54 protein-coding genes (2 of these 54 running past the window's edge) are annotated in these 56,932 nt (G+C 60.2%); 20 read left to right on the top strand and 34 right to left on the bottom strand.

What is annotated here, in order from left to right; translation table 11 throughout:
- The 6 genes from ACZ1G7_RS08445 to ACZ1G7_RS08420 all read right to left on the bottom strand — a co-directional run.
- Window positions 1-259, bottom strand: partial view of a substrate-binding domain-containing protein gene (locus ACZ1G7_RS08445; protein ID WP_472663375.1) — the 5' portion only. Its footprint begins 821 nt before the window's first position; 259 of the gene's 1,080 nt are visible here — the first part of the coding sequence; its start codon is at window positions 257-259; its stop codon lies beyond the left edge, outside the window.
- A gap of 326 nt (window positions 260-585) precedes the next feature.
- Window positions 586-2,136, bottom strand: a complete 1,551-nt coding sequence (locus ACZ1G7_RS08440) for a trimethylamine methyltransferase family protein (protein WP_472663374.1) — start codon at window positions 2,134-2,136, stop codon at window positions 586-588.
- Window positions 2,137-2,149: 13 nt separating this feature from the next.
- Window positions 2,150-3,463, bottom strand: a complete 1,314-nt coding sequence (locus ACZ1G7_RS08435) for an NAD(P)/FAD-dependent oxidoreductase (RefSeq protein WP_472663373.1) — start codon at window positions 3,461-3,463, stop codon at window positions 2,150-2,152.
- Window positions 3,460-4,956 carry an aldehyde dehydrogenase gene (locus tag ACZ1G7_RS08430; RefSeq protein ID WP_472663372.1) on the bottom strand — a complete coding sequence of 499 codons (1,497 nt, stop codon included), beginning with the start codon at window positions 4,954-4,956 and terminating at the stop codon, window positions 3,460-3,462. The genes ACZ1G7_RS08435 and ACZ1G7_RS08430 overlap by 4 nt, the downstream gene beginning before the upstream one ends.
- 3 nt (window positions 4,957-4,959) lie before the next feature.
- Window positions 4,960-5,877: a dihydrodipicolinate synthase family protein gene (locus tag ACZ1G7_RS08425; RefSeq protein WP_472663371.1), complete on the bottom strand. Its 918-nt coding sequence runs from the start codon at window positions 5,875-5,877 to the stop codon at window positions 4,960-4,962.
- A gap of 3 nt (window positions 5,878-5,880) precedes the next feature.
- Entirely contained in the window at window positions 5,881-6,588 is a 708-nt protein-coding gene (locus ACZ1G7_RS08420) for a GntR family transcriptional regulator (RefSeq protein WP_472663370.1), read from the bottom strand.
- 251 nt (window positions 6,589-6,839) lie between these two features.
- On the opposite strand from ACZ1G7_RS08420, the gene ACZ1G7_RS08415 reads away from it, so the two are divergent.
- The 13 genes from ACZ1G7_RS08415 to ACZ1G7_RS08355 all read left to right on the top strand — a co-directional run bounded on the left by ACZ1G7_RS08415 (window position 6,840) and on the right by ACZ1G7_RS08355 (window position 21,009).
- Complete coding sequence (locus ACZ1G7_RS08415; protein ID WP_472663369.1) at window positions 6,840-9,728, top strand: monovalent cation/H+ antiporter subunit A; 2,889 nt, start codon at window positions 6,840-6,842, stop codon at window positions 9,726-9,728.
- The gene (locus tag ACZ1G7_RS08410) at window positions 9,729-10,082 is read left to right on the top strand and encodes a Na+/H+ antiporter subunit C (RefSeq protein ID WP_472663368.1); all 354 of its coding nucleotides are present in this window, start codon (window positions 9,729-9,731) and stop codon (window positions 10,080-10,082) included.
- On the top strand, window positions 10,079-11,635 hold the full coding sequence (locus ACZ1G7_RS08405; protein WP_472663367.1) for a monovalent cation/H+ antiporter subunit D: 1,557 nt from the start codon (window positions 10,079-10,081) through the stop codon (window positions 11,633-11,635). Before ACZ1G7_RS08410 ends, ACZ1G7_RS08405 begins: the two co-directional genes overlap by 4 nt.
- Before the next feature lies 1 nt (window position 11,636).
- Window positions 11,637-12,140, top strand: coding sequence for a Na+/H+ antiporter subunit E (locus ACZ1G7_RS08400; protein WP_472663366.1), 504 nt, complete (start codon window positions 11,637-11,639; stop codon window positions 12,138-12,140).
- Window positions 12,137-12,424 carry a K+/H+ antiporter subunit F gene (locus ACZ1G7_RS08395; protein WP_472663365.1) on the top strand — a complete coding sequence of 96 codons (288 nt, stop codon included), beginning with the start codon at window positions 12,137-12,139 and terminating at the stop codon, window positions 12,422-12,424. Before ACZ1G7_RS08400 ends, ACZ1G7_RS08395 begins: the two co-directional genes overlap by 4 nt.
- Window positions 12,421-12,825 (top strand): monovalent cation/H(+) antiporter subunit G, encoded by a 405-nt coding sequence (gene mnhG, locus ACZ1G7_RS08390; RefSeq protein ID WP_472663364.1) that lies wholly within the window; start codon window positions 12,421-12,423, stop codon window positions 12,823-12,825. Before ACZ1G7_RS08395 ends, mnhG begins: the two co-directional genes overlap by 4 nt.
- A 54-nt stretch (window positions 12,826-12,879) precedes the next feature.
- Window positions 12,880-13,533, top strand: a complete 654-nt coding sequence (locus ACZ1G7_RS08385) for an ABC transporter ATP-binding protein (RefSeq protein WP_472663363.1) — start codon at window positions 12,880-12,882, stop codon at window positions 13,531-13,533.
- Entirely contained in the window at window positions 13,530-15,917 is a 2,388-nt protein-coding gene (locus tag ACZ1G7_RS08380) for an FtsX-like permease family protein (protein WP_472663362.1), read from the top strand. The genes ACZ1G7_RS08385 and ACZ1G7_RS08380 overlap by 4 nt, the downstream gene beginning before the upstream one ends.
- Window positions 15,907-16,947, top strand: coding sequence for a lipocalin-like domain-containing protein (locus ACZ1G7_RS08375; protein ID WP_472663361.1), 1,041 nt, complete (start codon window positions 15,907-15,909; stop codon window positions 16,945-16,947). Before ACZ1G7_RS08380 ends, ACZ1G7_RS08375 begins: the two co-directional genes overlap by 11 nt.
- Before the next feature lie 122 nt (window positions 16,948-17,069).
- Window positions 17,070-18,494: a circularly permuted type 2 ATP-grasp protein gene (locus ACZ1G7_RS08370; protein WP_472663360.1), complete on the top strand. Its 1,425-nt coding sequence runs from the start codon at window positions 17,070-17,072 to the stop codon at window positions 18,492-18,494.
- A gap of 4 nt (window positions 18,495-18,498) precedes the next feature.
- Window positions 18,499-19,440 (top strand): alpha-E domain-containing protein, encoded by a 942-nt coding sequence (locus ACZ1G7_RS08365; RefSeq protein ID WP_472663359.1) that lies wholly within the window; start codon window positions 18,499-18,501, stop codon window positions 19,438-19,440.
- Window positions 19,441-20,238, top strand: coding sequence for a transglutaminase family protein (locus ACZ1G7_RS08360; RefSeq protein WP_472663358.1), 798 nt, complete (start codon window positions 19,441-19,443; stop codon window positions 20,236-20,238).
- 39 nt (window positions 20,239-20,277) lie between these two features.
- Window positions 20,278-21,009, top strand: coding sequence for a proteasome-type protease (locus tag ACZ1G7_RS08355; protein ID WP_472663357.1), 732 nt, complete (start codon window positions 20,278-20,280; stop codon window positions 21,007-21,009).
- On the opposite strand, the gene ACZ1G7_RS08350 is transcribed toward ACZ1G7_RS08355, so the two are convergent.
- The 23 genes from ACZ1G7_RS08350 to ACZ1G7_RS08240 all read right to left on the bottom strand — a co-directional run bounded on the left by ACZ1G7_RS08350 (window position 21,006) and on the right by ACZ1G7_RS08240 (window position 43,475).
- The gene (locus ACZ1G7_RS08350; RefSeq protein ID WP_472663356.1) at window positions 21,006-21,596 is read right to left on the bottom strand and encodes a pyridoxamine 5'-phosphate oxidase family protein; all 591 of its coding nucleotides are present in this window, start codon (window positions 21,594-21,596) and stop codon (window positions 21,006-21,008) included. The two genes, ACZ1G7_RS08355 and ACZ1G7_RS08350, sit on opposite strands and share 4 nt — an antisense overlap.
- Window positions 21,589-22,524 carry an ornithine cyclodeaminase family protein gene (locus ACZ1G7_RS08345; protein WP_472663355.1) on the bottom strand — a complete coding sequence of 312 codons (936 nt, stop codon included), beginning with the start codon at window positions 22,522-22,524 and terminating at the stop codon, window positions 21,589-21,591. The genes ACZ1G7_RS08350 and ACZ1G7_RS08345 overlap by 8 nt, the downstream gene beginning before the upstream one ends.
- 69 nt (window positions 22,525-22,593) lie before the next feature.
- Entirely contained in the window at window positions 22,594-23,217 is a 624-nt protein-coding gene (locus ACZ1G7_RS08340; RefSeq protein ID WP_472663354.1) for a GntR family transcriptional regulator, read from the bottom strand.
- Window positions 23,218-23,267: 50 nt separating this feature from the next.
- Window positions 23,268-24,284, bottom strand: a complete 1,017-nt coding sequence (locus tag ACZ1G7_RS08335; protein WP_472663353.1) for a Gfo/Idh/MocA family protein — start codon at window positions 24,282-24,284, stop codon at window positions 23,268-23,270.
- Window positions 24,278-25,366 (bottom strand): isocitrate/isopropylmalate dehydrogenase family protein, encoded by a 1,089-nt coding sequence (locus ACZ1G7_RS08330; RefSeq protein WP_472663352.1) that lies wholly within the window; start codon window positions 25,364-25,366, stop codon window positions 24,278-24,280. Before ACZ1G7_RS08330 ends, ACZ1G7_RS08335 begins: the two co-directional genes overlap by 7 nt.
- A gap of 124 nt (window positions 25,367-25,490) precedes the next feature.
- Entirely contained in the window at window positions 25,491-28,778 is a 3,288-nt protein-coding gene (locus ACZ1G7_RS08325; RefSeq protein WP_472663351.1) for a translocation/assembly module TamB domain-containing protein, read from the bottom strand.
- A 47-nt stretch (window positions 28,779-28,825) separates the two neighbouring features.
- The gene (locus ACZ1G7_RS08320) at window positions 28,826-29,224 is read right to left on the bottom strand and encodes a hypothetical protein (RefSeq protein ID WP_472663350.1); all 399 of its coding nucleotides are present in this window, start codon (window positions 29,222-29,224) and stop codon (window positions 28,826-28,828) included.
- 1 nt (window position 29,225) lies between these two features.
- Window positions 29,226-31,028: an autotransporter assembly complex protein TamA gene (locus ACZ1G7_RS08315; RefSeq protein WP_472663349.1), complete on the bottom strand. Its 1,803-nt coding sequence runs from the start codon at window positions 31,026-31,028 to the stop codon at window positions 29,226-29,228.
- A 36-nt stretch (window positions 31,029-31,064) separates the two neighbouring features.
- Complete coding sequence (locus ACZ1G7_RS08310) at window positions 31,065-31,826, bottom strand: maleate cis-trans isomerase family protein (protein WP_472663348.1); 762 nt, start codon at window positions 31,824-31,826, stop codon at window positions 31,065-31,067.
- A complete protein-coding gene (locus tag ACZ1G7_RS08305) occupies window positions 31,823-32,905 on the bottom strand; it encodes a M24 family metallopeptidase (RefSeq protein WP_472663697.1) in 1,083 nt (360 codons plus the stop codon). Before ACZ1G7_RS08305 ends, ACZ1G7_RS08310 begins: the two co-directional genes overlap by 4 nt.
- A 56-nt stretch (window positions 32,906-32,961) precedes the next feature.
- Window positions 32,962-33,978 carry a pyridoxal-phosphate dependent enzyme gene (locus tag ACZ1G7_RS08300; RefSeq protein ID WP_472663347.1) on the bottom strand — a complete coding sequence of 339 codons (1,017 nt, stop codon included), beginning with the start codon at window positions 33,976-33,978 and terminating at the stop codon, window positions 32,962-32,964.
- Between the two features lie 80 nt (window positions 33,979-34,058).
- The gene (ureG, locus tag ACZ1G7_RS08295) at window positions 34,059-34,685 is read right to left on the bottom strand and encodes an urease accessory protein UreG (protein ID WP_472663346.1); all 627 of its coding nucleotides are present in this window, start codon (window positions 34,683-34,685) and stop codon (window positions 34,059-34,061) included.
- Window positions 34,682-35,347 (bottom strand): urease accessory protein UreF, encoded by a 666-nt coding sequence (locus ACZ1G7_RS08290; RefSeq protein ID WP_472663345.1) that lies wholly within the window; start codon window positions 35,345-35,347, stop codon window positions 34,682-34,684. The genes ureG and ACZ1G7_RS08290 overlap by 4 nt, the downstream gene beginning before the upstream one ends.
- On the bottom strand, window positions 35,307-35,762 hold the full coding sequence (locus tag ACZ1G7_RS08285) for an urease accessory protein UreE (RefSeq protein ID WP_472663344.1): 456 nt from the start codon (window positions 35,760-35,762) through the stop codon (window positions 35,307-35,309). The genes ACZ1G7_RS08290 and ACZ1G7_RS08285 overlap by 41 nt, the downstream gene beginning before the upstream one ends.
- 176 nt (window positions 35,763-35,938) lie before the next feature.
- Window positions 35,939-37,291, bottom strand: coding sequence for an MAC/perforin domain-containing protein (locus ACZ1G7_RS08280; protein WP_472663343.1), 1,353 nt, complete (start codon window positions 37,289-37,291; stop codon window positions 35,939-35,941).
- Window positions 37,292-37,398: 107 nt separating this feature from the next.
- Complete coding sequence (locus ACZ1G7_RS08275) at window positions 37,399-37,602, bottom strand: hypothetical protein (protein ID WP_472663342.1); 204 nt, start codon at window positions 37,600-37,602, stop codon at window positions 37,399-37,401.
- A gap of 121 nt (window positions 37,603-37,723) precedes the next feature.
- Complete coding sequence (gene ureC / locus ACZ1G7_RS08270; protein ID WP_472663341.1) at window positions 37,724-39,481, bottom strand: urease subunit alpha; 1,758 nt, start codon at window positions 39,479-39,481, stop codon at window positions 37,724-37,726.
- A 371-nt stretch (window positions 39,482-39,852) separates the two neighbouring features.
- On the bottom strand, window positions 39,853-40,158 hold the full coding sequence (locus tag ACZ1G7_RS08265) for an urease subunit beta (protein WP_472663340.1): 306 nt from the start codon (window positions 40,156-40,158) through the stop codon (window positions 39,853-39,855).
- Window positions 40,159-40,214: 56 nt separating this feature from the next.
- On the bottom strand, window positions 40,215-40,475 hold the full coding sequence (locus ACZ1G7_RS08260) for an urease subunit gamma (RefSeq protein WP_472663339.1): 261 nt from the start codon (window positions 40,473-40,475) through the stop codon (window positions 40,215-40,217).
- A 42-nt stretch (window positions 40,476-40,517) separates the two neighbouring features.
- Window positions 40,518-41,321 (bottom strand): urease accessory protein UreD, encoded by an 804-nt coding sequence (locus ACZ1G7_RS08255; RefSeq protein ID WP_472663338.1) that lies wholly within the window; start codon window positions 41,319-41,321, stop codon window positions 40,518-40,520.
- A gap of 144 nt (window positions 41,322-41,465) precedes the next feature.
- Window positions 41,466-42,257 carry a metal ABC transporter permease gene (locus ACZ1G7_RS08250; RefSeq protein WP_472663696.1) on the bottom strand — a complete coding sequence of 264 codons (792 nt, stop codon included), beginning with the start codon at window positions 42,255-42,257 and terminating at the stop codon, window positions 41,466-41,468.
- A gap of 4 nt (window positions 42,258-42,261) precedes the next feature.
- Entirely contained in the window at window positions 42,262-43,011 is a 750-nt protein-coding gene (locus ACZ1G7_RS08245; protein ID WP_472663695.1) for a metal ABC transporter ATP-binding protein, read from the bottom strand.
- On the bottom strand, window positions 43,008-43,475 hold the full coding sequence (locus ACZ1G7_RS08240) for a Fur family transcriptional regulator (protein WP_472663337.1): 468 nt from the start codon (window positions 43,473-43,475) through the stop codon (window positions 43,008-43,010). The genes ACZ1G7_RS08245 and ACZ1G7_RS08240 overlap by 4 nt, the downstream gene beginning before the upstream one ends.
- Window positions 43,476-43,550: 75 nt before the next feature.
- Here ACZ1G7_RS08240 and ACZ1G7_RS08235 point away from each other — a divergent pair, with 75 nt between their 5' ends.
- On the top strand, window positions 43,551-44,756 hold the full coding sequence (locus ACZ1G7_RS08235; RefSeq protein WP_472663336.1) for a zinc ABC transporter substrate-binding protein: 1,206 nt from the start codon (window positions 43,551-43,553) through the stop codon (window positions 44,754-44,756).
- 55 nt (window positions 44,757-44,811) lie between these two features.
- Here the strand turns inward: ACZ1G7_RS08235 and ACZ1G7_RS08230 are convergent, their stop codons facing one another.
- From ACZ1G7_RS08230 to ACZ1G7_RS08220, 3 genes are read right to left on the bottom strand one after another with little or no spacing between them, the layout of a single operon-like run.
- Window positions 44,812-45,738, bottom strand: a complete 927-nt coding sequence (locus ACZ1G7_RS08230; protein ID WP_472663335.1) for a hydroxyacid dehydrogenase — start codon at window positions 45,736-45,738, stop codon at window positions 44,812-44,814.
- A 1-nt stretch (window position 45,739) separates the two neighbouring features.
- Window positions 45,740-46,303, bottom strand: a complete 564-nt coding sequence (gene comE, locus ACZ1G7_RS08225; protein ID WP_472663334.1) for a sulfopyruvate decarboxylase subunit beta — start codon at window positions 46,301-46,303, stop codon at window positions 45,740-45,742.
- 1 nt (window position 46,304) lies between these two features.
- Window positions 46,305-46,802, bottom strand: a complete 498-nt coding sequence (locus ACZ1G7_RS08220; protein WP_472663333.1) for a sulfopyruvate decarboxylase subunit alpha — start codon at window positions 46,800-46,802, stop codon at window positions 46,305-46,307.
- Between the two features lie 389 nt (window positions 46,803-47,191).
- Here ACZ1G7_RS08220 and ACZ1G7_RS08215 point away from each other — a divergent pair, with 389 nt between their 5' ends.
- A complete protein-coding gene (locus tag ACZ1G7_RS08215; RefSeq protein ID WP_472663332.1) occupies window positions 47,192-47,632 on the top strand; it encodes a hypothetical protein in 441 nt (146 codons plus the stop codon).
- Between the two features lie 166 nt (window positions 47,633-47,798).
- Here the strand turns inward: ACZ1G7_RS08215 and ACZ1G7_RS08210 are convergent, their stop codons facing one another.
- Window positions 47,799-48,668: a LysR family transcriptional regulator gene (locus ACZ1G7_RS08210; protein ID WP_472663331.1), complete on the bottom strand. Its 870-nt coding sequence runs from the start codon at window positions 48,666-48,668 to the stop codon at window positions 47,799-47,801.
- Between the two features lies 1 nt (window position 48,669).
- Complete coding sequence (locus ACZ1G7_RS08205; protein WP_472663330.1) at window positions 48,670-49,434, bottom strand: IclR family transcriptional regulator; 765 nt, start codon at window positions 49,432-49,434, stop codon at window positions 48,670-48,672.
- A gap of 124 nt (window positions 49,435-49,558) precedes the next feature.
- On the opposite strand from ACZ1G7_RS08205, the gene ACZ1G7_RS08200 reads away from it, so the two are divergent.
- The 5 genes from ACZ1G7_RS08200 to rsgA form a co-directional block, all read left to right on the top strand.
- On the top strand, window positions 49,559-51,193 hold the full coding sequence (locus ACZ1G7_RS08200) for a GMC family oxidoreductase (RefSeq protein WP_472663329.1): 1,635 nt from the start codon (window positions 49,559-49,561) through the stop codon (window positions 51,191-51,193).
- A gap of 6 nt (window positions 51,194-51,199) precedes the next feature.
- Entirely contained in the window at window positions 51,200-51,868 is a 669-nt protein-coding gene (locus ACZ1G7_RS08195; protein ID WP_472663328.1) for a TerC family protein, read from the top strand.
- A 122-nt stretch (window positions 51,869-51,990) separates the two neighbouring features.
- Window positions 51,991-53,085, top strand: coding sequence for a TRAP transporter substrate-binding protein (locus tag ACZ1G7_RS08190; RefSeq protein WP_472663327.1), 1,095 nt, complete (start codon window positions 51,991-51,993; stop codon window positions 53,083-53,085).
- Window positions 53,086-53,209: 124 nt separating this feature from the next.
- Window positions 53,210-55,669 carry a TRAP transporter large permease subunit gene (locus ACZ1G7_RS08185; protein WP_472663326.1) on the top strand — a complete coding sequence of 820 codons (2,460 nt, stop codon included), beginning with the start codon at window positions 53,210-53,212 and terminating at the stop codon, window positions 55,667-55,669.
- Between the two features lie 268 nt (window positions 55,670-55,937).
- Window positions 55,938-56,932: the 5' portion of a ribosome small subunit-dependent GTPase A gene (rsgA, locus tag ACZ1G7_RS08180; RefSeq protein WP_472663325.1), read on the top strand. 94 nt of this gene lie beyond the right edge of the window; the window shows 995 of its 1,089 coding nt (coding positions 1-995); the start codon lies at window positions 55,938-55,940; its stop codon lies off the right edge, out of view.

Here is a 56,932-nt window from a genome sequence, read left to right as displayed (position 1 = left end):
TGAGCAGCTCAGCGATGAAAGGTTCAGACAAGGATGAGGTTTGTTCCGGCATCACATAGGCCGCCACCTCGGTCACGCCGGTCGACAGGCGCTTCGCTGCATTGTTGGGGCGGTAGCCGAGTTCTTGGGCCGCCGTCATGACGCGGTCCCGGGTTGATTTTGCAATATCCGGGTAGCCGTTCATCGCCCGGCTCACGGTGCCCACCGTAAGCCCCAGATGCGCGGCGATCGCCTTCAGGCTGACCGTTCCCTTTGCCAAAATTGAGATCCTCCCAGATCGAAAGCCGCTCGGACAAATTTCCGAAACCGGTTTCGTAATGACCCTGCCGAAACCGGTTTCGGAAGTCAATACAGGGATTTCTCACCTTTGAGCGCCGCATTTTGTTCATCGAGTGATTAAAAAATAGGCGGCTAGTCGGTTTACAAAAACTCATTCATATGAAGAGCTTACTTCGCAGCCATACCAAAAACTGGGCATAACTGCGCGCACGTCGCCCGGCTTTCGAAGGCCGGTGCGCCTGCGAATCGCAAGGTCTGCAATATGTCCGTCCTACCCATCATCTCGCTCCGGCGCCGCTTTGCTCTCTACTTGTCCTGATTGAGCGCATCGGCTGCGGGGATTTCGCGTTCACGCCGGGTGATGTAGTCGCGCAGCTGCTCATCCACGCTCGCGTCGAGCTTGGGTTCCTGATACTCGCCAAGCAGCGTTCTTGTGTAGGCGAGCGCGCGTTCATTGATCTCAACCGCGCCGTCCGCCTGCCATTGTTCAATCGAGTCGTTGTTGAACAGCTCCGGCATGAAGAACGCGCTCTGAAAATTCTCCAGCGTATGCGGGTGGCCTAGATAATGCCCGCCGGGCCCCACATCGCGCACGGCCTGCATCGCCTCGCCAAAATCGTCCCAATTGATGCCTTGGGCCATTCGATAGCCCATGGCGCATTGTTCCGCATCCACAACGAATTTAGCCATGGAGCAATGCATGCCCGCCTCGTTCCACCCAGCCGAATGCCAAAGGTAATTGGCCCCAGACACGAGCGCAGCCATCATTGTTGAGGCGCTTTCATAGCCCGCTTGCGCATCAAAGGTTTTCGCGCCGCCCAGCGTGTTGGAGGTGCGCCAAGGCACGTCATAGTGGCGCGCCATCTGCCCAATCATCATGTTCATCAGGCTGATCTCCGGCGTGCCGGCCATCGGCGCGCCCGATTTCATCGAAACGGTAGAAAGGTAGTGCCCGTAAATCGCCGGGCAGCCCTTCTTGACCACTTGCGTATAGGCGAGCGCCGACAATGCCTCCGCGTTCAATTGCGCTACGGTGGGCGCCACGCTGGCGGGTGTGTTTGCCCCGCCCAGCACGAATGGCGAGCATAGAACCGGTTGGTTGTAGCGGCAAAACGCGCGCATAGCGCCCAGCATGGTTTCGTCCCACACCAGTGGGGAGTTTCCGTTGCAATTGCCCGTCACAACCGGGTGAGACATCATGAACTCACGTCCGAACAGGATGACGCACATTTCCATCACGTCTTCTGCGTTTTTCGGGCTGGTGGTCATGCCCATGAACGTCTTGTCGGAGTATTTCATGGACGAATAGGTGATCCGCAAATGCCGCTGGCTGATCGGGTGGTCGTAGGGTTCCACGATGTGATGCGCGGAGGAATGGATCGCTGGCAGCATATGGCTGAGCTTGTGGAAATTCGCCAGATCATCCAGCGTCGGGTTGCGCCGGACATCGTCCAGATCACGCAGGTAGGGCGCGCCGGTCATTGGCACGAAAATGGAATGGTCATTGCCAAAAGGCAGGTTATTGGCCGGGTTGCGCGCGTGATAGGTGAACGATGACGGGATTGATGAGATCAGTTCCCGCACAAGGCCTCGGTCGAGATGCACCCGTTCACCACGTACATCGGCGCCCGCGTGGCGCCAGTCCTCAAGCGCGATGTCGTCGCGGAAGACGACGCCGACCTCCTCCAGAATGGACATGGACGCGTCGTCGATTTGCGCGATGCGGTCCGGCGACATCGGCTCCGTCAATGGGATGCCGCGTTTCAAGGCGGGCAGCATGGTGACATCGCGCAGTTGACGTGCGGCCTTGCGCGCGCCGCGTCCGCGACGGGTGGTTCCTACAGCATCAACGCTCATGTCTCGTCTCCCATCATTCACGCCCCGCGCGAAATTCTTTCCATTTCAAAACAGCATTTGCCCCGAGCGAGGCTATTGGCTCTGGCGGCAGTTTTTGCGGGGCAGGGGCGCTGGTCAAAGCGCGGCTCAGGTCGGTTTCGCGCCCCGTGACAAGATCGGCTGCTGAAATACCGGCGAGCGTGCCTTTGACTGTCCCCAGCCCGTTCTGGCAGACCGCCGCAAACAGCCCCGGTTCAACCTCACCATGCACCGCGACGTTGTTGCGGCTGAGGCAAAGATGCCCGGCCCAGCGGTAGGCCATCTTTGTGCCCTTCAGCATCGGAAAACGGTCGGCAAACTTGCGGTCATGCAAGCGGCCTGCCTTGGCAACGGATCTGTCGGACGCCTCCATCGACGGGTTGAAGGTAAACCGGGATCGGATGACGATCCTGTCACCGCCTTGGCCATTGACCCGACGCACCGTGGTGCCCATTGGGTCCGCCGGTGTGACACCCCAAGTGGCCGCGCCGCCGAGCGCGCCTTTGGGTAGCGGATCGGTCATTGAGGCATAGGTGAAGACATGCATGAGATGGCGTTCGAACAGCCCGAAACTTTCCGCATGGCCATTATTGGCGAGGATCACTTTGGCTGCGTGAACACTGCCCTTTGGTGTTTTAAGCCGCCATGCGCCGTTGCGTTCCAGCATCGTCACCGGGCTATGCTCATAGAGCGTGACCGTGTCTGGCAAGGCGTCCGCCAAGGCCCGGATATAGGCGGCGGGTTGGATGATGACGGTGCCGGGCGTGTAGAGGCCGGAGCTGTAGAAAGACGTGCCGGTCAAGGCTTCCATCTCGCCCGCATCCATCAACCGATGGCTTTCATTGCGTGCCGCCAAGTGCTTGGCGTAGTCGCGGTTCAGCTTGTCGCCCTTGTCCGAGGCCGCGGCGTTGATCTTGCCGCACGGGTCGAACACGGTGCGTGGCATGTCGCAGTCCTGCGCCGCATCGCGTGCGAATTGAAGCGCGGTGCGGTTCAACTGCGTCTCATCGGTGTCGTCATGAAAGTAGCTGTCGGAGGCCAAGTCATGCGGTAGGTCGATCATGAAGCCGGAATTGCGGCCAGCGGGCCCCTCGGCGAGAATGCCCGCCTCCAGAATTGCGACTTTCAAGTTGCCATCATTTTGACCCAAGCGCCTTGCGGCGGATAGCCCGGCAAACCCTGCGCCGATGATGGCCACATCGACCTTGATGACTGTATCAAGTGCTGCGCCCGGCGCGCGCGACGGCAGCAAAGCGTTCCAAGCGGCAGGGCCGGGCTGGACTGGGAGGCGCTTTGCCGTCAGCCTCATCCCACGCCGTCACTCGCGTCGTCGCTGAGGTCGATCCAGATCGTTTTCAACTGGGTGTATTGGTCATGCGCGTGCACCGAATTATCCCGCCCGCCAAAGCCCGATTGCTTGTAGCCGCCGAACGGCGTGGCGATGTCACCCTCGCCGAAGCTGTTGACAGTGACGGTGCCCGCCCGGATCGCCCGCGCGCCGCGAATGGCGCGCTTTGTGTTGGCCGTGAACAGCGACGCCGCGAGGCCGTAATCGGTGTCATTTGCCACGGAAATTGCCTCATCAAAGCTCGACACAGTGATGACAGACAGAATGGGGCCGAATATCTCTTCTCGGGCGAGGGGGTCATCTTGTTTGACCTCCACGACAGTTGGTTCCACAAAGCCGCCCTTTGCGTTGCCGCCCGACAGGACCGATTTGGCCTGTTTCAAATAGCCACTGACTTTGTTGAAATGCGCCGCGCTGACCAGTGCGCCGACACGCACGGAGGGGTCAAGCGGGTCGCCCATTCCCCATTCGCGCGTATGGGCCGCGACCCGTTCGAGCAGCGCGTCTTTGACGTCCTTGTGAACGATCAGGCGCGAAGCCGCTGAGCAGTTTTCGCCCATGTTCCAGAACGCGCCATTGACCACATGGGCTGCAACGACGTCCAGGTTTTCGGCGTCCTCCATCACGATGCAAGGGTTCTTGCCGCCCATCTCCAAAACGACCTCTTTAAGGTTGCTGTCGGCCGAATAGCGCAGAAAGTGGCGCCCTGTCTCGGTGGAGCCGGTGAAGGACACCATATCCACATCCCGGTGTTGGCCAAGGGGTGCGCCGACGTCCGGGCCTGAGCCGGTTACAACGTTCAAAACGCCAGCTGGAATGCCCGCTTCTGTTGCCAGTTCGGCCAAGCGCAACGCGGTCAGCGATGTTTCTTCCGCCGGTTTCACCACCACCGAACAGCCCGCCGCTAAGGCGGGTCCGATCTTCCAGGCCAGCATCAGCAAGGGGAAATTCCACGGCAAAACCAACCCCACGACGCCCACCGGTTCGCGTACGACCATGGCGATGTGATCGTCGGACGCAGGGGAGACTTGGTCGTAGATTTTGTCGATCAGCTCGGCATGCCATTTGATGCAATGGATACTTTCGGGAAGGTCTACGGTCTCGCAGTCATAAATGGTTTTGCCGCTGTCGAGGCTTTCCATCACCGCCAAGTCGCGGGCGTTGCGGGTCATCAATTTGCACAACCGGATCAACGCATCCTTGCGCGCGGAGGGATGCAGTTTTGACCAGCGCCCGTCTTCAAACGCGTCGAGGGCCTTGGCGACGGCAAAGTCCACATCATCGGCACTGCAGGCCGCGATATCGCCCAGTTTCGCGCCCGTTGCCGGGTTCACAGTTTCGAAGGTTTTGCTTGAAATAGCCTGCCGGTAGCCGCCATCTATATAAGCGCTTTCGGGCAAGATCAGAGCGCTCGCGATGGCCTCATACTCATCTTTGGTCAGAAGGTCAGTCATCTCTCAATTCCCCGCCTTGATCGCTGCAATCGTGGTTTTCAACACGCGGATCACCTGTTCCAGCTCGCGTTTTTCATCTTTGTTGAGGCCCTTTAGCGGTGGCTTGACGCCGCCTGTGCGCAGACCCACAAATTCGGTCCCGTGCTTGACGCATTGAATGAATTTTCCACCCTGTTCCAAAACCCGCATCAGCGGCATCATCGCCGACATGATCCGGCGGCCTTTGGTGAAATCGCCCTGCAAAACGCAGGTCTCATAAAGCAGCACATGTTCTTCGGGCAGGAAATTGGAGCCTGCACAAATCCAGCTGCGTGCGCCCCAGGCGAAGAATTCGAGCGCTTGGTCGTCCATGCCACATGACATCTGAATATGCGGGTAATCGCGCGCCAGAAGATGCACGCGGTTTATGTCGCCCGAACTTTCCTTGATGCCAATGAAATTGCGTGACCGGCCAACTCGGTCGAGGAATTCTTCACCCATCTCGACGCCCATCCGACCGGGATAGTTGTAAAGGATCACGGGCAGGTCGGCCGCGCGGTCGATGGCCAGGGCGTTCAGCGCATTTTCCCGCTCCGTCGGGACTGCATAGGGCGGCGTGCCCAGCAGGATCGCATCGGCCTTCAGATCGCGGGCGGCGGTTGCCAAGGCGATGGAATCTTCGGTGCGCATCGTGCCGGTGCCCACGACCAATGGCAGACGACCATGCAGGCGGGCATGTGTGAATTTGGCCAACTCCACACGCTCGCCCACCGTTTGGGTGTAGTTTTCGCCAGTAGAGCCGCCGGAAATGACGCCGTGCACGCCCGCGGCTACCAGATGCTCGATCACGTCGGCCAAACCATCAAGATCAAAGCTGCCATCCGCCAATAAAGGCGTAACAATTGGCGTATAAATGCCCTCAAGGCGGTAGCGCGGCTCCATCTTCTATCCTTCTGTCACGCGTGGCAATTCAAGGCCGCCGTCAAGGCCCGCGGGCATCACAAACAATTCGATCTGGCCCCGCGACAAGTTCCAGTGATCCGTCGACAGCTGGGCCGCGGCACTGGCGTCATGTGCTTCAATGCTGGCGATGATAGCGTCATGCTGTTCGCTGGCTTTCGACAGGTTTTCAGTCATTTCAGGGGTTTGCGGGCGGTAGAAGGTGACGCCGATGCGTGCATGATCAATCAGCAAGCGCTGGAAACTGGGCTGTAGGTAGGCGTTGTCCGCCATCTCGCCGGTGATCATATGAAATTCATTATTGGCGAGGCTCCGCGCGGCGGCAGAGCCGGATTTCAGCGCGGCGCGGAAGCGCTGTTGCGCCTCTTTCAAGCGCGCGATTTGCAAAGGCTGCGCATTTTGTGCGGCCAGCTGCAACACCGCGCCATAAACCATGGGCGCTGCCAGGAAGAAGTTGCGCAAGGACGTGTGCGACATTTCCGAAACGCGGCAGCCCCGGTTCGGGTGTTGTTCGGCATAGCCTTCGCCCACCAGCTGCAAAAGCACCTCCCGTAAGGGTGTGCGTGACAAACCGAATTTTTCCGACAGTGCCGTCTCGTCCAAATCATGCCCGGGTGGCAGATCGAGGCATAGGATATCCCGTTTTAGCTGCTCGTAGAGCCGCGCTTTGCGGTTTTTTGGGCTGTCGGCCATGGTAGGTCTCCCATTCTTGGCTCACCCTAGAGACATTCAAATTGAATACAATATGTATTATTTGCGAAATGGGCACTTCTTAATAGCTCCATTTTGGGTTCACCTGCTTTTCAATGACAAACTGCCGCACCTGACTGGCTTTGGTTGATTTCGTCGTTACTTTCGGCAGGCTTAAGTCCGGTTTCGCTTGAGGGCGCTCTCATTTTGGGGGACAACCGTTCAAACCTATGGCCCATTGATTAGGAGTTCGCGTGTCCCTCTTCCTTCTCGTTGCCTTGCCCTTTTTGGGTGCGCTGCTTCCCGGTCTGATGAATCAGGCGGGGCGGCAGGCATGTGCCGGCGTGACCTTTACTGTGACATTGGCGGCCTTCATTGGGCTTTTGACCAACCTGCCTGCCGTCTGGGCGGGGGAGGTCGTCACAGCGCGGGCTGACTGGATTCCGGCGCTGGGCTTAAATTTCACGCTGATGCTGGACGGACTAGGGTTCTTCTTTGCGTTTCTGATCTTGGGCATCGGGCTGTTGATCATTGCCTATGGCCGCGCCTACCTGTCGCGCGACGACAATATGGGTGAGTTCTTTACCTATCTGTTGCTGTTCCAAGGCGCGATGGTCGGGATCGTTCTGAGCGACAACATCCTGCTTTTGCTGGTCTTCTGGGAGCTGACATCGCTGAGTTCTTTCCTGTTGATCGGCTATTGGAAGCACCTGCCCGAAGGCCGCCAAGGCGCGCGCATGGCTCTGACTGTCACGGGCATGGGCGGGCTGGCCATGATCGGCGGCATGCTCATTCTGGGCCAGATCGCGGGCAGCTACGACCTGAGCGTGATCTTGCAAAACCGCGACTTGATCCAGGCCGACCCGCTATACCTGCCTGCATTGATACTGATCCTTTTGGGCTGCTTCACCAAATCGGCGCAATTCCCGTTCCATTTCTGGCTGCCACACGCTATGGCTGCGCCGACGCCGGTTTCGGCTTATCTGCACTCCGCCACGATGGTGAAGGCCGGGATTTTCCTGATGGCGCGGATGTGGCCGGTTTTGTCCGGTACGCCGGAATGGTTCGTGATCGTCACAACAGCCGGCCTGATCACCATGGTGCTGGGCGCGGTGATCGCGCTCTTCAAGCATGATTTGAAGGCGCTTTTGGCGTTCTCCACCGTCAGTCATCTGGGCCTGATTACGATGCTGCTGGGCACAGGCACCGCTTTTGGCGCGCTTGCCGCAATGTTCCACATCCTCAACCATGCGACGTTCAAGGCGGCGCTTTTCATGTCTGCGGGCATTGTCGATCACGAGGCAAAGACGCGCGACATTCGCCAATTGGGCGGTTTGCGCAAGCTGATGCCGATTACCTTTGTCATTGCCACCATCGCGTCATTGTCGATGGCAGGGATACCTTTCCTGAACGGCTTCCTGTCGAAGGAAATGATGCTTGAGGAGGCAACGCATACAGTTCTGTTCAGCACGCCTTGGCTGGTGCCGGTGATGGCGACGGTCGGCTCGCTGTTTTCGGCGGCCTACTGCTTCCGCCTGATCGGACACACGTTCCTTGGCCCGGTGCGTGATGACTACCCGGCCCATCCGCATGATCCGCCTGCGGGTATGTGGCTGCCACCCGCCCTGTTGGTCGTTTTGGTGGTCTTGATCGGCTGCGCACCGTTTCTAGCGCAATCGATTGTGTTCCGCGTGACCGAAGCAGTGATCGGGACGGCGGCGGAGATGCCAAAGACCTACATCAAAATCTGGCACGGGCTGGTACCTGCGCTGTACATGTCGATCATCGCGGTGCTGGGCGGCCTGGCATTGATGTTTGCATTCAAGCCGCTCTTGCGGATGTGGGACGCGGCGCCGCGCCCAGAGGCGAAGGTAATCTTTGAAGGCCTGGTCGAAGCGATTGCTGCCGCGGCGCGCGCACTGACCCTTGGCCTGCACAACGGGTCCTTCACCCGCTACGGTGCGATTTTTGCCGTCGGTGTGATCGGAGCGGGCTACTACGCCTGGATCACAGGCAGTGTCGGCGCGCCGACGCGTGAGATGCAGCCGATTCAACCTGTCATCTTCGCAGGCTGGCTGATGTTGGTCGCGGCAACGGCCGCGCTGGTATTTTTGCATCGCAACCGCCTGCTCGCGCTGGTTTTGATCGGCATTGTCGGGCTGATGGTCTCGGTTGGCTTCGTATTCCTGAGCGCGCCGGACTTGGCGATGACACAAATCACTGTTGAGGTGGTGACGATCATTCTGCTGCTTTTGGCGCTGAACTTCCTGCCCAACAAAACACCAATTGAAAGCACCGTTCTGCGCCGCACCCGTGACAGCATCGTGGCCGTTGCGGGCGGTCTGGCGGCGACGGCAATGGCCTATCATTTCTTGCTGCGCGATGCGGTGACAACGCCAATTTCCGAATTCCACCTTGCCAATTCCTACAAAGGCGGCGGCGGCACAAATGTGGTCAACGTGATCCTGGTTGATTTCCGGGGTTTTGATACTTTTGGCGAGATCATCGTGCTGGGCATTGCGGCCCTGCTGATCTACGCGCTGACCGAAACGCTGCTCGACAGTTCGGTCCGTGCCAAGCTTTTGAACCGTCTGCCCGATCAGGCGCGCGCCGGCGACATGCACCCGACCATGATGGTTGTGCTGACGCGGGTGATGATGCCCTTGGTGCTGATGGTTGGGTTCTACATCTTCCTGCGTGGCCATAACGAGCCGGGTGGTGGGTTCATCGCAGGGCTGGTCGTCTCTATCGCGGTGGTGATGCAATACATGGCCAGCGGGTTCAACTGGACGACATCGCGGCTGCGCTACCCTTATCATGGCGTGATCGGGGCGGGTGTGTTGATTGCGGGGCTAACGGGCATCGGGTCTTGGTTCGTCGCCAAGCCGTTCCTGACCTCGGACTTCACATATGTGCGCATCCCGCCCTTCAACGAGTTCGAGCTGGCCACAGCCGCGCTGTTTGATCTGGGCGTGTTCCTCGCGGTTGTCGGCGCGGTGATGCTGTCGCTGGAAAGCTTCTCGCGCCTGGCGTATCGCCCAGGCGTAGAGCAAAGCGACTACCCGATGGATATCGACCCATCGCGCGACGACCCGCCACCATCCCCGCCCAAAGCGGGCCGTACAAGACCGGAGGGCGCGTAGATGGAACTTCTTGTTGCCTCCGCCATTGGCATTCTGACCGCAGCGGGCCTGTATTTGGTGATGCGCCTGCGAACCTTCCCGGTGATCATGGGGATTTCGCTGCTGACCTACGCGGTGAACGTGTTTCTGTTCGCATCTGGAAGGCTCAGCGTCGGCGCGCCGCCGATCTTGCGTAAAGGCGTGGAGGTCTACGCCGACCCGCTGCCGCAAGCCTTGGTGTTGACCGCTATCGTGATTTCCTTCGGGATGACCGCCGTCATCGTGATGATTTCGCTGGGGGCCTATCTGGGATCGGATGACGATCACGTGGATGACCAGCCAGCGGATGATACGCAGGCGGAGGACGCGACATGACCCATTGGATCATTGCCCCCGTTATCTTGCCTGCGATGCTGGCGCCCTTCATCGTATTGGCCGCGCGCTACCACATCGGCATTCAGCGCGTCTTCTCAGTCGCGGGCGTTGTTGCGCTGATCGCGATTGCAGCGGGTCTTGCCTGGCAGGCCTCTGACGGGACGGTCACGCTGTATCAGCTTGGCGATTGGGCCGCGCCCTTTGGCATTGTGCTGGTCGCGGATCGGTTGTCGACGCTGATGGTGCTACTTACTGCGGTCCTTGCGCTGTTTGTGCTGCTCTATGCGATAGGGTCTGGCTGGGACAATCGCGGGCGGCATTTCCATGCGCTCTACCAGTTCCAGCTGATGGGCATCATGGGCGCTTTCCTGACGGGCGATTTGTTCAACTTGTTCGTTTTCTTCGAAGTGCTGCTCATTGCGTCCTATGGGCTGATGATCCACGCGGGTGGAAACGCGCGGCTGAGGGCAGGGGTGCAATATGTGCTGTTCAACCTGCTGGGTTCGACCCTATTTTTGTTCGCGCTGGGGGCGATCTATGCCGAAACTGGCACGCTGAACATGGCTGATCTGGCGCAACGCGTTACGTTGATCGAGCCTAGCGAAACCGTGGGTATTCGTCTGGCGGCGACGCTTCTGCTCCTGGTCTTTGCGATCAAGGCCGCCGTCGTGCCGCTGCATTTCTGGCTGCCCTCAAGCTACGCTGAGGCGCCTGCGCCGGTGGCCGCGCTGTTTGCGATCATGACCAAGGTGGGCGCCTACGCGATCATCCGGGTTTACACGATGATCTTCTCACCTGAGCTGGAGGTCACGGCAGGCTTGCATGGCCAATGGCTGCTACCGGCGGCGCTGATATCGCTGGCCTTGGGAATGATCGGCGTGCTCGGCGCCAAGACGCTGGACCGTCTGGTGGCCTTCTCGGTCATCGGGTCGATGGGCATGGTGATGATCGCGATTTCGCTGTTCACGGAAGTCTCCATCTCGGCGGCGCTTTACTACATTGTCCATTCTACCTTCGCGGGGGCTGCGCTGTTTTTGATCGCGGATTTGACCCGGGCCGGACGGGCGCATCTGAAACTGACGGCAGAGCCGACCATTCCGGGCGCAGCACTGACATCGGCGCTGTTTTTTACCGCCGCTATTGCCATGGCGGGCCTGCCGCCGCTGTCTGGGTTTCTGGGCAAGCTGATGGTGCTAAGCGCGGCTTTTGAGACGCCGGGAATGGCTTGGACCTGGGCAGTGATCTTGCTGTCGAGCCTTGTTTCGGTCGTAGGCTTCGCCCGCGCCGGTGCGGTGCTCTATTGGAAGGCGAAAAGCGTCACTCCACCGGAGTTGGCCGAGGGCGAGACGACAGCCCCGCGCCCCGCCGCGCTGTCCTACGTGGCTGTGGGCGGCTTGATCAGTTTGCTCGCGGCACATACGATTTTTGCGGGCTACGCGCATGATTACATGACCGCCACATCTAAGCAGCTATTCGCGCCGGAGCCTTATATTTCAACCGTGCTCGATACACCCGGCAAGCTGAGCAAACCCAGCGAGAAGGAGGACCACTGATATGCTGACCAAAGCGATCCGCTGGCTCCTGCCGCACCCGTTTTTGACCATTTTGCTGGCGGTGGTTTGGGTGCTGCTGCAAAACAGTGTGTCATCGGGCATGGTGGTTTTCGGCATCATTTTGGGAATTATCTTCCCCCTAATCACGTCAATCTGGTGGCCCGACCGCCCGCATGGCCTGAAGTTGGGCAAGTTCATGGTCTACGCCATGATCGTGTTGTGGGACATTATCGTCGCCAACGTGCAGGTCGCGTGGATCGTGCTGACAAAGCCCAACAGCAAGTTGAAACCGGCTTGGGTGGTCATCCCGTTAGAGCTGCGTCAGCCCGAGGCGATCACGATCCTTGCGGGGACCATCACGCTGACGCCGGGTACGGTTTCGGCGGATTTGTCCAGCGAGGGACACAGCCTGCTTGTCCACGCGTTGGACGCTGACGACCCCGACGCCGTGCGAGACGAGATCAAGACCCGCTACGAGGCCCGCTTGAAGGAGATTTTTGAATGAGCTCTGTTGAAAGCTTCATGGATTGGGCGCTGATCATTACCTTTGTCGTGGTGGCCTTGTCGCAGATCATGGCGATGATCCGGCTTGTGATTGGCCCCGACACGGGCGACCGCATCTTGGCGCTGGATACCATGGTGGTGAACGCCATCGGGCTGATCGTGCTGTTGGGCATCGCGCAGGGCATCCAGATTTACTTTGAGGTGTCGCTGATCATTGCCATGTTGGGCTTCGTGTCGACCGTCGCCTACGCGCGTTTTGTATTGCGGGGGGACATCATCGAATGATCGAAACGATTGGACCGGCCCTGGTTGCCATTTCTCTGCTGATCGGCGCTGCGTTTTCGCTGGTGGCGGCGATTGGCTTGTTAAAACTGAATGATGGTATGACCCGGCTGCACGCCCCCACCAAAGTGGGTACGATTGGCGTGGGCGCGATGCTTTTGGCCTCCATCTTCCATTCTTTTGTGATTGGTCAGGAAAGCTATCATGAGCTTCTGATCATGGGGTTTCTCTTCGTCACGGCGCCGATTTCGGCCAATTTCATCGCCAAGGTGCATATCCATAAAGGCACCTGCACGCCGCCGCCAAAGCCGCCACGCGATGAGACATGGTCAACGCTTGATGTGCCTGAGATCGACCGGCACCACGAGGATCTTGCCGATATCGAAGAACTGCCGAGCTCTTGATTTGAACTTGAGCGCACAGCGCTACCTATCCCCCTCAACCGAATTGGTAGGCCTATGCTGAGCGTCGAACAGATCGAAAAAACCTACGATGGCGCCGCTGGACGAGTCCCTGTGTTGCGCGGGGTGACCTTTGATCTGGCTGCGGCTGAGACGCTGGCGCTGACGGGCGAAAGCGGCTCGGGCAAAAGCACCCTTTTGCATTTGATTGGCGGGTTGGATCAGGCTGATGGCGGCGCGATTCGGTTCGAAGGGCGCGATATCACGGGTCTGGGCGACGCGGGCCGGGCGGCCTTGCGGCGCACCGAGATCGGGTTGATCTTTCAACAATTCAATCTGATCCCGTCGCTTGATGTCGCGGCAAACATTGCCTTTCAGGCGCGCCTTGCCGGGCGATATGATCGCGATGCAGCGCATGCTTTGGCCGATCAGCTTGGCCTTGGCACGCAGCTGTCGAAATACCCCGAACAGCTGTCGGGCGGTCAGCAGCAACGCGTGGCGATTGCGCGCACGTTGGCCGCAAAACCGAAGCTGGTATTGGCGGATGAGCCCACAGGAAATCTGGATGAGGACACAGCCGACGCGGTGCTGCGCCAAATGCTGGCGCTGGTCCAAGACACGGGCGCGGCCCTGATTACGGTCACGCATTCGCCCCTGATCGCCGCGCAAATGGGCCGGACGCTGCACCTGAGCCACGGCCAGCTTGCATGAGCGCGACGGTCCTGCAGGCCCTTTGGTCACATTGGCGGCGCAGCCCGTTGCAGCTGTTCACCCTATTGGCCGGGCTGGTCTTGGCAACTGCGCTCTGGTCTGGCGTTCAAGCCGTTAATGCCGAGGCACGCGCCAGCTATGACGCCGCCGCCGCAACACTGGGCGAGGGGCAGTTCGACCAGATCACGCCAGTGGATGCCAGTTGGATTGCGCAAGACACCTATATCGCCCTGCGGCGTGCCGGATGGCAGGTCTCACCCGTTCTGGAAGGCCGCTTCGAAGGGTTTCGGCTGATTGGCATTGACGCGCTAACGGCGCCGCAGGGTATCGGGCCCGCGCAGACTACGGGGGAGGTCGACCTCGCCGCCGACCTGCGCACGGGCCCGTTGACCGCAAATGCTCAGACGGCCGAGGCTTTGCAAAACCTGACGGATCGCCCCATTCGGATCGACCAAAACCTGGCGCCGGACACCATCATCGCAGATATTGGCGTTGCGCAAACGCTGCTCGGGCGCGAGGGCCAACTGAGCCGATTGATTGTCCATCAAGTACAGCCGTTGGGCCTACCAGACCTGTCCGCCGTTGCCCCCGGCCTGTGGCTTGAACCGGCACAAGACAGCACCGACGTCGCGCGGCTGACGGATAGTTTTCACCTGAACCTGACAGCGTTTGGCTTGCTGAGTTTCGCGGTCGGCATCTTCATCGTCCATGGCGCTATCGGGCTCGCATTTGAGCAGCGACGCGCGATGATCCGCACCTTGCGTGCGGTCGGCGTGCCCCTAATGACGCTGATCACGCTCATGGCGGCGGAGCTTCTGGTGCTTGCCCTTCTGGGCGGCGCGATTGGGGTGCTATGCGGCTACGCGATTGCGGCTGTGCTGCTGCCAGATGTCGCCGCCACGCTGGACGGGCTTTACGGCGCGCAAGTGGCTGGCACGCTGCAATTTCGGGCCTCTTGGTGGGTGTCGGGTATTGCGATTTGCGTCGCGGGAACTGCGCTTGCCAGCAGTGGTGCATTGTGGCGGCTGGCGCGTGTCTCCGTCATCGACACGGGCCGGGCGGAGGCGTGGCGCGCGCTGTCCAACCGGGCGGGCCGCCTGCAGGGCGCGGCAGCAATTCTGCTGCTGGCAATCGCTAGCATATTGGCGCTGATAGGCACGGGTTTGATCGCGGGGTTCGCCCTTCTGGGCTGTTTGCTTCTGGGCGCGGCACTTTTGTTACCGCTTTTGCTGGCTGGGTTTCTGAGCGTGGCACAATCGCTCAGCAGCCGCGTTTTGCCACAGTGGTTTTGGGCGGACACGCGTCAACAAGTGCCGGGCCTGAGCCTGGCCCTGATGGCGTTGCTGTTGGCCATGGCCGCCAATGTTGGTGTGTCGACCATGGTGTCGAGCTTCCGGCTGACCTTTGTGGGGTTTCTCGATCAACGCTTATTCGCGGAATTATACCTGCGCGCAGATGACGCCGAGCAGGCAGCGGCGTTACAAAACTTCCTCGCGCCGCGTGCCAAGGCGGTGCTGCCGATTGTGGCGCATAAGCAATCCCTCGCGGGCCTGCCGGGGGAGCTGTTCGGCGCCAAGATTGGCCCCAGCTACGCTGAAAACTGGGGGTTTCTGGACGCGACATCTGATCCGTGGGACAGCACGGCTGCGGGCGCGTCGGTTCTGGTCAATGAACAGCTCGCACGCCGCGCGGGGTTGTGGGTGGGCGACGATTTGGCGGTCTCGGACAACGTGGTTCTGCCCATTGCGGGCGTCTTTGGCGACTATGGCAATCCGGTCGGGCAGGCGGTGATTTCTTATCAGCTGTTCAGCGCCATTCGGCCCAATGCCACGCCTTTGCAGTTCGGGATCAGGACCGATGACGCCGACGCGCTCCGCCGTGAGCTGCAGGACAATTTCGGCCTGCGCGCCACGCAAATTGTCGACCAAACCAGCATTAAGGCTCTGTCGCTTGAGGTATTCGAACGCACGTTCACGGTCACCGGGGCCCTGAATATTCTGACGCTGTCAGTGGCGGCATTCGCGATCCTGATGAGCTTGCTGACATTGGCCGCAATGCGCGTGCCGCAGCTGGCGCCCGCTTGGGCCTTGGGTCTGACCCGGCGCGAATTAGGCCGGTTGGAACTGATCCGCGCGCTGGTTCTGGCCGCGCTCACGGCGCTTTTCGCGCTGCCGTTGGGGCTGGCGCTTGCCTGGGTGCTGTTGGCCGTAGTCAATGTCGAGGCCTTCGGCTGGCGCTTGCCGATGTATCTGTTCCCGATGGATTATCTGCTCTTGGGGCTGTTGGCGCTTTTGGCGGCACTTGCCGCCGCCGCATGGCCCGCGATCCGGCTGACGCGGGTGCCGCCAGCCGATTTGCTGAAGGTGTTTTCCAATGAACGTTAGGGTGTTCCTCATAGCGCTGTTCTGGCCTGCCGCACTGTTGGCGCAGGGCTTTGCGGGCATGGGATCGGACGCCGACGGGTTTGCCACGCCCGAGCGCGGCACGGCGTTTACCTTCCCGCAAGACCACGGAGCGCATCCGGATTACCGGATCGAATGGTGGTATGTGACCGCCAACATGACCGGCCCCGATGGCACACCTTACGGGGTGCAATGGACGCTCTTTCGGTCCGCGCTTGCGTCGGGAGAGGGCGAAGGCTGGCAAAGCCCGCAAATCTGGCTGGGCCATGCGGCGTTGACCACCCCAGAAGATCACTTCGTTGCCGAACGTTTCGCGCGGGGCGGGATCGGGCAGGCCGGTGTCACGCCCGCGCCGTTTGAGGCATGGATTGACGACTGGCAAATGGCGGGGCCCGACTTCGACACTCTGACGTTGAGAGCCTCTGGCCCTGACTTCGTCTATGAGGTGGCTTTGGATGCGCAAGGCCCGCTGATTTTCCACGGCGATCAGGGCTATTCTGTTAAATCGGCGCAAGGGCAGGCGAGCTATTATTATTCGCAGCCGTTCTACGCGCTGACCGGGACCATCACGACGAAAGAGGGCGAAATCTCAGTGACGGGCGACGCGTGGCTTGACCGCGAATGGTCGTCGCAACCGCTTGGTGAGACGCAAACGGGGTGGGACTGGTTCTCGCTGTCTTTTGATACGGGCGCGAAGCTGATGGGGTTCTTGCTGCGCCAGAGCGATGGTGCGGCCTACAGCTCAGCCACGTGGATCGAACCGGACGGGGTGACGACAGCATTTGAGGATGGTGTCTTTGCGGCCGAACCGTTGGGCGAGACCCAGGTTGCGGGACGTGACGTGCCGACACGTTGGCGCGTCGAGCTGCCTGCGAAGGGCGTTGATGTGACGGTTGAGGCGGTCAATCCGAAGGCTTGGATGGCGCTGTCGATCCCGTATTGGGAGGGGCCCGTGCGGGTCACCGGCAGCCACACCGGGCGCGGGTATCTTGAGATGACTGGCTACGAGTGAGCCGCTGCCTATTTGCACATCAATTTGGCGCAAAAACGCGCGCAAACCGTTGAAAACCTGTGCCAAATGATGCGTTTCGGAAACCTCGTTGCCCTCACGGTCTGACGCGATACAGTTAGGTCATGAAACAAAGCAAAGACCATTTCAGCGAAATGGCGTCAGATTCCGGCGTCCGCCCTCCCTACCAAAACTATGAGGCCTGGTTTTCCCAGCAAAACAACGAGCGGCTGGCCAAAAAGTCCGACGAGGCGGAGGCGTTTTTTCGGCGCACAGGCATTACGTTCAACGTTTACGGCGCAGATGACGCGGAGGAGCGGCTGATCCCCTTCGATCTGGTCCCGCGCATTATGTCGGCCAAGGAATGGGGCAAGCTGTCGAAAGGCATTGACCAGCGCGTGCGCGCCATCAACGCCTTCCTGCATGACATTTACAACCGACAGGAAATTCTGCGCGCGGGCGTGATCCCAGTAGATCTGATCGCCCAGAACGAGGCGTTCTTGCCGCAGATGATCGACTTCTCGCCGCCCGGCGATGTCTACACACATATCGTGGGTACTGATATTGTGCGCACCGGCGAGGATGATTTCTTCGTTCTGGAAGACAATGCGCGGACCCCGTCGGGCGTCAGCTACATGCTCGAAAATCGCGAAACGATGCTGCAAATGTTCCCGGAGTTATTTTCCAAGATCAAAGTGCAGCGGGTCAGCGACTACCCCAAAAACCTGCGCAAATCGCTAGAGGCCTCCGCCCCCAAAAACTGCCAGGGGCGGCCTTGCGTCGTGGTGCTGACGCCGGGCATTCACAATTCCGCCTATTACGAGCACAGCTTTCTAGCCGACCAGATGGGGGTCGAGCTGGTGGAAGGGCATGACCTGCGCGTGGTTGACGGCCATATCGCCATGCGCACCACCCGGGGCTACAAAGTGATCGACGTGATTTACCGCCGCGTCGATGATGATTTTCTGGACCCGTTGACGTTCAATCCCACCTCGATGCTGGGCGTGCCGGGCATCATGGATGTCTACCGCGCGGGCAATATCACGATCACCAACGCGCCGGGCACGGGCGTCGCCGACGACAAGGCGATCTACAGCTACATGCCTGATATTGTTGAATTCTACACCGGCGAAAAGGCGATCCTGAAAAATGTGGAGACCTTCCGTTGCTCGGAGCCGGACACGCTGAAATACGTGCTCGACAACCTCGGTGATCTGGTTGTGAAGGAGGTCCATGGCTCGGGCGGCTACGGCATGCTGGTGGGCCCCGCTGCCACCAAGCAGGAGGTTGCCGATTTTGCCGAAAAGCTGCGCGCCAACCCAAGTGGCTACATCGCGCAGCCGACCCTGTCGCTTTCAACCGTGCCGATTTTCACCGAAGCAGGCCTTGCGCCGCGTCATGTCGATCTGCGCCCCTTCGCACTGGTCTCCCCGCAAGGGGTTGAGATCGCACCGGGTGGCTTGACCCGGGTGGCACTGACGGAGGGCAGCCTTGTGGTGAATTCCTCTCAGGGCGGAGGCACCAAGGACACTTGGGTGCTGGAGGAGTAGCGCGATGCTGGGCAAAACCGCTGGTGGTCTTTATTGGATGTTTCGTTCGCTTGAGCGGGCCGAAAACACCGCGCGCCTAATCGAGGCGGGGTTTCGGATCGCGCTGACGCGGTCCACCGACCCGGATTCCGAGTGGAAATCGGTCATCATCACCTCCGCCGCGCAGGACGGATACCGGGCCAAGCATTCCACCTTCGACAGCGCAAAGGTCACTGATTACCTGCTGCGCGATACTGACAATCCCAGTTCGGTTATGTCGGTGATGAAATCGGCGCGCGACAACGCACGGCTGGTGCGCACGGCTCTGACGACTGAGGTCTGGGGCGCGGTGAACGAGACCTGGATGCTTCTCTGCGATATCCTGAAGGAGCCGATCCCGGAGACTGACCTGCCGGAGGTTCTGTCGATCATTCGCCAGCAATCGGCGTTGGTGCGCGGCGCGCTGCACGGCACGATGCTGCGCAACGACATCTATGACTTTTGCAGGCTTGGCAGCTTCATTGAACGCGCCGACAGTACCGCCCGCATCATCGACGTGAAGTATTACGCTTTGCTGCCCTCGCCATCCTTTGTGGGCAGCCGGATGGACAATGTGCAATGGGAAACGCTGCTGCGTTCCGTTTCGGCGCACCGTTCCTTCCGCTGGGCGTCTGATGGCGATTACACCCCGGCCAATATCGCCGATTTTCTGATCCTCGACCGCCGTATGCCGCGTTCACTGGCGTTTTGCGCGGCGCAGATATGCGACAACCTGGAGTATCTGGCTGAGGAATATGACGAGCAGACTGAAAGCCTGGCCAAGGCGCGCGCGCTGCGTGCGCGGCTGCGCGACCGCGACATTGCCTCCATCTTTGACGAGGGATTGCACGAATTTCTCAGCTCAATCCTGTTGGAAACGGGCCAGCTTGGACGACAAATCGAGACAGATTACAGGTTCAACGAATAGATGAAGCTCACGATCTCGCACAAAACCCAATACGACTATTCCGCGCCGGTCGGGTACACGTTGCAAAAGGTGCGGCTGCGCCCGAAAAGCTCTATCATGCAGGAGGTGGTCAGCTGGGACCTGACTGTTGAGGGCGGCAAACTGGAAGCAAGCTATAACGATCATTACGGCAATCACGTTGATCTGGTCAGCGCCGAAGTGGGTGTGCAACAACTGGTTATTTCCGCAAAAGGCGTCATCAACACCCATGATGCTGCGGGCATTCTGGGCCGGGTCTACGGGCGCGCGCCCTTATGGCATTTTGTGCAGCCGACGCCGCTGACAACGGCGGATAAGGCAATCAAGAAAATGTCGTCAGTGATTGACGACAGCGACACCACGCTCAACGGCATGCACGCGTTGTCCTCAGCGATCTTGCGCGCTGTGCCCTACACAATCGGCGCTACGGATGCGACGACAAATGCGGCGCAGGCCGTCGAAATCGGCAAAGGCGTTTGCCAGGATCACGCGAACATCTTCATCGCCGCCGCTCGTGCGCACGGCATTCCCGCGCGCTATGTCAGCGGCTATTTGATGATGAATGACCGGGTTGATCAGGATGCCAGCCACGCTTGGGCCGAAGTGCATCTGGACGGGCTCGGCTGGGTTGGCTTTGACGTCTCTAACGGTGTCTGCCCTGATGAGCGCTATGTACGTATTGCCACCGGGCGCGACGCGGCGGATGCGGCCCCTATATCTGGTCTCAGAATGGGCGCCAGCGACGAGTCCTTGATTGTATCTTTACAGGTCCAGCAGTAAGCGTAGGGCCTTCGACCACTCGACCCGGATTCGTGCCTTATGACCTATTGCGTTGGTATGCGCCTCAATGACGGCCTCGTCTTCATGTCCGACACGCGCACCAATGCGGGCGTCGACAATTTCGCCTCTACCCGCAAGATGTTTCATTGGTCCGTGCCGGGAGAACGCGCGATCACGGTCATGACCGCCGGCAACCTGGCCACCACACAAGCCATGATCAGCCTGCTGGAAGAGCGGTCCGTCGCGTCCGAGGACCGGGACCCGTCAATTCTGAACCAGCCAACCATGTTTCAGGTGGCCCGCTTGGTCGGCGCGACCTTGAAAGAAGTCATCGCCTATTCCGCGCCTTCGGGCCCCGATTCCGCTGACGCGTTCAGCGCCTCGGTGATCGTTGGCGGGCAGATCAAAGGGGGTAAGCCCACGATTTTTCTGATCTACCCCGAAGGCAACTTCATTGAGATTTCGCAAGACACGCCGTTTTTCCAGATCGGCGAGGCGAAATACGGAAAACCCATTTTGGTCCGCGCCTTTGACGCCGACATGCCGTTTCAGGATGTGTTGAAGCTGCTTTTGGTGTCCTTCGATTCAACTGTGAAGTCGAACCTATCTGTGGGCCTGCCCTTCGACGTGCATGTCTATGAAAACGACGCATTTCACTGCGACCGCACCCACCGGATCGAACAGGACGACCCGATCTACCAAAAGATTGCCGACAATTGGGGCGACGCGCTGAAAGCGGCGTTTGACCTGCTGCCGGACTACAAAATCTAAGGGTTCACCCAAGCAGCGCTAACGCAGGCGCCGTCCGGGGCGTATTCGAACTGCGCGCGCAGGTTTTCGCCGCGCTGATGGCTGTACCAATCCATGCGCCGCGCCGCGATTTCGATCACCCCGAACCGCATTTGGCCAAAGGCGCTTTCTTCCGTCGTCGGTGGCGCGCTACGGGGTGCGGGCGTGTAGCCTGCCGTCAAATCATCGCCGGGCGGGCCTCCACAATAGGTGGATCGGGTCCAATCTGACAGGGCGTTCCACGCGGCTTCCTGTTCCGCGCTGCCGGGCGCATGTAGCTGCGCGGTGCCTGCAAAGCGCAGCTGCAACCGGGCCTCGGCGTCATAGCCGAGCAGGCTGACATTCGGATTGGCCTGCAGCTCCGCCCACTTGGCGCTGCGAATATCTGTGTGGAGCGTGATACGCTTCAAACCCTCATCCGCCGCGCGCAAGATCAGACTGCGCGTCTCAGGGTGGCCATCGGCATTGACGCTGGCCAGTGACACGGTGCGGAACGGATGATCCGGCGCGCCGGTGACGCCAGCTAATAGCGTCCATGCCTCAGCCTCGATGCGGTCGAGCTCAAGCATTCTGATGCGCCTCCCATGCAAGTGCTGAAAGGGCGAGGTCGCCCAGCGCGTGACCCCGAAACACAAACGCCGTGCGCTGGTCTGGCGTATTCCGCGCGGCACTGGTGCCCAGCACAAGCCCGCTTAGATCGCCGGTAATATGGTCCGGGTCGCACAGCTTGTTGGGCAGGGCCCTTTCTTGCGCCAAGTCATCGACGCAGACCACATCCAACGCACCAAAGCTCGGGCGCACCCAAGGGGCCGCCAGATCGACGACGGCGGCAAAACTGCCCGGCGCCATGCCAGACGCATCCAAAAACGGCGCTGCCCCACCGGTATGGGTGACTGTGGTGACCAGCAGGTCAACGCTATCTGCGACCGCTTGCCCGCTGTCGCATGTCTCCGCGCTCAGACCTTTTGCGCGCGCCATCTTGGCCAGCAGGTCCATATTCGCTTGCCCACGCCCGAACATTTTCATGTGTGTCAACGGAAACAGGTCGGCAAACGCGTCCAGATGACTGCGTGCTTGTACTCCGCAGCCCACAAAACCAATGCTCGTGGCATCCGGGCGGGCCAGATAGGTCGCGGCTGTCGCGCTGAGCCCGGCGGTGCGCACCGCGGTAATCCAATTCCCGTCAAGAATGGCGACGGGCAGCCCGGTTTTGCTGTCGAGCATGGTCACCAGCCCGTTGATCTGCGGCAGACCGTTCGCGGTATTTTCGGGATTCAGCACAACAGTTTTGACAGCCAGTAGCGACGGGCCGTCCATCCCGGCCAAAGCGGCCATCATGTATCGGTTGTCATCGGGTGGCATCAAAGCGGCCTTTGGCGCGGCCCATACCCGGCCTGCTGCGCTGCCCGCGATCACATCTTTTATACTGTCCACGATTTGCTGCGTGGTCAGGCCTAGCCCGTCCAAATCCGCCTCTGACAGATAGGGAATACCCATGTCACGCTCCCGCCTTATATTCGCTCTTGCGAGCTTGACACAGACCGGCGTGGCGGAAAAGCGTGTGGGTTACAAACTGCTCAGATGGTGCTTTTCAAGAAGCTCAACGATCACCTGTTTGGCGGCGCTGCGATGCGCGCGGTGCACGCGGGCGGCAGTATGGGCGTCACCAACACGAATAGCGTCCAATACCGCGCGATGATCTTCGTTCGAGCGTGTCGGCACGGGCCGCATATGCAGCGTGACCAACCGTGCGCGGCGCACCTGATCAGACATCATCTGCGCAATCGCCTCAATCCGGGAATTGCCGCCCAAATGCACTAATTCGGCATGGAACGTGTCATCGGCCCGCGCCCAAGCGCCACGATCGTTTTTTTCCAAAGCAACATCCATCAAATCGATTGTCCGCTCCAGTTTCTCTAGCGCCGTCGCGTCGTATTTGGCGCGGGCTGCATTTGCGGCGGCCAGGCTCTCAAGCTCGGTCAGGATGTCGTAAATTTCGGCCATATCGACGGGCGATAGCGGCTTGATGCGCACGCCTTTGCGGGGTCGCACATCTACCAAACCTTGACCTTCCAGCACCAAAAGCGCCTCGCGAACGGGGGTGCGCGACATCCCTAAGCTCGCCGCCAGTTCGCTTTCCAAATGATCGCTGCCCGCGCCCAACTGGCCGGAGAATATAAGCTCTCGCAATCGCTCAAGCGCCTCAGTCGAACTTGATCTGGTTCGCGTGCTATGTGCTGTCATTTCTCACTAAGATGTTGTTTTTGTTGCTGTGCTGCAGAGATATATACAGCGTGCTCAATCCGCATAACAGTCAGGTATTCCCGCGCTGTGTTCTCAAATGGCCCTCCATCGGCGAAAGCTTGCGCAACATGGTTGATCAGATGGAACGTACAGTCGCCGCCAAAATTTGGGCTGGTGCTGGGTGGTTTGATCTCAATCTCTTCGGTGCTGCCGAAGCTGCGCCGGGTGACCGACCCATTGCCATGCAGGTGCAGCGACCCTTCGGAGCCTTCAAAAAGGCCTTCACCCATCGTGCAGCGCGGGTTTTCGGCGGCGTGATCAAGGCAGCGATTGCCGTCAAACAGCACCCGCACCTCGCCGGGATGATCAAACAGGACATAACCCGCATCCTCCCCAGCGATCACAGGGTTCACGCGGCGCAAGTCGGCGTAGACCGCGCTGGGATCGCCGAACAAAAAGCGGAATGTGTCGATCCAATGCACGCCGGTTTCATGGATCAGGAATCTCGGCATATCCTGAAAATAAGGCTGCCGCGCCAGATAGGCATTGGGGCCTTGCCCGTCGCCGGGGCGCAGCCGAAATGTCGCCTGCAACAGCGTACCAATGGCACCTTCGTCAAGCTGTGCCTTGATGATACGGTACCATGGTTGAAACCTGATATTTTCGTGCACGATCAAAGGGATGCCGGCGGCCTCCGCCAGCTCGGTCATCTGTTCTGCTTCTTCCAGATTGTTGCAAAACGGCTTCTGGCACACAATGGCCCGCACCCCATGTGCGACGGCCGCGCGGATCGCGTCGGCATGCGCCTCGGGTGCCACAATAATGTCGAGGATATCGGGGTTGGTTGCCGCCAGCATCGCGTCGAGCGTGTCAAAAACCGGCAGGCCGGTGGCCTCAGCCTTCGCCCGATCACGATTGGTAACGCCGACAACTTCTGTCAGGCCGGTGCGGGCCCATCCGTCGAAGTGGAACTGGCTGAAATAGCCTGCCCCGATACATGCAATTTTCAACATTCCAGCAGGGCACCAATGGCAGCGGCAGCGTCGGCCGTTTTGGCGTTTCCGCCCAGATCAGCGGTAACCGTATCGCGGCTGGCAACCTGTGCATCAACCGCCTCACGCAGCTTGGCGGCGTCAGCACACATGGCCTGATTGTCGTGTTTCAGCCCAAGCCAATCGAGCATCATCGCACCCGACAAGATCATCGCGAACGGGTTTGCCAAACCGCGACCCGCAATATCGGGGGCGGAGCCATGGCAGGGCTGAAAAACCGCTTGTTCCAACCCAATATCGGCCGATGGTGCCAAGCCAAGCCCGCCCATCAGCCCGGCACCCAGATCGCTCAGGATGTCGCCAAACATGTTTTCTGTGACCATTACATCGAACTCCCACGGCTTTTGTACCATCCAAAGTGCCGTGGCGTCGACATAGGCGTGGTCGGCCTTGAGCTCTGGGTGTTTTGCGGCCTCGGCGTCGAACATCTCGCGGAAAAACGCGAAGGCGCGGAACACATTGGCCTTGTCGACGCAGGTCACCCGCCCGGGCCCGCGCCCTTGCGCCTTGCGCTCCTGGGCCATGCGGAAGGTAAATTCGAACAGCTTTTCTGATATCTCGCGGGTGATTAACAAGGTCTCACGCGCTTCGTTCTCGCTCACCTCGCCGCAGCCCTGGGTGTGGAACAGGCCTTCAGTGCTTTCGCGGATCAGCACGAAATCGATGCTTTTGCCCTTGGGCAATTTCAACGGTGTCTCGCCGCCTTCGGCCACGCGGACGGGGCGCACGCCGGCGAACAGCTTGAACGTTTTGCGCAGGTCAATCTGGGGTGAGATTTCGGTCCCGTCAGCGTAGCGCACATTTGGCAGACCCATGGCCGACAGCAAAATCGCATCAGCCGCCGCCGCAGCATCCAGTGAGGCTTTCGGCAGGCTTTCACCCGTTTTGGCGTAATGCGCGGCGCCAGCGGGATGGCTGGTGAAGTCCAATGCGTAGCTGTTGGACCGCGCCGCGATCTTCGAGAGAAGCTCTACCGTTGGGGTCGTGATTTCGGGGCCGATGCCGTCGCCTTCAAATACCGCAATGTCAAAACTCTGTGCCATGGGTGTCGCCTTTCTCAGATTCATTAATGTATACATTAAAAAATGCATAAATGAATGTCCAGAGGGTCGCCTGCATCGTATGCGTTGTAAAGTAAGGGAAAGCGCAGTTTCGGCGGGGATGCGCTTAGTAATCTTTTTCGAAGAAAATACCGATAGAGCTGTCGCCTTGTGCACTGGTGCTGCCGCGCGCGGTCAGGTTTGGCGTCAGGTCAATATTGATCGACACTTCCGGCCCATCCGCGCCACCAACCTGCACATCCGTATAGACATTGTCGGAGATGTATTTGCCCGCCCGCAGCGCCGTGTTGCCTTCACTATCTGTATTGATATCAAGGTCATCAAGATCAAAGCTGCGCCGCAGTTTTGATACGATCCCTTCGCCGCCTTTGCCCGCCAACGTCGCCACGGCATTGGCCAGTTGTAGCGCCTGAAACGCGGAAAGCTCACTTGCGCTGCGGCCAAAGAATATCTGTGCGAGCACCTCGTCTTGCGGGGCTTCAGGGCTGGCGGTGAAGCTGACCTCCGGGGTAGAGGCGGGTCCTTCGATGATCACACTCGCCGTCCCGCTGGAGGTTCGCGTCGTTGCGACAAACCGTAAAAACGGGTCGAACGAGCCTTGCAACTGCACGCTTCCCTCGTCCAGATCGAAGCGCTTTTCCAAGATATCCAGCCGTCCACGGATCAGCTCAAACCGCCCGGCGGAGATGATGTTATTTGTGTCGCCCGTCAGCCGAAGCGCGCCACCAAGCTCGGCGTCGAGGCCCCGACCGCGCACAAATACCCGCCCCGGCGCGGAAATGCGCAGATCAAGCGGGTAGGCCGGGCTCGCGCCGCCAGTAGCCTCATCAGGTTTGTTCAGACCCGCGCGATTTTGGGTCGCACGGACGGCGTTCGATGCACCGATATGGACAATCTCCGGGATGATCGTAAACCCGCCAAGGCCGGAGGAAGGGACGGAAACCTGCGTCTCGCCCACGTCAATCTGCCCGGTAATCCGCGCGCCACCGGCAAGCGGCCCATCAACATTGATCCGTCCATCAAGCAGGGTCTTGTAAAGCGCAGGGTCCTCAAGCGCGATGCTGTTCAACGCAATCGCCAGGCGTGATTGCAGTGCACCTTGCAGCGACATGGGGCCGCTCACCGACAAGCTGCCGCCGCCGTCAACAGTGGCGCGCAGGTCCAGATTTGCGGTGCCGCCTGACAGGTCAATCCGCGCGTCGATCCCGCTCAGCGTGAGCGGCAGATTGGGCGCTGCCAACCGCCCGTCACTGGCCGTGATGCGCCCTGAGACGGAGCCGAGCGCCGCCGGGCCGGTCACAGCCAAATCGAAACGGGTTTGCCCCTGCAGGCTGCGCGGTGTGATGAACGGGTTGGCCAGCGACAGCGGCGCGCCGCCGGTCACCGACATGGCCAGTGTCCCGTCCCCGCGCGCTGTCCCGCCAATGCTGGCTTGCATGCCCGCCGGGCCGTCAATCTCGCTTTGAATACGCCAGTCGGCTCCGTCTTGGGCCGCGGTGCCACTTGCACGTAGCGGGCCGGGCACGTTTGGCACGATGGCGGCCAGGTTGGGTAAGGCCAGCGTATAATCGAAGCGCGGGGCAGGGCCGGTCGCGTCCCCGCTGACCTCTGCCGTTAGTCCATAGGGGCCTTGCAAATTTGTCTCTATAGACAGCACATCGCCACGCTGAACTGCGCGCCCATCGATCTGCGCCGCACCGCTATATTGCGGCACGAGTGGGCGGATGTCGGGCAGGGTGGCGGTGAAACCTATGTCAGGCGCATCCGTTCCCGTAACGCGCCCATCCAGATCGGCTTGCAACGCGTAAGGTCCGGCTAGGTTCGTGCGCAGCAACCACCCTTCGGGCGATTGCCGCAGCGTGCCGTCAAGCGCAACCGCCCCGCGATACTGCGGCACCAAAGGCTTGATATCGGGCAGGCCAAGGTTGAAATTCAACTCGGCGGCGGGTCCCGTCGCCAAGCCGTTAACGGCGGCTGTGGCGTCAAACGGCCCGCTGGCGTCCAGATCAACCGACCAGCCGCGCGTATCTTGTGTGGCCGACCCGCCCAATGTCAGCGGGCCGGTCAATTGTTCCGCCAGTAGGCCCGCATCAAACAGGCGCGCGTCCAAGGTGACGCGGGAGGCGTCCGTGGCAAGGACAGCCTCCCCGCTTGCAACCAGTTGCGCATTGTCCAATGACAGGTCGTTTATTCGTAGGCCGGTGGCGTCGCGGATCGCGTTCAAGGCCAGCATTGTTTGCCCCGCCAGAACCGCGTCTGCTTGGGCTATGCCCAGCGCCAAGTCCTGCGTTCCGCCCGAGACCGCGATGTCAAACGCGCCGCCAAGATCTGCGCTCCCTTTCAGGGACAACTCCGCTTTCCCCGCCAAAGATTGCCCTACCAGATCAGCGAAACGCGTTAGGTCCTGCGCTTCTAAAAGCAGGTCAAACACCGTGCTCAACGCGTCATCCAGCCCCGAAATATCGGCCTGTCCTGACAGGGCATAGGCCGCACCCGACAGGCGTAAATCGCTTAGTCGAAGCGGGGCGTCTTCACCGTAGTCAATGCTCACTTGACCGCTCAGCGCGTCGCCAACGGCCGTTTGGAGGGTCGGGTCGTCAAAAATCAGCCCGTTTGCATCCAGATCAAGCGCGGCGCTGACACTTTGCGCGTTTGCGATCTGCCCATCCGCGCTGAGGCCGATTTGCGATATCGCAATCTCGGGCCGCGTGACATTGGTGACGTCAAAGCGGGCCTGAAATTCGTCATCTTCCGCCGCGTCGAATGTGACCTGCAGGTCCGCGCTGCCAACCCGTGTCGGTGGGCCTGACAAAGGCAGCAAGACCGGCGCGCCGGATTGCGAGGCAATGCGCCCCGTCAGCTGCAACGATGTGGGCCAGCTTTGCGCATCCAGCTCCGCCGCGCCGTTCAATTGTAACGCCTCGGTTGCCAGCTCAAATTCCTCAAGACGCAATCCGCCATCGTCCTGGCTGACGCCGTTTGCGATCAGTCGTACGTCTTCACCAAAGAAGCTGCGGTATTGCGGTGCGAAAAGGGCCGTCACGTCGCCGCCCAAATCGGCGCTGAACCCGCGCCCGGCATCCGCGCGTTCGAGCGACACGGTTCCCGCCAACCGCTCGGTCTCGTCGGTTGCCAGCCGTAAATCCGCCGCGAACGCGTCCAGCGGGCCGGAGCCGGTTACAGACAGATCAATCGCGGGCTCATCTGGGATGCCGATCAGGCTGGCTGCCAGCCCATTGGCGCCCTCGGTAACTTGCAACGCCAGCTTCAACGCTGTGCCGTCAAAGCTGGTTTTGACATCGAAGACGCCGCTTTGCCCGTCGATCCGTTCCGCCAGCAACGTGATATCCGCCGTCCCCCCTGCAAGTGCGCCGGAGGCGGTCAGCCGAAGCACCAAATCCTGCCCCAGAACCGGAGCGCCAACGGTAATACGGTCAGATGCTAGCGCGCCGACAGAGATCGAAACCGGCAGGTCAGGCAGCGAAAACCCCTGTGCCTCCGCCGGGGGGCTTCGCTTTCGGGCGACGATGGCAAGCGGCTCAAGGTGATCGTTGCCGCTGTCAGTGCCTCGATCTCGACCCGGCCACGCAACAGCGCACCGCGGTTCCAGCCAAGCACCAGATCTGTCATCTCCAACCAGACGCCGTCCGCATCGGCCATGGTGATGCGATCCACGGTCGCGCGGCTGCTCAAGGCGCCCGCGAACCCATCGATGGAAACGATCCGGCCCTCGCCGCCCAAGCTGCTTTCAAGCAGTTCGGTCAGGTAGCCTTTGTCTTCCTGCGCAAAAGACGCGAGCGGCCAGACCAAAAGCGCGCATATGCAAAGCAGCCGGACCATCTCAGAACGCTTGCCCAATGCCGATATAAAGCTCGAACCCTGAATTGTCGCCGGGCCCGCTGATCGGCAGGCCAAGGTCGACACGTAGCGGCCCGATCCCCGTGTCGTAGCGCACGCCTAGCCCCGCGCCGGTCTGCCACTCGCCACTGCTGCCATCGGGGAAGGTTTCCTCGCCAATATAGCCCGCGTCGTAAAACCCGACCAAGCTAAGGCTGTCGGTGGTCTTGACGCGCAGCTCTCCTGAAAGGCCCAGAAAGGACCGTCCGCCGACGTCCCGCCCCGACGGCAGCGTCACGCCCAAGGATTGGTAATCCTGCCCGCGCACGGTGCCGCCGCCGCCCGAATAGAACAGGAAATCTGTGGGCGATTCGCTGAGCGCAGGGCCAAAAACCGACCCGATTTGAGCGCGGGCCGCGAGTGTCAGGCGTTCGCCGACGCCTTTGTAGCCGCGTAGATCAACATAGCTGCGCAGCCCACTTTTGGTGCCCTCGATCGCGGCAAAGGGCGTCAGGCTGATCAACGCGTAATAGCCGTCGCGCGCGTCCAATTCATTGTCGCGGTAGTCAAATTCGGCTGAGGCGGGCAGGGTCAGGATCGTGTAATCGCGATCCCCGAACGCGTCCTGCGTGCGGGCATGCTGCAACCCGACCCCGAACGTATATTCGCGCTGCGGCGAGGCATAGCGCGTGATCCCGGCCTCGATGTTGAACCGGTCAACGGTGAACTCTTCCTCATCAAGGCGTTCCAGCTCAGCTAGGGCGAAGAAGTCAGTGTCCTCGTTGAACGTGGCAGGCCGGGTGAATTTGGTGCCCAACAGGTAGTCAACCCCGCCGGTTTGCCCGCCAATGCCTTCGATTGCGGCGTCAAAGCGCAGCCGTTCGGCCCCGCCAAGCAGGTTGCGATGCAGCCAGAACCCCGACAGGGCCACCCCTTCGCTGGTCGACAGCTCCGCGCCAAAGCCGAAGCGGCGCGGCTTTTCTTCGGTGATCTGCAGGTCAATTGGCAGCGTGTCATTGGGTCCGATCCGTTCGGCCTCGCTCAGCGCGGCAACTTTGAATGCACCGGTGCGGCGCAGCCGTGTCGTGACGCGAGCAATTTCCTCGGGGTCAAACACCTGACCAACTGGCAGCCCGGCAATGTCGCGAATGCGCTCTGTGCGCACATCCTTGTTGCCGCTGATACGCAGCGGGCCAAAGCGCAGGCGCGGGCCGGTGTTAAGCCCAATGCGGCTGTCGAGCTTCCGCTCGGGGTGGCGTGCCGTGATCTGTTGCGCGCCGGGGGCGGCCTTGGCAAAACCCACGGCGCGCCAATCGGTGACGGCGCTTGTCACGGCGTCTCGAATGGCCCCGGTCGTGGCGGGTTGGCCCGAGCGATACGCATCCGGCGCGCTGGTGCCGGGGGCCAGTGGCGCGATTTCTGCAGTGCCGAACGTAAAGCTGCGACCCGTGTCGACGCGGACATCGACGCGTCGCACAGCGCCAAGCTGTGTGAGCGGGGAAATCGTCGCAGCCTCCCGCCCATCAACACGAATGGTGATCACCGGGGCGAAGTAGCTGTTGTCATAGAGCGTGCCGATCAACCGGGCATAATCGGCTTGTGCAGCGGCCAATATGTCCTGCGCGTTTGGGGCATCTTCTTTCGCCAACGGCGCCAGAAGGGAGGCACTTTCCAACGCGGCGTTTAGCTCTGTGTTGGCGCTGCTGGAGGAGAATTTCAGATCGAACGCGTCGGCGGAAAATGTGCTGACGCACATCGCCAGACCTGCGCCACACGTCTTTGCTAAAACTGCCCACCAGTCACTCATACTAAGGGTGTGCGGGCTTCGCGCGGGGGATGCAAATCAATTTCCGTGGATAACTCCGCGACACTTTGCCATCAGTTGCCCGGGGCCTGTCGGCACCAGCGGTATCCCGGCCAGCCGTGCCATATGCCAGGCCAAGACCTGATTGCTGCTGAGCACCGGCTTGGCTGTCTTGGCCTCCAATTCGGGGATCGCGTCCAGGCTGCGCAGGTTGGTGCAGGATAGAAACAACGCGTCCACATCTGCGCCTGCTGCAAGCGCCACCCCCGCTTGCACGATGGACTTTGTATCAATGCGCGCGACCTTGGCTTCCTGCGGTTCAGCGAAGCTGCCAAAAACGGGTGTCTCAATCCCGGTTTCCGTAAGCACGTGTCGAAGCCGGTCGGACACCTCTTCCACATAGGGTGACAGGATCGCCAGCCGGTTGACGCCCAAAGCAGCGCAGGCGGCGCGCAGGGCGGATACGGGTTCTGTCACAAGGGTCGCAGGCGCGCCCGCACGGATGCGCGTGGCTATGTGATCCGCCCCGATCTGCGCCGTACCCGAAGTGCAGCCATACCCGATCACGTCAAAATTCATCCCACGCGGGAACAAGCTGGCCGACGCCGTCAGCCGCGCCTCCATCGCTTGCAGGCTGTCCGCGCTGACCTCCAACCCGCTTTCAACGCGGGAGGTGAAAAGCGCCGTCTCAGGCGGCAAAACTGCGCGAAAATCCTGCTCGATTGTCTCATCCGATTGCAGCACAATCAGCCCAAGACGGGGCCAGCTTTGGGTCTGCTCAGTGTAGCTGAACGCGCTCATCCCAGCACCGTGATCTCTGGGGGCGTGGGCGTTGATAGATACCGGGCGCCGGTTTCCGTGATCACGATATCTTCCTCATGCACCATGATTTTGCCTGCGCCTAGGTCTACGCCGGGCTCCAATGTCAGCACCATGCCCGGTGCCAACACTGTTTGGTCTGCCGGGATCAAAGACGGCCATTCGGTCAGTTGCATGCCCAACCCGTGCCCCAAACGCCCAGCATCGCTGCCACCTGCGCCACCCGTGCAGACGGCGTCCATGGCCTGAAACAGATCCGCGCTGGTTGCTCCCGGTTTGGCCGTCGCAAACCCAGCTTGGGTCGCTTCGATCAGACGTTCATGCGCCGCTGCAACCTCTGTTGAGGGTGGACCGATAGAAAAGTTCCGGTCGAAATCGCAAAAATACCCGTTGCAGACGAGCCCCGTATCCAGCATCAAAACGTCACCTTCCGCCAAGGGCGTTTCCGACGCGGGGGAGATCACGTCGGTGTAGCCGCCCCGCTCTGATGCGCCCGCAAGATACGGCACCCAATCCGCGCCTTCCTCAAAGCATAGCCGCTGAAAATCGCGAAACACTTGCGCCAACGGGACGCCCACCTGTGCAATCTCTCCGACCCGCGCAAAGGCGCGGTCCGCGATCTGGCAGGCGGTTTCAATCTTTGCGACCTCCGCTTCAGATTTGATCAGGCGCAATCCGCGCGTCAGATGCCCATCGCCGGTCATGGGCACATGGTTTTGCACAGCCATCAGGCTGGCGACCGGCATGCGGGCATGGCTTTCCATTCCGCGTGCCATGCCAACGGGGGCGTCCCCGCGCAGCGTGTTGAGCGTGTCAATCAGCAACGAAACCCCGTCATCGATCAAATCCGGCGCGCGCCAGGTTTTGATGTCGCCGACATAGGCCTTCGCCATCAGCGCCGCCCCAATTGACGGGATCACGGCCACGGGCTTGCCCAGGCGCGGCAGAATCACGAACCAGGGCCGTGTCGGGCTTTCCCAAAACCGGGTCAAAAAGCCAGTATAATAGCGGATTTCGGGTTCGGTGGTCAGCAGCAACGCCCCCAAACCATGCGCCTCCATTACCCGCTGCGCCCGCGCGCACCGCTGCGCAAATTCGGTCGCTGCAAAGCCGCGCGTCACGCAGGGCCCTCGCTCAGGATGCATAGCACCCGCGATTGCGCGCCGATGCCCAAGCGGGCGGCGCCTTTCAGATAGGCCACCAAGCCGGCCCCGCCCGACGGCGAGGTTTCGGCCCCGAAGGAGGTCAGAATATCCATGCAGGCCGCGACCTCAGCGTCGGAGAGCGTGCAAAACCAATCCGCATCGCGCGCTAGGCCTTTAAGGGCAATCAAGGACGGCTCCTTGCAATCGAGCCGCCCCATAGAGGACACGAGCCCGCGCGATACCGTGCATCGCCCCGCCCGGATAGAGCCCATCAGCGCAGGTGCCAGCTCCGGCTCGACCACGATGATTTTGGGCGCGTCGCCCCAGACTTTGCGCACCGCGCAGGCGCAGGCGCAGGCCAGCCCGCCGACGCCGGCTTGTAAAAACACATGGGTCGCGGGTTCGGGCATCTGTTCAAAGACCTCGCCCATCATCGCAAGATAGCCTTCCATCAGCTTGCGCGGCGCATCGAAATATCCGGGCCAGGAGCTGTCAGAGAGCAAGCTCCAGCCATTGGCGCGCGCCGCTGCTTCGGCTGCGGCCATGCTGTCTTCATAGACGGCGCCTTCGCGGCGCACCTCCGCACCCGCCTCGCGCAGCCGTTCAGCAAAGCTCTCTGGCACGCTTTGCGCAATGTAAATAACGGATTTCGCTTTGAAAACACGCGCGCCCGTGGCCACGGACAGTCCATGATTGCCCGCGCTCGCGGTGACGTATGTTTTGCCTGCGGCCTCAGGGTCGCTGGCGATCACATAGGCCGCGCCCAGCGCTTTGAAGCTACCCAGTCCCATCCGTGTGCGTTCGTCTTTGACAAAAAGCTTGGCACCCGTCTGGCCGTCATCAATCTGCATCAAAGGGGTCGGCGCGGCGTCCGGGCATTTGGCCAGCAACGCGCGGGGACTGTCGATATCATCGCTTGGAAAGGGTACGTCAGGCCCCAAATTTATTTCTATAGACGCGTTTCTATAAGGGTTTTCGACGTATTCCATTGTGCTTCCCCGATCCGGCCGAAGCCTCACAGATAAGCGCAGTACTGGCAATGAAAGTTTACGCTAACAGGTAAATTAGATTATGCGCCAAGCCCGCCGATGGCCCGGATATGGGCAAGCACATCATCCACGCCTTGGCCGTGGCGCACCTGCGCAAAGACAAACGGCCGGGTGCCGCGCATTTTAGCGGCGTCCCGTTCCATCACCTCCAGAGATGCGCCCACATGTGGGGCCAGATCGGTTTTGTTGATAACCAGAACGTCCGAGCGTGTGATTGCGGGCCCTCCTTTGCGCGGGATTTCTTCACCCGCCGCTACGTCGATGACATAAAGCGTCAGATCGGCCAGCTCTGGCGAAAACGTGGCGCTCAGATTGTCGCCGCCGCTTTCAATCAGCACCACGTCAAGGTCCGGGAAATCGCGGGTCAGTTGGTCAATCGCCGCCAGATTGATGGATGCATCTTCGCGGATCGCGGTATGCGGGCAGCCGCCGGTTTCCACGCCGCGAATACGCTCGGATGGCAACGCCTGCATGCGCATCAACGCATCTGCGTCCTCCCGCGTGTAGATGTCATTGGTCACGACCGCGACCGAATGCGTGTCCCGCAGCGCGATGCACAACGCCGCCGTCAGGGAGGTCTTCCCGGCGCCAACCGGCCCACCAATACCAATGCGCAAAGGGCCGTGGGGGGAGGGGGCGTCTTTCATGTCCGAAATATCCTTGTGTCTTGCGTCTCATGGCGCATCGCAGCGGCATCTGCCGCCCAGGCGCAGCCGCCCATGTCGTCGAGGGTCAATTCGCGCGTGGCCTCAGCTACCTCGGCGCAGCTATCGGCCAGCCGCGCCACAGCGGCCTGTGCGCGGGTTTGGCCCAACGGCGACAAACGTTGCGCGCTCGCGATCAGGTTGCTGACAAAGCTGTGCAGGTAGACTTCGACCACCGGCTCAAGCGGCAGCTCTTTTGCCCGCGCCGCCGCGCCAATCGCGACGGGGTAGATTAGCGTGCCCAGATCAATCTCAAACGCGCCGCTCAGGGCTTTGCAAAACGCGCGGCCTTGCGCGTCTGCTTCCAACAACCGCTCAGCGGAAGGCGCAAGCGCGCGACCCAAAGTGTCGGCCTCGGCGCCAAGCCCCGCAAAGCCCGCGCGCAGCAAAATCGCATCATTGCGCCCCGCGCCATGGCGCAGCACCTGCGCCAGCCAGTCTTCGACGTCCAAATCCGGGGTCTCGTGCAATGCCAGCTCTAACCCGTGGCTGTAGCTGAAAGCGCCCACAGGGAAGGCGGGTGACAGCCATTGGGTCAGCAACATCAATTGTTGCGGCGTCATCTCAGTGCTCATGGGAATGCGCATGCGAATGATCATGGCCATGCGTGCGCCCATGCCCGTAAGCGCCGCCCTCGGGCGTGAAGGGCTCAACCACGTCGCGCACCTGCGCACCCAGTTTTTCCATCAAGGCGCGGATCACATGGTCGGGCTGCACAAGCACGCGCGCTGTTTCGATCTGGGCTGGGCAATGCCGGTTGCCGATATGCCAGACCAGCGGCAGTAGCGCGTCAGACGTGATCTCCATCAACGGTTCCTCCGCCGCGCGCACGGCCACGTGCCGCCCGTCACTGAGCAGAAACGCCATGCCCTGATCCAGCGATGTGGTGCGCGCCAGATCAACCAAGAACGGCTCGCCTGCATCGGTCTGCAACACCTTGCGGCGCAGGAACCGATCCTCATAGCTCAAAGTGCAGCGCGCGTCGTCGCCGTGATCTGCAATTTCGCGTGCCGTCAGCATGTCTTTTGATATCTCCTGCCTGAAGGCCGGGAGGCCCGGCGCGAATTCAACGCCAAACTAACGGCTCTGCGGGTGGGCGCAAACAGGCAGACGCTCGCGACCATTATTTCCTGGCAGAACGTGGTTTTCTACCGTGGCGGCGCCCAAAAAACAGGCACCGCCCTATCGCGCTGACCTCAGACGTCGGGCACGTAGAAATTATTCGATGGGTCAGGTGTCCAGCGAGATACCTTGGCGTTTTTGCTGTAAAACCAACCGCGAGAATCCGACTGCGCAGTGTTGAAATGCGAGTGTATCAGAGTCCGCCCATTGCCGCCGGATACAAAGGCGTAAAATGCTGGATCTGGCTCTGCGGTCCATCCGTTGCGGTTTTTGGAGTTGTGCGACAACATAAAACGCAATTTGTCACTGGCGCCGGCACGGAACCTGTAGATTGGCTTGCTGCCCTCGCGTTGCTCGGAAAAGGCGTAAAACGTGGCCTCGTCTTTGGGATATGGCCCAAAATGCGTCGGTGGCACTTCGTCTTTGGCAGAGAAATACCAACGCAACTTATCGTTCGAGAGGTAAGGCTGCACGCGCACCAAGTACGGGTTGTCGGGAAACTTCTCATTCTCCAAAATTCGGGTGATCGTGTCATCGACAGCCTTTTTCCGAGCCTCATCCTGTATCAGGTTGGATATCCGGTGCATGCCGCCCTTTATGTCGACCACATGCTGGTTGTCGGCAATCGAGGCGTGCCATGCATCATAGTCACCACTCAGAATATTGCTGACCTGATTGGGGTCGCCGCCCAAAACCCGAACGCGGCGCAGCGCTTTTTCGTTAAGGGTTGTGGCGGCTTTCCCGATTTCGGTGCTCGCGTCGATATTGGCTTGACCCGTCAGCCCCCGGTAGCTCGCCTTGGCGGCGGCGGTGAGCGATTGTTTCGAGCTGTATTCGCTTTGATCAATCGCGCAGGAATAGCTCACGCGCGCGCCAACAATCAGGCTGGATAGAAAATGCGTGCCGTAATATTCAAACAACTCTTCTGGCTTCAATTCGGACGATTCAAGCGCATGCTGCACATCGGGCAAAATATGTTTGCGCATCACCAGAATGTCTGGAAGCGTCAGCGTCTGAAGGTATTGCTGCTCTGTATATTGCACATATTGGGTTGAGACGCGGGAGCTTGTTGATGTGTTGTAGCTCGCATTTATCTCGCCCGAGAAGTAAGAATATTTTCCATCTGCCGCCACATCCAACGAAAAATTCGTGGCCATTGTGCGCAAGGATGACCCGCTTTGCTCAGTCGCCATGCCTTCGCCACCACTTTTTACAGTGACCAGCTCAGATGTACGCCGCCCGTTCCCGCAATCTTTGCTCAACTCGCCTAGGTCGATCACCTGCCGTTTGAGGCTGCTATTGCTACAATATTCGCCGGTGACATTCAGGCTGCAGCCAATCACATCGGTCCCGGGAAGAATGTCTGAGGCCGCTTTTCCGGGGAGTTGCATCGGTTCAATGATGCGTGGGGTAAGATCATCGGTCATAAAAAGGCTCCTTAAAATAGAGCCATCCTAGCACCGAATTCGAACACCGGTAAAAAAACTGCCGCCGCCCGCCTGCGCTTCACATCAGGCGGGGCAGGGTCGCGCGCTTACTGATAGGAGTGAAAGTTGAAGATGCGCTCAATTTCGTCCGGGCGGGACGTGCCCATTTTCGCCAGCTCTTCTTCGGACAAAGTGTTTAGCCTGCGCACGTCATCCGCAATTTTCGAGGCGTTCGCGGAGATCGTGAAGAAGGTCGCAACTGCGCCAAAGGCACGTGCGAGGAAGCCGGGGTTCGATGTAGCATATGCCATCGTGTCACTCTTTCTTGTCATTCAAGCTCAACCCCTACATGCACCCAGGGCTGGCCTAGAACCAGTGCCGATCCCGAAACCCCGCTTTGCGCCTGACGCAAGACGCTTATTTTTCAGGCGTTTAGAACATGAAGTAGCGCTGCGCCATCGGCAGCTCTGACGCGGGCTCGCAGGTCAGTAGCTCGCCATCGGCGCGGACCTCGTAGGTTTCCGGGTTCACTTCCACCTTGGGCAGCGCGTCGTTCAGCTTGAGATCCTTTTTGCCAATGCCACGCGTGTTTTCCACGGCCACGCATTCCTTGGCCAATCCCAGCTTGCCGCGCACATCTTCCTCCATCGCCGCCGCGGAGGTAAAGACCACCGCCGAGTGCTCCACCGCCCGGCCCATAGCGCCAAACATCGGCCGTGTGTACACAGGCTGCGGCGTCGGGATGGAGGCATTCGGATCGCCCATCTGCGCACACACAATCGAGCCCGCCATCAGCACCATCTCCGGCTTCACGCCAAAAAACGCCGGGTTCCAAAGCACCAGGTCAGCGCGTTTGCCTTCCTCCAGTGAGCCGATCTCGCGGGAGATGCCATGCGCAATCGCCGGGTTGATCGTGTATTTCGCGATGTAGCGGCGCACGCGCATATTGTCGTTCTCGCCTTGCTCCTCGGGCAGCCGCCCACGCTGCTTTTTCATCTTGTCGGCGGTCTGCCAGGTGCGGATCAGCACCTCGCCCACGCGGCCCATGGCCTGGCTGTCGGACGCAATGATGCTGAACGCGCCCATGTCATGCAGGATATCTTCAGCGGCAATGGTTTCGCGTCGGATCCGGCTTTCGGCGAAGGCCACATCTTCGGGGATGGATTTGTCGAGATGGTGGCACACCATCAGCATATCCAGATGCTCCTCCAACGTGTTCACCGTGAAGGGCCGCGTCGGGTTTGTGGAACTGGGCAGCACATTCGCGTCGCCGCAGATTTTGATGATATCCGGAGCATGACCGCCGCCTGCGCCCTCAGTGTGGAAGGCGTGAATAGTACGGCCTTTCATCGCCGCCACCGTGTTTTCCACAAATCCGCTTTCATTCAGCGTATCCGTGTGGATCATCACCTGCACATCCATCTCGTCTGCCACAGTCAGGCAGCAATCAATGGCGCCCGGCGTGGTGCCCCAATCCTCATGCAGCTTCATCGCGCAGGCCCCACCCTTGATCTGCTCGACCAGCGCGTCAGGCAGTGAGGCGTTGCCCTTGCCCGCAAAACCAATATTCATCGGCACGCCATCAACCGCCTGCATCATCCGCCCGATATGCCAGGGGCCGGGGGTACAAGTCGTGGCCAGCGTGCCATGCGCGGGGCCGGTGCCGCCGCCCAGCATGGTGGTCAGCCCCGAATGCAACGCATCCTCGATCTGCTGCGGGCAGATGAAGTGGATATGGCTGTCAAAACCACCCGCAGTGACGATCCGACCTTCGCCCGCAATCGCCTCCGTGCCGGGGCCCACGATGATGTCGACACCCGGCTGCGTGTCCGGGTTGCCCGCCTTGCCAATCTTGTGGATGCGCCCGTCCTTGAGGCCAATATCGGCCTTATAAATCCCGGTATGATCCACAATCAGCGCGTTGGTGATCACCGTATCGACCGCGCCATTCGCCCGCGTGACCTGAGACTGCCCCATTCCATCCCGGATCACCTTGCCGCCGCCGAACTTGACCTCCTCGCCATATGCCAAGGAATTCGCGCCGGAGCCGCCCGAGGCCGCCCCCGCCCGCTCCGCAATCAAATCGCGCTCCACCTCGATGATCAGATCAGTATCGGCGAGGCGGACCTTGTCGCCCACAGTGGGGCCGAACATGGCGGCGTATTCGGCTCTGGAGATTGTGGCTGGCATGGGCCGTTCCTTATTGAGTTGTTTTGATCAGCTCGTTCAGCTTGGTTGTGCTTCTGGCTTGATACTGAACTTTGGTTTCCAGTGCACCGACGGTTGGAGCGTCTTTTTCAAAGGTGCAGTGGTCAAAATCTCGCTCGGTTGGTCGGGGCATTTAATGCTAACCACCGCGCGAGTGTCTTTATCTATAGCTGGCGCGAAGCCACTACATTCGGTTCCGTCCGCCCGTCGCACTTTGATGTCACAGCCGACAAAGCAAAATCCCTCGCTTACTTCGAAAAGTGGCGCGCCGTTTTTGTCGACAATTTCAAAAGTAGGGCCCGCGCATGCCGCAAGCGCGAGTGACGAAGCCGGAACTATAACTCCTTTCAGGCTCACAACGCCCCCATCACCTTCTGGTTAAACCCGTACACGACCCGCGCGCCGGAAATCGGGATCAGTTGCACCTCGCGCGCCTGTCCAGGCTCGAACCGCACTGCGGTGCCAGCCGCGATATCCAAGCGCATGCCGCGCGCGGCGTCGCGGTCGAATTCCAGCGCCGCATTCGCCTCCCCGAAATGGTAATGCGAGCCAACCTGAACGGGCCGGTCGCCAGTATTGGCGACCTCCAGCGTGATCGCTTCGACACCCACATTTAGCTGCAATTCTACCGCCGCGGGGAACACCTCACCTGGGATCATTGCGCAACTCCTGTCACTGAAAGTTCAAGCTTCGTTCTGTCAAAAATGCTCATGGCTCACCGGATCGGATTGTGAACCGTCACCAGCTTGGTGCCGTCCGGGAAGGTCGCCTCGACTTGCACGTCATGGATCATCTCGGGCACGCCCGCCATGCATTGCTCGCGGGTGATGACCTGCGCGCCAGCCTCCATCATATCCGCCACCGACCGCCCGTCGCGCGCGCCTTCAACCACCGCATCGGTGATCAGCGCTATCGCTTCGGGGTGATTCAGCTTCACGCCGCGCGACAGGCGTTTGCGGGCGACCTCGGCGGCCATGGAGATCAGCAGTTTGTCTTTCTCTCGGGGGTCAATTGCATCTTAAAGTGTCCAGGTTTTAGGAATGTCACTGCCGCTGAGCGCGGCTATCAAGGGGATCGCCTCGCGGCGCAGGCGCATCGCGTCGGGCGCGATCAGCCGGATCACCAGCAGGTCGGCGGCTTTCAGGCTGGCCCCGCTCATAGGGCCAATCAGGCCCCGCGCGACGTCCAGATACCGCTCCGCATCAGGCGCGGCCAGAACGATTGACGCCGTTGCCCGCGCGCCTTGCGTGATGGCGGCGCCTTGCAAATGCGCGGCCACCGGCCCGTCCAAATAGGTTGCCTCGGCATGGGTGAGTTGCCCGTCACGCCAGATGCGGATCTGATCGCGGAATGTGGCCTGGGTCAAAACCTCGCCCATGGCGGCGCGCCCGAAAATCAGCGGCTCGACCAGAAGCGCGCGCGCGTCCGGCGCAAGCGTAACATCCAATTTGCGCGCCATGCGGCAACGGTCAAACAGGATCGTTTCCTGCGGTAGCCAGTTCATCGTTGCGCCCTCAGCCACCTCTAGCCGGGTGCGCAATCGCGCCGGTGTGTCGCCTGTCGCGCGGTAAAGCCGCTCCGCCGCCTGCGTGGTCAGCGTCAGTTGCGAACCCGCCCCCGCGCGCCCTTCAATGTCGAACCGATCGCCGCCGGTCATCCCGCCGGCGCAATTGACAACCACACCCATCAAGGCGGCGTCGCTGCCGCGCGGGAACATCATTCGAAGCGATCCCGCCTGGTGCAGCCCGTCGATCACCGTTGCGTCGCCGCGGCGCTTGGATGACAGCCGTAGGAGCCCGCGCGCACGCGGCGGGGACGTCACAGCAGTGGGGGCAACAGGTATTGAGGCGAGAGTGTTAATGGCAGGCTCCTTGCGGCCAGATCAAAGCCCAGCATCGGCGGGCCTTCAAGTCTTTGGCCTCAATTCCTGTCGCGCTTCGGGTGAATTGCTCAAAAAACAGGCAGCTCAGGTACGGCGCAGTACAGCCAGCCCCTGAACAACCGTAAAGATCAGAGCGGCCACGCAGACGATAGACGGCCCGGCAGGCGTGTCATACTGCGCCGACATTTGCAGCCCAAGCACTGCGGATGCGGTGCCAATTGCAGCCGCGCCCAGTGCCATGGCTTCAGGCGTGCGGGCCAGCGGGCGAGCGCCCGCCGCCGGGATGATCAGCATCGCGGCGATCAGCAACACCCCCACCACCTTGATGGCAACCGCCACAACAACCGCCAATGCCAGCGTCAAAACCAATTGCTCCCGGCGCGGGTTGACCCCGCTGGCATAAGCCAGATCAGAGCTCAACGTGGCGGTCATCAGCGCCTGCCACCTCCAGGCCATCAGCGCGACCACCAGGCCCGCGCCGCCCCAGATCACGACCAAATCGCCACGGCCTACCGCCAGAATGTCGCCAAACAGGTAGGACATCAAATCCAGCCGCGCGCCCTGGATCAGTGACACCGCTACCAGCCCCAAGGCAAGCGCGCCGTGTGACAGGACGCCCAGCATCGTGTCCATCGCCAAGCGCCGCCCGCTTAGCCCGTTAACCAGCAGCGCCATGGCGAAGGCCATCACCAGAACGCTCGCAAAAATGGAGGTTGAAAAGGCCAAAGACAGCGCGACACCCAGCACGGCCGCATGCGCGGTCGCGTCGCCAAAATAGGCCATGCGTCGCCAGACCACGAAACAGCCCAAAGGCGCGGCGGCCAAAGCAACCCCAATGCCCGCCAGTGTGGCGCGAACGAGAAAGTCGTCAAACAGGCCCTCAAACATGGGGATGCTCGCACTGCTCATCGGCACCGTGATGGTGATGATGGTGGTCATGGTCATGCCGGTAAAGCGCCAAAGCCCCGCCGGTGCCCGACCCAAACAAAGCCCGATATTCCGGCGCGGAGGCCACAATGTCAGGCGTGCCGTGGCAGCAGACATGGCCGTTGAGGCAAATCACCCGGTCGCTGGCGCTCATCACCACATGCAGCTCATGGCTGACCATCAGCACGGCGCATCCTGTTTCGGTGCGCAGCTGTTCAATCTGGCGGTAAAACCCTGCTGATCCCGGTTGATCCAGCCCCGTTGTCGGTTCATCAAGGATCAGCAGCTGCGGCGCGTCCAGAAGCGCGCGGGCCAGCAAGACACGTTGAAATTGCCCGCCTGACAGCTCCGATAATTGGCGGCGGTCGAGCCCCTCTGCACCCGCTTTGCGTAGCGCGTCGGCAACCTCACCCGCGCGTCTGCGCTTGGGAAGGGCCATGAAGCGATCAACTGTGATCGGCAGGGTCGGGTCGATGCTCAGGCTTTGCGGCACATAACCGATCCGCAGCCCGTCAGCCCGCCGGACCCGGCCTTTCGACAGCGGGGCCGCGCCAATCAGGGCGCGCAGTAGGGTGGTCTTGCCGGATCCGTTGGGGCCTACAACGGTGATAATCTCGCCGGGTGCGACGCTCATATCGACATCAGCAAGCGCCGTGTGGCCGCCTAGTTGCACGCTGACATGTTCGGCGCGGATCAGGCTCAGGTCGGTTTGCATGATGGGCAAATGCCTTCCGCCTCGATCACAGCGGTTTCGATCTCAAAACCGGCATCAATCGCGGCGCGCCCTAATTGGCCCGCCTTTGGGTCGGTCGGCGCTTCTGCCACGGCGTCGCAGCTGCGACAAATCATAAAGGCCGGGTCGTGGTTTTGCCCGGGATGGGAGCACGCGATATAGGCGTTCAGCTTCTCGACCTTGTGCGCGAAGCCATGTTTGACCAAAAAGTCCAATGCGCGGTAGGCCACCGGCGGGGCTGACCCCAGTCCATCGGCCTGCAGCCGGGCCAACATGTCATAGGCGCCCATCGCCTTGTGTTCGTGTAGCAATATTTCCAGCGCGCGACGGCGCACCGGCGTGAATTGCGCTTTCGTCGCGGCGCAATGCGCCTCGGCGGCGTCAAGCGCGCTGCTGACGCAGGCGCCGTGGTCATGGGGATCAAAGCTGGTCATTTATTTCTCTTGCAACTGCTCGAATTGTTATATCATAACATTAGCGCTTGCCAACCCCAGTTCAGGAAGACCCCTATGCTCAGAACCGCCGCCCTCAGCCTCGTACTTGCCAGTCCCGCCTATGCCGCACCCGAAGTAGCTGCCGATATCGCGCCGGTGCATTCACTGGTCGCTCAGGTCATGGAAGGTGTCGGCGAACCTGGCCTTCTTATCGACGCCGCGTCCAATCCACATGTCAATTCGATGCGCCCCTCTGATGCGCGCAGGTTGCAATCGGCCGAGATCATTTTCGGAATTGGCGACGGACTGACCCCATGGCTCAGCGACGTTGTCGGCAATCTTGCGCCGGATGCGAAAACGCATTGGCTGCTCGAACAGGCGCCCGTGATCCGCGTCTACGGTGATGCGGAGGATGAACACAACGAAGACGGTCATGACGAAGCCGGGCATGACGAAAAGGGGCATGACGATCACGACGAGGAAGGTCATGATGGCCACGGCCACGATGACCACGCTGAGCACAAGGATGACCATGAAGAACACGGTCATGACGACCACGCTGAGCACAAGGATGACCATGACGACCATGGCCATGACGACCACGCTGAACATAAAGATGACCACGATGACCACGGCCATGATGATCATGCCGATCATAAAGACCAACACGGCGACCACGATGATCATGCCGAGCACAAAGACGAACATGCTGAGCACGCCCATGACGATCATGACGACCATGGTCACGAAGGCCACGACCATCATGGCGGCGATGACCCGCATGCTTGGCTCGACCCGGTCAATGCGCAGTCGTGGCTAGGCTATATCGCCGAAACTCTCGCCGCCGCTGACCCCGAAAACGCAGCAACCTACCGCGCAAATGCCACAGCGGCGCAAGCCCGTGTAGCCGATCAGCAGGCGCAGCTTGCCGCGCAGTTGGAGGCTGCCGACGGCAAAGCCTTTATCGCCTATCACGACGCCTATTCCTATTTTGCGGACCGTTTTGGAATTGTCTCGCTGGGCTCGCTCGCGTCCAACGAAGGCGCCCCGCCAAGCGCTGCCGATATGCGCCGCGCCGAGGCGCTTTTGGCAGATGGCGACACCGCCTGCCTGTTGACCGAACAGCAATATGGCACCAAGGCGATGGATGCTTTGGCCTCAAGTGGCGGCACATATGTCGGCACAATTGACCCGCTCGGTGCCGGGATCGAACCGGGCCCGGCGCTCTATGGGGAAGTCTTGTCAAACCTCGCCACTGAACTGCAAAACTGCTTGAAGTAGAAAAACCACGCTGGGGTGGGGCCGCGCGGGCCCACCCCAATATCTGGTCTAGACCTTACGCCAGTGCCTTGCGCACGTTTTCTGCCGTCAAAGCCGAAACGCGGGTGTTCGATTCCACGGTGACCCCGGCAATATGTGGGGTCAGGATCAGGTTCTGAAGCTGGCGGAACTTGAACGCGCCTTCCGCGGTCAAAGGCTCATTGGCAAAGACATCAAGCGCTGCCCCGGCAATCTGTCTCTCGCGCAACGCCTCAGCCAAGGCCGCCTCATCAACGACCCCGCCACGCGCCGCGTTGATCAAAATCGCGCCGGGCTTCATGGCTTTGAAAATCTCGGCATTCGCCATGTTGCGTGTGCCGTCTGTCAAAGGCACATGTAGCGAAATCACGTCCGCTGCGGTCGCCAGCGACTTGAAATCCACATGCCGGTCGACACCGTCCCAAACCGGGTCGTCTTCCGCCACAAACGGGTCCATCGCGGCGATTTGCATCCCCAAAGCCCGCGCTCGCGCAGCGGTGTCCCGCGCAATCGAGCCGAAGCCCGCCAGCCCCAAAACTTTGCCCGACAGCTCCCGGCCCGACATGTCCTGACGCGGCCATTCGCCCGCCATCATCCGGTCAAAGCCCAGATAAGCGCCACGCAGCAGGATCGCGGCGTTGGTGATCACGTATTCGGCCACGGACAGGTCATTGGCGCCCGATGCCGGGTGCACCGAAATGCCCCGTGCCTTGCAATCGTCGAGGTCAATATTGTCGAGGCCGACGCCAAGCCGCCCCACGCAGCGCAGCTTGGGCGCGCCTCCCAACAGCGCCCCGCGCACTTGGGTGCGGTTACGCACGATGATCGCGTCAGCGTCGGCCAGCTCCGCCTTCAGGCGGGCGTCGTCATCCACGAGTCCGGGGTCATAAACCACCACATGGTCGCTGCGCAGATCCTCCACTGCGGCTTCGTCCATGAACTCGGAGATGACGACCTTCTTCATATCAAGCGTTCCGCTCTTTGACGGTTTCCATAAAGCGGTGACGGATCACCACAGGGTCCATGGTGATGACGGGCACCTTGATGTTGCCGCTTTCGCACTTGGCCACGATGATGGTCATCTTGTCGCCCGCAAGCGCGTCTTTCACGGCTTGGACGGTTTCTTCGGCTTGGGCCACCACAACGTTTTCGCAGCCGCAGGCCTCCGCCACTTTTTCCAGCTTGGTCTTGGCACCGGCATAGGTCGGCTGGTCGCCTGTGGAGCCGTAGGAGCCATTGTCGATGATCAGCAGCACATAGTTGTCGGCCACGTTATTCGCGATGGTCGGCAGCGTGCCCATGTTGGTCAGGACGGAGCCGTCGCCGTCAACAACCAAAACCTTCTCCTTCTGCGCCAGAGCCAAGCCCAGCCCGATGGACGACGCCAGCCCCATGGTGCCCAGCATGTAGAAATTCGACGGCTGGTCGTCGATCATGTGCATTTCCTGGCTCGGCAGGCCAATATTCATGACGGTCAGCGTGTCTTTGATGGTCGGCGCAAGCTCGCGCAGGATGTCGGAACGGATCATATCAGTAGCCTCCCCAGAAGGATGCGTCGGTCAGGATGGCGACGGGTTTGTTGCACATGAAGGTGTATTGCAGGATCTTGTCGAACTCGTCCGCATCGGCCTGTTTGTGGAAATGGTAGGTCGGGATGTTCAGCTGCGCCAGAAGCGCCTTGGTGTGAACAGCCATCTCTGCCTGACAGGCCACGGGCTCCCCCAGCTCACCGCGGTAGGAGATCAACATCGGTAGTGGCATGCGGTAATATTGCGTCAGCGTGACCAGCGTGTTGATCGTCACCCCAATGGCGGTGTTTTGCATGATAATTGCCGAACGCTTGCCGCCCATATAGGCCCCTGCGCAAAGCCCCATGCCCTCGTCTTCTTTGTTCGATGGGATGTGGTAGATGTCGGGATGCGCTTCGCATTTTTCGATCACGCCGCCCAGCTGCTTGCAGGGCACGGTGGTGATGAACTCGACATTGTGGCGCGCAAAGCCGTCCACAATCTTCTCGCTGATGTCCATTGGGGACTCCTTCAGTGTGAATTTGCGGCAGGTATCGTGCAAAAGGAGAGGCTTGGCAAATCAAAGTGAGTTTAGGTTTGGTAAAGAAAAACTTTTCCAATGGGGCGCAACGGGAAGGCCCGAAGTCAAGCCGAAGGCGCCGTGCCAACACCTGACTATTACTGGCAGGGCATCGTAGATGCCCGAGAGGCGCCCGCACGGGCAGGTGTTTTTGCTGATGCAGCGCGCAACATGTCTGAGGAATGTGCTTGGCTGCCATAAAGCGCCTTCGAAGTGAGGCTGGAACACCCGCCCGCGTTCATCCGTTGGTCCGGCTTTGGCAAAACTCCGGCCCAGTTAGTTTTTCAATTCATGTAGACCACGCCGGTTCGCACGAATAGGTTCAGGATATGTCAATCTTCCGACTGCCGGCCCTGTATGCCCCCTGTTTCCCTGCGGGGCCATATGCCTACCTTCATGTTTATGGCCAAGAGACGACAACCCACGAGGCAATAGGGCGGATCGAGTTTGGTGAGATCGACTTTTTCGGCCAGTTACACCACCTTTCTGAAACACTTGGCTTGGAACGTCTGAGCTTTGTGGGTCAGCAAGGGATGCCCGACCTCGATGTGAATACATTCATGTGTCCTTTGGATGCAGAGCCGGTTGCATTTAGACGCGCGATCATGAAAAACGCTCAGCGGTCTTGGAAAGAGCTACCTATGTTGTCGACCCAAGCACTTCTCGGGGGTGAGACCTGGAGCTACCGTGATACTCGACATTGCGGCAGTTGGCTGATCGGACTCAATTGCGAGGACAAGAAACTGAGTGAAAGTACTTGCAGTTTGTGATTTGCCCGGAATCAAGCGCAGAGCGCGCCGGGCATCGCCAGACCGGCCCGGAGGGCTGGCGATTTGATAGTGGTGCGCATAAAATAAACGGAAGATGTGCTTTGCTCAGATAAAGCTCTGCAGAATGATCCTCAGGCCGCCATCCCCCGGTCTGGCGACGCCCGGCTCACCGCTCAATCACCCCCAAAACCTCCGCCAAAAGCCCATCAATCAATCGTCGTTTCGGGCTGTCAGCGCGGCTAAGCAGGCCCAGCTCGCGGACGGGCGCACCGTCCAAAGAAAACCGGCGTAGGGCAGTGAAGGCGGGCTCTGGGACGCACATGTCCGGGACCACTGAGATGCCCAGGCCGTGGGTGACCATAGATGTTACGGCCTCAAGGGTTTCCATCTCCATGGCCGCAGTCACGACGATTTTCTCGCGCGCCAACCAGTTATCGGCCAAACGGCCAGCGGCGGCGCGTCTTGTGTGGCGGATATAAGGCTGCTCGCGCAGCAAAGCGCGCGGGTCATCGCCCTGAACGTCCGGCGCGGCGATGAGCACAAACGCTTCCTGCGCCGCGGGTTGCCAGTGCATCACGCCGCTCGCCGCTTCGAATGGGCCCAATAGCGCCGCGTCCAAAGCGCCGCGCTCAACTTGTTCACGCAGATCATCCGACAGGCCCGGCACGACCCTGATGCGCAGGCCGGGATAGGCCGCGATCAGTTGTTTTACCGCGCGCGGGACCAGCGAGCCAAGGGTGGAGGGGACCGCGCCCAAGCTCATCTCCCCAATCAGCTGAGCCTCGCCGCTGATGTCCTCCAAAAGCCCATCATAAGCAGCCACGACAGCGCGGGCTTTTGGCACAAGGGATTGGCCTAACGGGTTGAGCCGGGGCGATTTGCGGTCGCGGTCAAACAAGGTGACGCCCAGAACCTCCTCCAACCGCTTCATCTGCTGACCCACGGCGGCCTGGCTGACATGCACCTTTGCCGCGGCCTCCATAAAGCTGCCGGTCTCGGCCACGGCAATGAGGGATCGCAACAGCGTCAGCGACATCTCAGTCGCCGAAAATGGTGGAGGACAGCTGGCGTGATGTGCGCTGCAAAATCTCCACCTTGGTCAGGGCTGTTTCGACCGAAATCCGTTGCTCGGGCGCATGAAACGCGACGGCTGCGCAATAGCGCCCGGTCGGGTCCACAATCGGCACCGCAATCGCAACCATCCCTTCGAAATATTCGCTGCGGTCAACGGCAAATCCTTGGCGCGAGATTTCCAGCAGCTCGGCCAGCAGCGCGTCGGGGTCGGTGATCGTGGACTCGGTGTATTTCTCCAGATGCATCACATTGACCAGCCGGCGCCGTTCCGCCTTGGGCAAGGACGCCAGATAGGTCTTGCCAGATGCCGTGCAGTGAAACGGCACATTGGTGCCCACCGGCAGCTGAATGCGGAACGGCCAGTCGGTTTCGACCCGGTCCTGATAGGCCATGCCGCGATCCTCCGGCACCACGAAATTGACGGTCTCGCCGATCTCGGATGCCAGATCCTGTAAAAGCTGGTGCCGGGTCACGTGGCTGGATGAGCTGTGCATCACGCCCGCCGCCATCAGCCGTGCGCGCCGGCCGGGGCGCAACCCGCGCCCACGCTCGTCACGGGCAAGAAACCCTTCCTCCAAAAGCGTGTTGCACAAACGGTGGGTGGTCTGCTTGGGCAAGCCGATCTTGCGTCCGATCTCGGCGGGCGACATCGGGTCGGTTTGTCGCCCAATTGCCTCCAGAATAAGAAGGGTGCGCAGATTGGTGGGTATCCTGCTTTTGTCGTCCATCGTGATCCTCCCAAATCAGATTGTGACATTTTTTGCTTGTGCGACTCTTTGAAGCGTGTTGCACTATAAAAACGAGACTTTAAGTCTCAATTTTTATAATTTCAACACTTTTGGGAGGAAGTGAGTGGAATTTGACTTCATCATCGTAGGCGCTGGGTCTGCCGGTTGCGTTCTCGCCAACCGTCTTTCGGCAAATGGCCAATATAAAGTTGCGGTGCTGGAGGCGGGCGGCAAAGACACCTACCCGTGGATACATATCCCCGTCGGCTACTTCAAAACCATGGGCAATCCCAAGACCGACTGGATGTATTCAACCGAGCCTGATCCGGGCCTGAACGGGCGCTCTATCAAATGGCCGCGCGGCAAGGTGCTGGGCGGGTCGTCGTCGATCAACGGGCTGCTCTATGTGCGCGGCCAAAAGCAGGACTATGACGGCTGGCGGCAGCTCGGCTGCACAGGGTGGAGCTGGGATGATGTCGCGCCGCTGTTCCGTCGCTCGGAAAACTACGAAAATGGCACCAAGGGTGACGCGCTGCGCGGCGATGATGGCCCGCTTTCGGTCTCGGATACCACCGTCACACGCGAGATTGTTGATGATTGGCTGACCTCCGCGGTCAACGCGGGCTATAAACGCGCAAAGGATTATAATGGGGATGATCAAGAGGGCGTGTCGCTGTTCCAGCTGACCACCCGCAACGGGCGGCGCTGCTCAAGCGCTGTCGCCTATCTTAACCCCGCCAAGCAACGCCACAACCTGACCGTGCTCACCAAATGCCCCGTCGAACGCCTGACGTTCGAGGGCAAGCGCTGCACCGGGCTGATCGCGCATCACGAAGGCAAACAGGTCACTATGACCGCCAAGCGGGAAGTGATCCTTGCCGCAGGCGCGCTCGCCAGCCCGCAATTGTTGATGGTGTCGGGCGTGGGCGATGCTGACGATCTCAGGCCGCACGGGATTGAGGTGATCCATGAGCTGAAGGGTATCGGGAAAAACCTGCAAGACCATTTGCAAGCCCGCCCGGTCTATAAAACCACGCTGCCTACGATCAACACCGAGGTTTCCAATATCTTCAAGCAAGGCCTGATCGCGCTGCAATATGCCGCGACGCGCAAGGGCCCAATGGCCATGGCAGCCAGCCTGGGCACGGGTTTCCTGAAAACCCGCGAAGACCTGGAAACACCGGATATCCAATTCCACATTCAGCCCTTCTCAGCCGACAAGATCGACGAAGGCGCGCATAAATTCTCGGCCTTCACCGCGTCGGTCCTGCAGCTGCGCCCCGAAAGCGCCGGGCATATGGAACTGTCATCGGCTGACATGCGGGACTACCCGAAGTTTTTCCCCAATTATCTGGCCACGCAGACGGACCGCGACACCATCGTCGAGGGCGTGCGCATCACGCGCCGCATCTGCAATACCGACCCGGTCAAGCAACACATCACCGAGGAACATCAGCCCGGCCCAAGCGTCGGCGATGATTATGACGAGATCCTCGAATGGGTCCGCAACACCTCGACCACCATCTACCACCCCACGGGCACCTGCAAAATGGGAGTCGACCCAATGGCAGTGGTCGATCCGCGCCTCAAGGTGATCGGCCTGGAAGGCCTGCGGGTCGCCGATGCCTCAATCATGCCGATCATCGTGTCGGCCAATACCAACGCGCCAACGATCATGATTGGCGAAAAAGCCTCCGACCTCATTCTGGAGGACGCAAAAGGCGCGGCCCCGGTGGCCCAGACTATGGAAGACGCGTAACCAGTTATGATTGATACAGCACTTGATTTCGGCAAGATCGTCATCGCCGACCTGATCCTGTCTGGCGACAACGCATTGATCATCGGGATGGCCGCCGCTGGCCTGTCGCCCGAGCTGCGCAAGAAAGCCATTCTTTACGGTATGGTCATCGCAGCTGTGCTGCGCATCGTCTTCGCGATTGTGGCCACCAAGCTTCTGGGCATTCCCGGCATCCTGTTTTTCGGGTCGCTCTTGCTGTTTTACGTCTGCTACCGGCTCTTAATTGAGATCCGTGAAGGCGTGGATGAGCAGGCCGAACATGCTATGGAAACGGCTGATGATCCGGAAGGCGGCTATACCGGACCGCCAAGACGGACGATGGCCTCTGCGCTGATCTCAATCACCATCGCAGACGTGTCGATGTCGCTGGACAATGTGCTGGCCGTGGCCGCAATCGCCGATGGCGACACGACCAAATTGGTCTTCGGGCTTGGTCTTGCCATCGTGCTTATGGCCTTCTTTGCCACGCTTATCATGAACCTTCTGACAAAATATCCTTGGATATCGTGGCTGGGGCTGATCGTATTGCTCTATGTCGCTGGCGAAATGTTCTACAGGGGCGTGTTCGACATCAACCTTGGCGTAGGCCCTTATCTGGGACTGATAGAGGGCTGGGATCTGAGCAAAGGACACTAAACATCGAATTCACCCCACGTGACAGGGAGGTCGCGCGGGGATGAAGAAACGGCCGGGGGAGGCGCCTTCATCACCCGGTCAAAACGACAAAACGGAAGGCATGGACCTTAAGGGAGGACCTTATGTTTAACTTGAAAACTCTAACTGTTAGCGCAGTTGGCCTGGCTTTGATGGCGTCTGGCGCCATGGCCGAGAAAGTTCTGCGCATCCAGTCAGTTCTGCCAAACACAGCTGACGAAGTGGTTATGCTCAATGCGTTCGGCGACGACGTTGCCGCGCTGACCGGCGGCTCGCTGACCATCGAAGTGCTGCCAGCTGGTGCTGTTGTTGGCCCACGCGACATTATGGACGCGGTTGACGCGGGCCTTGTTGAGGGTGGCTTTGCCTGGACGCACTACTGGGGCGGTAAGCACGTCGCTGCGAACCTCTTTGGTGCGCCTGTTGCGGGCGCCGGTGTTGGCCTCGACAACATTGCGTTCCTGAGCTGGTTCCAGTTCGGCGGCGGCAAGGAGCTCTATGACCGTCTCTGGGATGAGATGGGCGTGAACGTCAAAGGCTTCATGCTGCAGCCAGTTGGCCCAGAGGCCCTTGGTTGGTTCCCAGAGCCGATCACTTCCATGGATGACTTCCGTCAGATGCGTTTCCGGGCCCCTCCAGGCATGGTTGGCGCGGCTTACGCTGACATCGGTGTTCCTGCTGTTGCTATGGGCGGCGGTGACATCCTGCCAGCTCTGGAAAAAGGCACAATCGATGCGGCTGAATGGTGCTGCCCGAAGCCTGACTCCGTGTTTGGTTTCCAGAAAGTTCTGAAGCACTACTACCTGCAAGGCCTGCACCAGGTCACTGTGAACGCAGACATGTATGTGAACAAAGACTTCTACAACAGCCTGACCGAGCTTGAGCAAAAAGCGCTCGAAGTTGCGTCCACCGCGTCGCTGTCGAAGTCGCTGTCTTACCGTATCTATGAAAACGGTAAAGCTCTGAAGGACCTGACCGAAAACCACGGTGTTATCCTTGAAGACACACCAGCTGACTACTTCACCGAGTACTCCGCTGCTGCAACCAAAGCGCTTCAAGCCGCTGCAGATGAGAACGAGTTCTTCGCAGAAGTATGGGCGTCTCAGACAGAGTTCGCCAAGATCGCTGTCCCATTCTGGGCCGGTGCACAAACATCAAACGCGAGCCTCGGCCGCGCTTTCGCTGACACTCTGAAGTAATTCAGATTTTTAGAAGGGGCCCTAAACGCAGGGCCCCTTCGTTCTTGTTTCCCAAGCGCCTCACCGGGGCGTTTCGAAGACGAGAACGCAGACTTAAAACTGCGGCCAGGGGAGGGACCACCATATGGCAGATGAACCAAATCCAGACGATCTGGAGATCGCCGACGAGCTGATTGCCGAACGGCGCTCGGAAGCCCCCGGTGAAACGCCCGAAGACATGACGCCCTGGCAAAAGCCGATCACCGCTGTGATCGACGTGGTCAATTACCGCGCCGGCCAGATCATCGCGCTGATGATGGTCCCTCTCATCGCCATCGTGGTCTGGGAGGTCTTCTCGCGCAACTCCTTCATCATCTTGCAAAACGCAGGCTATGAGGAAATGGCCCGCTCCTTTGGCCTCGGCCCGACGCTGCAGGCCTATGACCTCAGCCGGATGATCGCAGGTGTGTTGTGGATGGCAGGCGCGGGCTACGGCCTCATGCGCGGCGTCCATATCCGCGCTGATTTCATCTACCGCTTCTGGTCCGACAAAACCCAAGCCACTGTCGATGCGGTCGCCTACCTGCTGTTCTTCATCCCCTCGATGATCTTCTTCACCGTGGTCGCGTCGCAATACTGGTTCCTGTCCTACGAGACCGGCGAACGCCTCGCGCTCGATAGCGCGTGGCAACCAATCCTGTGGCCCGCGCGTCTGGCGATGCCTATCGGTGGCGTATTGCTGCTCCTGCAGGGCCTGCCAGAGATTTTCCGCGCCTTCCACAAGATGGGCAAGGAGCGCGAAAAATGGTTCGTCCGCTTCCTCCCCATCTATGTCGCCTTCATCATCTGGCTGTCGCTGGCGATCTTCTTGCCCGACGTCATCCCAGGCGGCGCGTGGTTCACCGAGATTATGAGCGCACGCCCGAACCTTGATAAGCCGATCATCGGGCTGATCATGCTGGGTGCCATGCTGTTCGTGATCTTCATCGGTTTCCCGATTTCCTTCACGCTGATCTTTCTGGCCTTCGTCTTCGGCATCTGGGGGTCGAACTTCAAGCTCACCACGCTCTTGATGACGCTCAACACCAACTCCACCATGCTGAACGATCAGCTGATGGCGGTGCCGCTCTTCGTGCTGATGGGCATCGTGATGGAAAGCGCGGGGCTGATGGAACGGCTCTTCGCCTCCATCCAGATGATCATGGCCCGCGTGCGCGGCGCGCTGTTCATCGCCGTGCTGATCGTCTCAACAATCTTTGCCGCCGCCACCGGCATCGTGGGCGCGTCGGTGACGCTGCTGGGTATCATGGCCGGCGCCACGATGAGCCGCTCTGGCTATGACGTCAAACTGGCCGCTGGCACGATCACGGCAGGTGGTACGTTGGGCATCTTGATCCCGCCTTCGATCATGCTAATCGTCATGGGGCCGGTGCTTGAGGTCTCCACGCTTGATCTGTTCCGGGGCGCCTTCATCCCCGGTGCGTTGCTGGCCTCGCTCTACCTGATCTACACGCTGGGCCGCTGCTGGCTGAACCCGGAGCTTGGTCCGATCCTTTCGGAAGAGGACCAGCCCGACACTTCACGCTTTTACGGCGCTGAGGTCGCGTTAATCTGTCTGGGTATCCTCACGGTCTGCCGCGTCTTCGGGCTAGGCATGGGTGGCGCATTGGGCGGGGTCATCCCGTTCGGCGGCCTCTTCGGGCTCATCGTGGCCATGGGTCTTGCCTATGCCGCCTATCGCAAGCTGGCCATCCTGCGGATCATGGTGCCGATTGCGGTGCTCTTCCATCTCTACCTGTCGCTGGTCGTCGGTGGTTTCTCGATCTGGGGTATGGTCTTCAGCGCCTTCATCGTGCTGCTCGCGATCCTCGGGCGGCCCATCTACAGCAAAGAGGCCGAAACCGGCTTCTACTTCTCTGATCTGTGGAACGAGTTCTTCGCGGGCCTCATGCCGCCCACGATCCTGATCTCCTTCGCTCTGGGCTCGATCCTGCTGGGCTTCGCAACCCCGGCTGAAGCCGCTGCAATGGGCGCCTTCGGTGCTATCGTTCTGTCCATCGCTTACAGGAAGTTCACCTTCCCGGGCTTTTTCGACAGCCTGATCAAAGCGCTGGAAATCACCGTGCTGATCATGTTCCTCGTGGCCGCATCCAACTTCTTCGGCGCGCAGTTCAGTGCGCTTGGCACGCCACGCATGATGACGGAGATTCTGCTGGGCCTCGATATGGCACCGTTCCTCGTACTGCTCGTTGTGATGGCGCTGATCTTCCTTCTGGGCTGGCCGCTAGAATGGGTGCCAATCGTGCTGATCGTGGTGCCGATCCTGCTGCCAACGGTTCAGGCGCTCGAAATCCATGGGCTCGACCGCTACGACCTGATGGTGTGGTTCGGCATCCTTGTGGCGGTGAATTTGCAAACCGCCTGGCTCAGTCCGCCCGTGGCGCTGTCTGCTTACTTCCTGAAAGGGGTAGTGCCCGATTGGGACCTCAAGGACATCTATCTTGGCATGATGCAATTCATGCTGGTGCAGCTGCTTGGTCTGACACTGCTCTTGGCCTTTCCGCAGCTTGTGCTCTGGCTGCCGCGGGTCATGGGCGGGGGCTAAACCGCCATAGACTTCAAGCAAGAAGGCGGCTCTACGGGGCCGCCTTTTTTGTACCGCTTGAGAAATGCGGCCTCCGCCACTAGCATGGTTCGCGCAACAACGGAGATTTTATGGCCTAGTCAGGTGCGGGTAGGGGAAAACCACCCAATGCAAATTCAGCTCAACACACCCGTCAATCAAGTTTTGGCGAAAGCTCTTTTGCGACCTTCACAAATGACAAGTTTCCGCCGCGGCCCATGCGCCCGGCAAGCCATGAAAGTGTTCTGAAATGACACGCGACTATTCACAATTCTCTCTCAACAGCACAACCAAACCCGCGCCAAAACCCACCAAGCTGCAAAGCTACGGCTGGCAGCCCTTCTTTGCCCAACAGATCAGCATTGAAGAACTGGACCAAACCCCGCCCGCACGCGTGATTGAGGTCAACCGCAACACCCTGCATGTCGTGGGCGAAACAATCGACGAAATGATCCCACCTGTGGCCGATGTCACGGTCGGCGACTGGGTGCTGGTCAATGCCGAACAGCCCGCGCAGTCCCGCGTTCTGGATCGCAAAAGCCTGGTGAAACGCCGTGCGCCCGGCCATGATCGGCAATTGCAACTGATCGCCGCCAATATCGACACGGCCTTTATCGTCACCTCCTGTAACGCTGATTTCAATGTCGCCCGGCTGGAACGCTACATCGCCCTCGCGCTTGAGGCCGACATCACGCCCGTGATCATCCTGACCAAGCTCGATCTGGTGGATGACGCCAGTGCTTATCTGGATCAAGCCAAGGCCATTTCTGATCTGGTCGCGGTCATCGCACTGGATGCGCGCGGCACGGATCCACGCGAAAAGCTCGAACCTTGGTGCAAAACGGGTCAGACCATCGCGTTCCTTGGTTCCTCCGGCGTGGGCAAATCCACCCTCACCAACGCACTTGCGGGCGATGACGCCATTGCGACGCAAGCGATCCGCGAAGATGACGCGCGCGGACGTCACACCACCACCAAACGCCAATTGCACCCCATGCCCGGCGGCTGCCTGATCCTCGACACTCCCGGCATGCGGGAGCTGCAGATGACTGAAGCCGCCGCCGGGATAGGGGAGCTGTTCTCGGACCTGCAAGACCTGGCCGGTCAGTGCCGTTTCAATGATTGCGAACACAGCTCAGAACCGGGATGCGCGGTCCTGAAGGCACTGGATGCAGGCCAGATCGACGCCGCACGTCTGCAACGCTGGCGCAAGCTCACAGCGGAAGAAGCCTTCAACACCGCCAG

The sequence above is a fragment of the Litoreibacter sp. JB4-2 genome, assembly GCF_055693445.1.
This window is presented reverse-complemented; position numbering and strand designations above follow the sequence as displayed.

What these genes read in the sequence shown, in the direction of transcription:
- ACZ1G7_RS08440 (WP_472663374.1), bottom strand. Translation starts at nt 2,136, where the DNA reads ATGAGCGTTGATGCTGTAGGAACCACCCGTCGCGGACGCGGCGCGCGC.
- ACZ1G7_RS08435 (WP_472663373.1), bottom strand. Translation starts at nt 3,463, where the DNA reads ATGAGGCTGACGGCAAAGCGCCTCCCAGTCCAGCCCGGCCCTGCCGCT.
- ACZ1G7_RS08430 (WP_472663372.1), bottom strand. Translation starts at nt 4,956, where the DNA reads ATGACTGACCTTCTGACCAAAGATGAGTATGAGGCCATCGCGAGCGCT.
- ACZ1G7_RS08425 (WP_472663371.1), bottom strand. Translation starts at nt 5,877, where the DNA reads ATGGAGCCGCGCTACCGCCTTGAGGGCATTTATACGCCAATTGTTACG.
- ACZ1G7_RS08420 (WP_472663370.1), bottom strand. Translation starts at nt 6,588, where the DNA reads ATGGCCGACAGCCCAAAAAACCGCAAAGCGCGGCTCTACGAGCAGCTA.
- ACZ1G7_RS08410 (WP_472663368.1), top strand. Translation starts at nt 9,729, where the DNA reads ATGGAACTTCTTGTTGCCTCCGCCATTGGCATTCTGACCGCAGCGGGC.
- ACZ1G7_RS08405 (WP_472663367.1), top strand. Translation starts at nt 10,079, where the DNA reads ATGACCCATTGGATCATTGCCCCCGTTATCTTGCCTGCGATGCTGGCG.
- ACZ1G7_RS08400 (WP_472663366.1), top strand. Translation starts at nt 11,637, where the DNA reads ATGCTGACCAAAGCGATCCGCTGGCTCCTGCCGCACCCGTTTTTGACC.
- ACZ1G7_RS08395 (WP_472663365.1), top strand. Translation starts at nt 12,137, where the DNA reads ATGAGCTCTGTTGAAAGCTTCATGGATTGGGCGCTGATCATTACCTTT.
- mnhG (WP_472663364.1), top strand. Translation starts at nt 12,421, where the DNA reads ATGATCGAAACGATTGGACCGGCCCTGGTTGCCATTTCTCTGCTGATC.
- ACZ1G7_RS08385 (WP_472663363.1), top strand. Translation starts at nt 12,880, where the DNA reads ATGCTGAGCGTCGAACAGATCGAAAAAACCTACGATGGCGCCGCTGGA.
- ACZ1G7_RS08380 (WP_472663362.1), top strand. Translation starts at nt 13,530, where the DNA reads ATGAGCGCGACGGTCCTGCAGGCCCTTTGGTCACATTGGCGGCGCAGC.
- ACZ1G7_RS08375 (WP_472663361.1), top strand. Translation starts at nt 15,907, where the DNA reads ATGAACGTTAGGGTGTTCCTCATAGCGCTGTTCTGGCCTGCCGCACTG.
- ACZ1G7_RS08370 (WP_472663360.1), top strand. Translation starts at nt 17,070, where the DNA reads ATGAAACAAAGCAAAGACCATTTCAGCGAAATGGCGTCAGATTCCGGC.
- ACZ1G7_RS08365 (WP_472663359.1), top strand. Translation starts at nt 18,499, where the DNA reads ATGCTGGGCAAAACCGCTGGTGGTCTTTATTGGATGTTTCGTTCGCTT.
- ACZ1G7_RS08360 (WP_472663358.1), top strand. Translation starts at nt 19,441, where the DNA reads ATGAAGCTCACGATCTCGCACAAAACCCAATACGACTATTCCGCGCCG.
- ACZ1G7_RS08355 (WP_472663357.1), top strand. Translation starts at nt 20,278, where the DNA reads ATGACCTATTGCGTTGGTATGCGCCTCAATGACGGCCTCGTCTTCATG.
- ACZ1G7_RS08350 (WP_472663356.1), bottom strand. Translation starts at nt 21,596, where the DNA reads ATGCTTGAGCTCGACCGCATCGAGGCTGAGGCATGGACGCTATTAGCT.
- ACZ1G7_RS08345 (WP_472663355.1), bottom strand. Translation starts at nt 22,524, where the DNA reads ATGGGTATTCCCTATCTGTCAGAGGCGGATTTGGACGGGCTAGGCCTG.
- ACZ1G7_RS08335 (WP_472663353.1), bottom strand. Translation starts at nt 24,284, where the DNA reads ATGTTGAAAATTGCATGTATCGGGGCAGGCTATTTCAGCCAGTTCCAC.
- ACZ1G7_RS08330 (WP_472663352.1), bottom strand. Translation starts at nt 25,366, where the DNA reads ATGGCACAGAGTTTTGACATTGCGGTATTTGAAGGCGACGGCATCGGC.
- ACZ1G7_RS08320 (WP_472663350.1), bottom strand. Translation starts at nt 29,224, where the DNA reads ATGGTCCGGCTGCTTTGCATATGCGCGCTTTTGGTCTGGCCGCTCGCG.
- ACZ1G7_RS08315 (WP_472663349.1), bottom strand. Translation starts at nt 31,028, where the DNA reads ATGAGTGACTGGTGGGCAGTTTTAGCAAAGACGTGTGGCGCAGGTCTG.
- ACZ1G7_RS08310 (WP_472663348.1), bottom strand. Translation starts at nt 31,826, where the DNA reads ATGAGCGCGTTCAGCTACACTGAGCAGACCCAAAGCTGGCCCCGTCTT.
- ACZ1G7_RS08305 (WP_472663697.1), bottom strand. Translation starts at nt 32,905, where the DNA reads ATGGAGGCGCATGGTTTGGGGGCGTTGCTGCTGACCACCGAACCCGAA.
- ACZ1G7_RS08300 (WP_472663347.1), bottom strand. Translation starts at nt 33,978, where the DNA reads ATGGAATACGTCGAAAACCCTTATAGAAACGCGTCTATAGAAATAAAT.
- ureG (WP_472663346.1), bottom strand. Translation starts at nt 34,685, where the DNA reads ATGAAAGACGCCCCCTCCCCCCACGGCCCTTTGCGCATTGGTATTGGT.
- ACZ1G7_RS08290 (WP_472663345.1), bottom strand. Translation starts at nt 35,347, where the DNA reads ATGGCCATGATCATTCGCATGCGCATTCCCATGAGCACTGAGATGACG.
- ACZ1G7_RS08285 (WP_472663344.1), bottom strand. Translation starts at nt 35,762, where the DNA reads ATGCTGACGGCACGCGAAATTGCAGATCACGGCGACGACGCGCGCTGC.
- ACZ1G7_RS08280 (WP_472663343.1), bottom strand. Translation starts at nt 37,291, where the DNA reads ATGACCGATGATCTTACCCCACGCATCATTGAACCGATGCAACTCCCC.
- ACZ1G7_RS08275 (WP_472663342.1), bottom strand. Translation starts at nt 37,602, where the DNA reads ATGGCATATGCTACATCGAACCCCGGCTTCCTCGCACGTGCCTTTGGC.
- ureC (WP_472663341.1), bottom strand. Translation starts at nt 39,481, where the DNA reads ATGCCAGCCACAATCTCCAGAGCCGAATACGCCGCCATGTTCGGCCCC.
- ACZ1G7_RS08265 (WP_472663340.1), bottom strand. Translation starts at nt 40,158, where the DNA reads ATGATCCCAGGTGAGGTGTTCCCCGCGGCGGTAGAATTGCAGCTAAAT.
- ACZ1G7_RS08260 (WP_472663339.1), bottom strand. Translation starts at nt 40,475, where the DNA reads ATGGCCGCCGAGGTCGCCCGCAAACGCCTGTCGCGCGGCGTGAAGCTG.
- ACZ1G7_RS08240 (WP_472663337.1), bottom strand. Translation starts at nt 43,475, where the DNA reads ATGACCAGCTTTGATCCCCATGACCACGGCGCCTGCGTCAGCAGCGCG.
- ACZ1G7_RS08235 (WP_472663336.1), top strand. Translation starts at nt 43,551, where the DNA reads ATGCTCAGAACCGCCGCCCTCAGCCTCGTACTTGCCAGTCCCGCCTAT.
- ACZ1G7_RS08230 (WP_472663335.1), bottom strand. Translation starts at nt 45,738, where the DNA reads ATGAAGAAGGTCGTCATCTCCGAGTTCATGGACGAAGCCGCAGTGGAG.
- comE (WP_472663334.1), bottom strand. Translation starts at nt 46,303, where the DNA reads ATGATCCGTTCCGACATCCTGCGCGAGCTTGCGCCGACCATCAAAGAC.
- ACZ1G7_RS08220 (WP_472663333.1), bottom strand. Translation starts at nt 46,802, where the DNA reads ATGGACATCAGCGAGAAGATTGTGGACGGCTTTGCGCGCCACAATGTC.
- ACZ1G7_RS08215 (WP_472663332.1), top strand. Translation starts at nt 47,192, where the DNA reads ATGTCAATCTTCCGACTGCCGGCCCTGTATGCCCCCTGTTTCCCTGCG.
- ACZ1G7_RS08210 (WP_472663331.1), bottom strand. Translation starts at nt 48,668, where the DNA reads ATGTCGCTGACGCTGTTGCGATCCCTCATTGCCGTGGCCGAGACCGGC.
- ACZ1G7_RS08205 (WP_472663330.1), bottom strand. Translation starts at nt 49,434, where the DNA reads ATGGACGACAAAAGCAGGATACCCACCAATCTGCGCACCCTTCTTATT.
- ACZ1G7_RS08195 (WP_472663328.1), top strand. Translation starts at nt 51,200, where the DNA reads ATGATTGATACAGCACTTGATTTCGGCAAGATCGTCATCGCCGACCTG.
- ACZ1G7_RS08190 (WP_472663327.1), top strand. Translation starts at nt 51,991, where the DNA reads ATGTTTAACTTGAAAACTCTAACTGTTAGCGCAGTTGGCCTGGCTTTG.
- ACZ1G7_RS08185 (WP_472663326.1), top strand. Translation starts at nt 53,210, where the DNA reads ATGGCAGATGAACCAAATCCAGACGATCTGGAGATCGCCGACGAGCTG.